The following is a 57671-nucleotide window of genomic DNA, read 5'->3' on the forward strand; positions in this document are numbered from 1 at the left end:
CAGTTTCATTAAACTGGACAATAATTTCTTGCACCTCATCAGCTTTTATTGGGCATTTAGCCTTCTGATTCACTTCAACCTCGTAGTTGTTAGTTTGTAGTAAATGAAAAGGAAAAACAAGCCAATAAGTGTCGTTGATAAATGCCTGATGAATTTCTGGATTAGCAGTTTTAGCATCGGTTGAAGTGGTGATTTCATCATTTTCAATAAAACGAGTAATTTGCTCATTTTCTAAATCCCAAAGCCATTTTCTTTGCATTTCGCTTTCGCCATGGTTAACATTAAACTGAAATTCAATTTGTTTGGTTTTATTCCAGGCCTCTAAACCATGCGCTTGAGCCACTTTAATCAAAGCTGGATGTGCCGAAACACTTGCATTAGATGGAACTTGTTTAACCGATTCAGCAGACGAGTTTTCTTTAGAAGAATCTGATTTACAGCCATAAATACTGAGAAAAATAAAAAAAATAAAGCTCAACTTATACATACTTTAAACTTTTTGTAAATATAGTTGAACTTACAAAGCTATGCAAATATGCACTCCTTTTCCTTGCTTAAAAATATTCTAACTTGTAAAATTGATTAATTTTAGCAACAGTCTAAGTCCTAGGAACTTTCATTTATAGAGGTTGGAGAAATACTTTAATTAACCATTCATATAGGTAAATAACCCCCTAAAATTTAATTGGTATTTATGCCATTTTTACAACAATATAACTTATAATTTCCTATTTTTGAGTTATGGAGTACACAGAAGAAAAGTTAATGTCTCAAAAAAAGCCAAGTTTTTCAATAAATGAACGACTAAAACTTTATTTAGACCGATATAAGAGAACCACAAGAATACCTGTTTTTTATGATGATTTGCTTCGGTTTTCTGGTTCAATTGTAGTCTATGACCATAATGATGAAGACACGCTTTGGGTACGGTGTTACTATCCTGATTACGAACGTGATGATATTGATACTTCGCTTAAAAAAGTATATACCCTTTTGCATTCTGATGGTAGGTCTCAGAATCTTGATTTTTTAAGTGTTGATGCTATTGACTATTGTACTTTTGGTAATTCAAAACCATTCAGAATAAAAATTCGTAACACATTAAATGATAACTTCACTTACTTTTATGTAAAAAAAGCCGATGCTTCTAGAATTTACGGGTTAGATTTTGAACATATCTTATCACCGCACCGAATTAATTTTCTGGTTTATAAAGATACGTTAATTGAAGAACACATCGCTGGAATTCCTGGTGATGTTTTTATTAAAGAACATCTTCCAGATTGTGATCAACAAGCTAGAACGCAAATAGCTAAGCAATTTGTGAAATTTAATGAACGTTGTATGCTACGCCTTTTAGGCGATATGCGTTCTTATAATTATGTGGTTATACCCACGCATGATTTTGACCATGTAGATTATAAAATACGAGCTATTGACTTTGATCAACAAAATTACGAAGGAAAATTAAAAGTATATCGCCCTCAGTTTTTTAAAGAAAACTACCCTATGGTACGTCTAGTTGCCGATTGCTTAGAGGAATCTTCTATAGAACAATACAGAAACGAAGAACGTTCTCAAGTGGCTAAGCGTCTTATTACATCGCAAAAAAGATTTAGTAGTTTAATTAGATGCATGATAAAAGATCGAATTTCAACGGATAAATACGTTAAAATGCTGAGAAATGAATTGGTTGAATATACCAAAGATGTTAAGTTTAAACAATGTAAAACAATGGGGCATATTTTGAAGACTGCTCTAGATTTTGTGAAACGTAACTACTTAGAATATGGCGAAGAAGAATTTTAAAAACACTTCCTATCATCAAAAAAGATATTGGTTTTTTGGAGGAGCAGGAACAGCACTATTGGGTTTTGGATTAAGTGCTTTAGTAGAGAGTGGTTTTTTGAAGCATCAAACTAGCCAAGATTGGCAATGGATTTTAGCAGGAACTTTATCCTTAATTTTAATTATGACAGGAATCAATTTCTTGTTTGAATCTTACTCACACAAACAATTGCTTAAAGATAAAGAAAATGAATGATAATCAACTTATTGAACAATTAAAAAAAATTGTTGAACCTTATGTGCAAAATCAAGAGGCTTTTCAAGAAATTAACACATCAACCAGTTTTATTGAAGATTTGCAAATTAATTCTGCCCATTTGGTTGATGTAATTTTAGATATTGAAGACGAGTTTAATGTTCGGATTGAAAACGAAGAAATGGAACAAATGATAAATGTGGAAAATTCCCTAAAAATTATTCAGTCAAAAATTTGATGTTAGGTACAGATTTACTTTATATTGATGACGCCAAGCGAAAATCTTTCAAAAAAAGAAAAAATCGTTTAATAGAAAAAGTCTTTAGCGCTTCCGAGTTAAATCTTCTAAATCATAGGCTTACTGAAAAAAAATTTTGGTTGTTTTGGTGTTTAAAAGAAACAGGTTACAAGTATTATCAGCAACAAACGGGCGAAAAAGATAAAATCAATCCTTCGGCATTTCAAATAGATGAATTAAATTCAACTGAAGCCAAAGTTTTGCTACCCAATCAAGAATTGATAAAAGTTTATTTCAAGGAAGAGGCTAGTCTTTTATTTTCGTGGTCGGGTCCTAAAAATCTTGTTCATTTCAGTACAGAACAAGTTTCGGAAAGATTCCCTTTTAAGCGAATATCTAAGACTGCTTTTAAACAATTGTTGCTTAAGGTGAAAAAAAACACTGCTAATGTTCCTTATTTTGAATTTTTAAATGAGAAGATTTTCATTAGCATTACTCATGAAAATCATTGGAAAATAATTAGTTTTAAGCAAGATTATTTAAGTGATTTAGGTTTAGGTATAGAGTTTGATAAATATAGGTAACTAATAGAAGTTTTGTACTTTTGAAAAAAAATATAAGCAAATGCGATTTCTAATTTTTGTTTTCTGTTTATTCCTTTGTGGATTTAGTTTTGCACAATTAGATGGCTCAAAAAGGGGCTCTGAAAAGGTAGAGCTTAAGACCGCTAAAGGCAAAGCATTTCCTGAAACTAACTTTGGTATTCCTAATCTTAACAAGAAAGGTTTAGAGAAAAAAGAAGAAGAAGATCCTGAGTTTTTAAAAGAAAAACAATTTACTAACCCTTCAGATTTACACGAAAAGCGACTTAATGAGAAGTTTAAGGAAGATAAGCGTGAACCCAAAATTAGAGAAGAATTTGGTGAAAATATGGATTTAGGCGAATTTAAAACTTCTTCTGGAAAAGTAGTAATTGCTTGCAGAGACCACATGATGTTTGATGGCGACCGCGTTCAAATAAAGTTAAACGGTGAAATTATTGCAGAAAATATACTTTTAGAAAATAAGTTTAAAACCATTTACGTTGATTTAAAGGAAGGCTTTAATAAAGTTGAATTTATTGCATTAAATCAAGGAACTGCTGGTCCTAACACCGCTGAATTGAAAATCTTTGACGAAGATGGTAAAATCATTGTCTCTAATGTGTGGAACTTGCTTACTGGTGTAAATGCTCATGCTATGTTTATTAAAGAGTAATTTAAACACACAAACTTTTGTTGATATTTTTTATATAAGGCTTATTAATTTTTTAAAGTAATAAGTCGGTTGTATTACCTCCTATTGTTTTCATGGGGTAATCTGATATGAGAAGGTAAAACAGAGGTTTTGTTTTCAGGAGATTTTTTTCTGTTTTTTCGTTTTTCCTCTTTTTTCTTTCGTTCTTCTTCTTTAAGTAGAATTTTTTCAAATAATTCTTTAAACGAGTTGAAATCAACTGCGTAAGAAAGTCCAACTCCTTGTGTATAAGCTAATTCTTCGCCTACAAATTGCACATCACTTTCTCTATTAAACACATTAGCTTGTAGGCTACCTGATTCATTTAGTAAGATGTTAACTTCAACATTACCAAAGATAAAGCTTTCTGTAGTTCCTCCTACAGGAACACCAAAACGGCCATTAATTAGTACACGGTCGGTGATTTGTGTTTGAAAGCTCATCCCCACTCGGTCGCCTGTTTGGTTTTGGTCGGGTACTCGTTGAGCTTGAGTATAATCTAGTCCAACCTTTATTTTTCCATCTTCTTCTGCCAATAATCCATCCATAATACTGGATGCGCCTTCAACCAAGTTTCCTGCAATAGCCCCTTGGCCACCTATACCGTCAATATCATAAAAAGTACCTTGAGCAACTAAAGAAAGCGCTTGAATTTCTGTGTTTTCCCTACCTTGAATACGGTAATCTAATTCAGATTTTACAATGGAACTTAAATTAGGGTATTGAATTTCGAAGTTAATATCCGGTTGAATTAATTCACCATTTAAGTTAATAAAAACTTCCACAGGAATATCTCTATTTATACTTGGATTTTCTAGAATCATAGCTGGATTAGCTTGAGTTTTATATATAGCTTGTACATCCATATTAGCTCGAAATGGGTCACCGTTCCAAGTAAGTGTTCCGCCTGGTTGTACATTAAATTTTTTGTTTACAATTCCAGCATATTTAAAATCGTATATTCCTTCTGCCACTTCAAAATCGCCAAACATGGTAAATTTTCCGTTGGTGTTTACTTCAATAAGTAGGTTTCCCGTACCTCTTCCCTTTAAGCTACTTCCACTGCTTTTATCTACGACAATTTCAACCTCTGCATCTTCAGTAAGGTCTAGGTCAAAATTCATTTCAATTCCTTTTACATCATTAATTTGAAAACTTCTTCCTTCTTTTTGAGCTAACTTATCTTCAGCAGTTAAAAAATAAATGTAGTTAGCTTCACTTAAAAATTCGCTATCATCTAAAGGGATTTTGAACACCGTGTTTTCATTGGTACGTGCGTTTACGTTGATATTGAGTTCGTCGGTTGGCCCTGTAATTTCAGAGTTTCCTGTAATAAATGCTGTTCCGTAATACAAAGCTCCTTCTTTGTATTGAGTGTCTAACACTAATAAATTATCACCACTAATGTTTAAATCTAGTTCCCAGTCGTTAAAATAATTACTTTCAATAAAGCCATCTAATCTTCCTGTGGTCTTATACTTAGTATCTTCTAGGTCAATGTCGGTAAAGATGAAATCGTTGTCTATAACATTCACAATTGGCTCATCAAGAAAGTTTAAATCTACATTTAAATAAGGCACATTTAGACCTGCGTTAGTTAGATGAACTTTACCATTAAAAACGGGTTGATTTAGTGCGCCATTAAGTTTTAAATTAGCTTTAGCTAAACCTCTAATATTGTTAATTACATCGCCTCCAATAGGAGAGATAGGAGCCAAAGAAAGGTGATCTGATTTAATAGCGAGGTTGTATTCTTGACTTTCGTTTTTCGTAAAAATTTCTCCTTTAGCAGACAGAATTTCTTTTTGATTGGGGTTTGTTAAATTAACTTCAACGTCAAAATTATCAAATTGGTCTTCGCCATTAGCTAACACACTTAAATCTCCATAAATATAATCATTCAATTCAAAATTTATAATGTTTGTCTTAGCTTCAGTGCTAATTAAGTTATCTTTTTGGTAATAATGAAGATTTCCAGAGAGTAATCCGTTTACTTTTAGTTTTTTGTTTTCAGGAAGGATTTTGTCGAGCTCAACTTCATGGAGGTCAATTTTTAAGTCTTTGTAATTTTCTTTTTTAATAAGTCCATTTAATTGAATAGTAGCTTGTTTATGGCTAAGACTAATAGAATCAAACTTAAAATTTTGCAGTTTTCTATCTAGACTTAATTTGTTATTGTTGTTTTTTTCTTTATTAATTTCCCACTTGTTTTGCTCGTAAGTTATTTCAGAAGGATTAAAACCTACAATAACTTCCTCTTCATTGGTAGAGGTTTGATAAAGATTGATGTCAAATAAATCTTGATTTTGTTTACCTCCTTTAAATTGTGAACGGATAAAAAGGGTATCATTTTGTGTTTGATTGATTAGGCTAAAATCTTGAATTTTATACAAAGAAGTTTTTAATTCATCTATGCTTACAATGGTATTAACTAGTGGGTCTTGATTGTTTATTTGAAGATTGATTCCTTTTAATAAATTTCCATAGGCTTCAATTTCAGGCGAATTAAAGTTGATTCTAAAATAATTTTCATTAGCAACAATACTTCCGTCAATATTAGTACCGGCATCAAACCTAACTTCGGGAAATAGGGCTTCTACAATTTTATCGTAAATAGCTAATTCAAAGTCAACGTAAGCAAATTCTCTTTCTACCTGCTTTTGTTTAAAGTATAAATTTTCAATAGCTTCTCTAACCATACTTGGCAATTCGGTAAGTTGATAAATTCCATTAATTTCTCCTTGAATTATTTCTGGTGCATTAAGTCTAATTTTTCTTACATCACCTTCAAAATTTGAGTCAATATAAAGGTCTTGAAAATCAAAATCACCTTGCGAATTGCTATACTTAAAATTATTAAACTTTAAGTTTCCAGTGGCGTTATTTATGCTATTTCCTTCAATATCCATTACTAAGTTTCCACTTAATTGGGCTATACTATCTTGCTTAAATAAGTTGGTTTTTACTAAATCGGCATAAGCAATTTGTGCTTCAAAATCATAGGTATTTCCTCTTTCACTAAGATCGGCTAGTCCTTTAAAATTAAATTTTAAATTTTCATCTTTTGATTTAATTTCTCCGTTAAAAATAGGGTCTTTTAAACTTCCTTTTACTTCAATATTTTCATAGGTATAGTTGCGATAAGTAAAGTTGTATAATTCGCCTTCTAAAAACGTGTTTAAATTATCTATTTGAAAACTTCTTCCATCAATCATTAAATCAAAAGAAGTTAAACCAAGTTGCTCATTAAGTAGAATTCGATTTAACTGAATGTCTTCAAAAATTAATTCACCTTTGTAAGTTACATTTTTTGGTTGATTAAGTTTTTTAAAGTTAAGTTTTAGGTAAGCCTTTCCTACGTCTGAAGAAACCTTTAAATCGGTAGTTAAATCGGCTTGGTCAACTTTGGCATAACCTTGAAAATTCATTGTTCCAAAACGATTAAGCTCGTCAGGTATGTAGTCGCCAATTAACCTAGGCAACAAGTTGGCTAAATCTATAAAATCGGTGGTAAATTTTTCAAAATCACCATCTAAGATAAAATTTTTATCACGGTCTAACAGGTTTTGAACATTTAGTTGATTAGTGCTTACCTTAGTTTTTGTTAGTCCTTTAAGTTGTAAATCATAGAGTTCAAAATCATTCAGGCTTCCTTCAAGCTTGGTTTTTAGTTCAATTTTTTGACCGTAGCCAAACTCATTATAGATTTTACTTAAGTCCATTGTCGAAATCTCCGAATTTTGAATAGTTGCTTTAAATTTAACTTGATTTGTAAAATCAGATAAATCATTTTTAGCATAATTCATTTGGATATCAGCATTTAGTTTAGATACATCGGTTTGCAAATAGGTCTTATTCAAATCCATTTGCGTGGGTGTATAATGGAAATTAGTTTTTAGATTTTCTAGAACAAAGCCATCTGCTGTGACCCCTGTTAAGTTTAAAACTTGAAGGGAAACATCACTTCCTAACACATTTAAATCCTTTAGATTAAAGTTAAGCTGATTCACTTCAACTAAATCTACTTGCTCTTTTCTGAAGTCTTTAACTACTAAGCGACTATCGGTGGCCAGGAGATAATCTAGGCCAAGTTTGAAAACTTTCTTTTTTTTGAGTGAATCCTTTTTCTTTATTCCAATTTGTCTAATAAATTGGTCTAAATTATTTAAATTTTCACCTTTATAATGGGTTAATTTAAAAGTTAAATTTTGAAACCGACCACCACTTAAATTAAAATCGTTTTCAAAAATACTTTTAACATTAAGCAGCGAGGTTTGAAATTGCTCAAAATTAATAAGAGTATCCTGCTGGTGATCTTCTACATATACATTTTTTAGCTGAAGCTTGCCATCTAAGCCTAATTTTAATTTTTCAATTTGTATTTGTGTGCCGTAATCTCGATTAACTTTTAATGTAAGTTCTTGTGCAACAAATGTTTGAACGGCAGGTATGGTAAAAACAATAAACAATAAGAACACCAAGAGGAATAATCCTGCAATAATTCTTAATAAAATATCGACAATTTTTTTTAGCATACTTAATCTAGTTAAGCAAAAATACAGTTTTCACCTGAATAACTTCAATGAATTTTGTAATTGCTTGGTATTGATTTCAAGTTTATACCAAATTTTCTATAATTTTCCTCAGCTTATTAATCTCCCTGTATTTCTTTTGTATATTTGAATTTAGTCTAAGTTGCTTTAATTACACAATCGTTGAATTATTTGGAGGTGATGAAGCATTTAAATCTTTAAAGAAAAAACCTATGTTTAAAAAGCTTCTTTTTTTATTATTAACTTTATTTATTGGACTTCAATCTTGGGCAAATTTTATATTAATTCCTATGGATTATGATACCCAAAAAGATCATCTTAAAGCATACGGAATTACCTATTGGAGTTTAGAACGCGATACAAAAGTACAATGGCTTTTAAATTATAGAGGGGGCAGTTTTTTGATTCCAGCTTCAGAAAAACTAGAACGCGAATGCAAAATTAGAGGTGTTTCTTTTGAAAAAATTTCTACTAATGAAGCTACTTCTATACTAGAAAGCATTCAGAGTCCGTCTCAAAACCAAGAAGCGGTTGTGCTTGAAAAGGCACCTAAAATTGCAGTATATACACCGCAGGGAAATGAACCCTGGGATGATGCAGTAACTTTAGTGCTTACTTATGCTGAAATTCCTTATGAAACAATATACGACGAAGAAGTGTTGAACAATGAGCTTACTTTATACGATTGGGTTCACCTTCATCATGAAGATTTTACAGGACAATACGGTAAGTTTTACAGGGCTTATCGATCGGCCAAATGGTATATTGAAGAAAAAAAGAAAGCAGAAGATCGTGCTAGAAACTTAGGTTACGATAAAGTTTCTGAAGCTAAATTAGCCGTAGCTATAAAAGTAAGAGATTATGTAATTGGCGGAGGTTTTATGTTTGCCATGTGTAGTGCAACCGATTCATTTGATATTGCTTTAGCAGCTAAGGATGTTGATATTTGTGAACCTATGTTTGATGGTGACCAAACTACTCCTGGCTATTTAAATAAATTAGATTTTACTCAAAATATGGCTTTTAAAGATTTCACTTTAGAAAAAGACCCCATGGTTTATGAGTATTCTTCTATTGATATGACCAACAACAGGAAAGTTCCAAAAGATAAGGATTACTTTACGCTGAAGGAGTTTTCTGCTAAATGGGATCCTATTCCTAGTATGTTGAATCAAAACCATACCGCCATAGTTAAAGGTTTTATGGGGCAAACTACAGCTTTTAATCCTAGTCAAATTAAATCGAATGTACTTATTTTAGGCAAAACAAAAATTAATGGAGAAGCAAAATACATCCATGGAATAAAAGGCAAAGGTTTTTTTACATTTTACGGCGGTCATGATCCTGAAGATTACCAACACCGCGTAGGAGACCCACCAACCGAATTAGAATTACATCCCAACTCTCCAGGTTATCGATTAATATTGAATAATATTTTGTTCCCTGCAGCCGAAAAAGAAAAGCAAAAAACCTAAGCAGAATAGATTACCTATTTTTTTATGTTTTTTACAAGGCATAATTGATTTGATGTAGTATTTTTGCAGAAATTTATAAAGGATGTATAAGCAAGTAATTAGACCTATTTTATTCAAATTTGACCCTGAATTTGTTCATCATTTTACCTTCTCCTTTTTGAAATTTGCTTGTAAAATACCCTTTGTAAAATCTTACTTAAGAAAAAAGTATAAAGCAGACGACAATCGTTTATTTCAACAAGTATTTGGACTTCAATTTAAAAACCCTGTAGGTTTGGCTGCTGGTTTTGATAAAGATGCTAAACTTTATAAAGAATTAGATCATTTAGGTTTTGGATTTATTGAAATTGGAACCGTTACTCCTGTAGCCCAAGACGGAAACCCTAAAAAGCGTTTGTTTAGATTAAAAAAAGATCAAGCCATAATTAATAGAATGGGCTTTAATAATGAGGGAGTAAAAGCTACGGTAAATCGACTTAAATCTAATCCTGGTGTTTTAATTGGTGGTAATATTGGAAAAAATAAAAATACACCTAATGAGAACGCTGAAAATGACTATGAGATTTGCTTTAACGAATTACATCCTTATGTAGATTATTTTGTAGTTAATGTGAGTTCACCAAATACTCCAAACTTAAGAGCATTACAAGACAAAAAGCCACTAACTAAGTTGCTTTTGCATCTTAAAAAATTAAACAACACTAAGGCTATTCAGCGTCCTATACTTTTAAAAATAGCCCCAGATTTAACCGAAGAACAATTATTGGATATTATAGAAATTGTAGAAACTACAAAAACAGATGGTTTGATTGCCACCAACACAAGCATTTCTCGCAATGGTCTTCAGTCAGAAAGTAAAAGAGAAACAGGAGGTTTAAGCGGAAAACCTTTATTTAATAAATCAACCGAAGTAATTCGTTTTATAAAAGCTAATTCTAGTACTTTTATCCCAATAATTGGGGTAGGCGGGATTCACTCTGCGCAAGATGCTATAGATAAGCTAGAAGCAGGCGCATCTTTAGTTCAGCTTTATACGGGGTTTGTCTATGAAGGGCCAAACTTAATCCAAGAAATTAATCAAGCCATTAGAACTAAACTTCAGTAGAATTGAAATTTAGTCTAAACCTATAAAGTACAATTGAACCTATCTAGTTAGTATTCTTCATACTTTTTATTTTTGATGATTTCTGAAGTTTCATCATTTTCATCTTCAAGTGGTAGAATAGGTATCTGAATAAACCGATCATCCCAACCCATCAACAAATTAAAACTGCCGTTGTTGGTTCTTATACTTATACTAAACTGTTCAACAGTCACTGCTGTAAGCATTGATTTTACTTTTGTTCTAAGCACATCTTGATCAGAAGAATAATTGGTTAGCCCCCAGGATTGTTTAACTTCATTAATAATAATGGTCCATTCTTTTTCATGAGGAATAGTAAATAAAGTATAAGTTCCTTTTTCAACTTTTTCACCATTAAATAAAACATCCTTATAAAATCTAATTTCAGTAGCTTCGTTCGCACCTGTTCTCCAGATAGTATCTAATGCAACCAACTTGCCGAAAATTTTTCTGTTTCGTTTGTAAGGCCTACTATAGATTATTCGCATTAAACTTGAATTATCTTTAGCTCTTGCCATTACTGCATCCATAGGGCTTTTGTCAAGATCACTAAAATCTTGACTAGTACCTATTGAAGCTACAAAAAGAAAAATGATGAGAAGTAAAAATCGATAATTCATACGAGCTTCTTTTTTTAAATGTATTTTATTAATAAACGATATTTAAAATGGAAAGTTGCAAATGACGTAAAACTTTTTGAATTTCAATGATTATTGAGTAGCCAAAAATGCAATTCATTAATGTTAATAACTTGACCCATTAATGCCCTTGAAATATTAGGCTATTTCAATACTTTCCTTATATTTGTGAGTTGTTAAAATTAATCGTAAATTATATGAGTGAAGAGATTAATAAGCCCAAAGATTATTCGGCAGATAGTATTCAAGCCCTTGAAGGAATGGAGCATGTGCGTATGCGCCCGTCAATGTATATTGGAGATGTAGGAGTGAGAGGTTTACACCACTTGGTTTATGAAGTAGTAGATAACTCTATTGATGAAGCCATGGCTGGTCATTGTGACCGCATCCAAGTAAGAATCAATGAAGATGGTTCGCTTCGGGTAGAAGATAATGGTAGAGGTATTCCGGTAGATTTACATAAAAAAGAAGGGGTTTCTGCATTGCAGGTTGTAATGACAAAAATAGGTGCAGGCGGTAAATTTGATAAAGATTCTTATAAGGTTTCTGGAGGTTTGCACGGAGTAGGTGTTTCAGTTGTAAACGCACTCTCTACTCATTTACATGCTTATGTTTACAAAAAGGGTAAAATTTGGGAGCAAGAATATGAAAGAGGTAAAGCCTTGTACCCAGTTAAACCAACTGGAGATACCGAACTAAACGGAACGGTTATCGAGTTTACACCAGACACTGAAATATTTCAAGAAACAATAAGGTTCAATTATGAAACCTTAGCCAATAGAATGCGTGAACTAGCCTTCTTAAATAAAGGAATTAGAATAACCATTGAAGACCGAAGAGAAAAAGATGAAGAAGGTAATTTTCGGTTTGAAGAGTTTCACTCTGAAGAAGGATTAAAGGAGTTTATCCGATTTATGGATACCAATCGTGAACCAATTATTGGTAATGTTATAGCCATGGAAGGCGAAAAAAATGATATTCCTGTAGAAGTAGCCATGATCTATAACAATTCTTACGCAGAAAATTTACATTCCTATGTAAACAATATTAATACTCACGAAGGAGGAACACATTTGTCGGGCTTTAGAAGGGGATTAACTTCAACCCTAAAAAAATATGCCGATGCTTCTGGCTTATTAGATAAATTAAAATTTGAAATTACTGGAGACGATTTTAGAGAAGGACTCACTGCCATAGTTTCTGTAAAAGTGCAGCATCCTCAATTTGAAGGACAAACAAAAACTAAGTTGGGAAATAGAGAAGTTACTTCAGCTGTTTCTCAGGCCGTTTCTGAAATGCTTGAAATTTACTTAGAAGAAAATCCTAACGACGCCAAAACCATAGTCCAAAAAGTAATTTTAGCAGCCCAAGCTAGACATGCTGCTAAGAAAGCTAGAGATATGGTTCAACGAAAAACGGTTATGAGTGGAGGTGGACTTCCTGGAAAGCTTTCAGATTGTTCTGACCAAGATCCAGAAAATTGTGAAGTTTTTCTTGTTGAGGGTGATTCTGCAGGGGGAACAGCTAAACAAGGTAGAGACCGAAATTTCCAAGCTATTTTACCTCTACGAGGTAAAATATTAAATGTAGAAAAGGCAATGTCTCATCGTGTTTTTGAAAATGAAGAAATTAGAAATATTTATACCGCTTTAGGTGTAACCATAGGAACTGAAGAAGATTCAAAAGCCTTAAATCTCTCTAAATTAAGGTACCATAAAGTTGTGATCATGTGTGATGCCGATGTTGATGGAAGTCACATTGCTACTTTAATCCTTACTTTCTTCTTTAGATACATGAAAGAATTAATTGAAGCGGGGCATATTTACATTGCTACTCCACCACTTTATTTAATAAAGAAGGGAAGCAAAAAACGCTATGCTTGGTCTGAGAAAGAACGTAATGAAATTGTAAACGAATACAAAACAAGTGTAAGTGTTCAACGTTATAAGGGGCTTGGAGAAATGAATGCTGAGCAGCTTTGGGATACTACAATGAATCCGAATAATCGAATTTTACGAAAAGTAACTATTGATAACTTAGGCGAAGCAGATCGAATATTTTCTATGCTGATGGGAGACGAAGTTCCTCCTCGAAGAGAGTTTATAGAAAAGAATGCTGTATATGCTAATATTGATGCTTAATTTTTTTTAATTGTATAAATGGAACAAAGTCCTTCACGAGTTGAAGGACTTTTTTTATAAATAATTTTTATATTAGTTTTAAAAAAAGTAATTTTATAGCTCAAATTGTTGATAATTATATATATAAAACCATGAAAAATTTATCTTATCTCTTGTTTTTGTTTCCGGTATTATGCTTTTCTCAAATTGATTTAAGTCCTATTCTAACTTCCGGCCTTGAGGATGCAAACAAATTTACATCTAGCTATTTGGAACCTGGTCTTGATGCAGTAGCTTTTAATTTGTCTAATGGTTGGTATAGTTCTGCTAAAGCCAAGGGCTTAGGGAGTTTTGAAATAGCAATTATAGGTAACGCCTCTTTTGTTTCAGAAGATCAGCAAAGCTTTGAATTAAACACCAACGAATATGATTTTTTAGAATTTAGTGATGGTTCTTCCGCTAAAAATGTAGCTAATGTTTTAGGAGAGAATGATCCTAGTATAACTGCTTTAAGCGTCTATACTGATGAATTTGGAAACGAGCAAACAGTTAGTTTTGAGTTACCTGACGGATTATCAGGAAGTGGATTAAATTTTGTTCCAACTGCTGCATTACAAGCTAATGTAGGTTTAGTTTTTGGTTTCGAAGCCGTTGTTAGAGCTTTGCCAGAGGTGAAGTCAGAAAATAATAAGTTTAGGTTTTATGGATTTGGGTTAAAAAATGAATTTACAAAATGGATTCCAGGAACTAAGGCTTTACCTATTAGTATAGCGGGTATGATAAATTATTCAAAATTTGATGCTCGATTTGCATTAGAAGAAACAGTTTTAATTAACGGTAATGACCAAAGAATTGATTTAGGACTAGAAACTTGGGCAATAGATTTAATTGTTTCAACACGACTTCCAGTGATTAACTTTTATGCCGGTGGAGGATATGTGATGGCTAATTCAACATACGGGTTAAATGGTACCTATCAAATTAACGATGGACCAAATTCAGGAGAAACTATTGTTGATCCAATTAGCAATAGTTCATCCCTAAACGGATATAGAGCTACACTAGGAACGCGCCTTTCCTTAGGCATATTTAAACTTTTTGCTGATTACAGTTTCCAAGAGTTTAGTTCTGTTTCTGTAGGTATGGGCTTTGGAATATAAATAACCTAACTTAGAAATTCACCCAGCTGCTAATTGGATAATGGTCTGAGTATTCGTTATTGTAGTTAGAAAAATCAATCACTTCAAATTCTTCATCAGTTAAAATAAAATCAATCCGAATAGGAATAAAATCAAAGTCAAAAGTTCTTCCAAATCCATTTCCTCTTTCCTTAAAGCTATCTTTTAATCCATACGATTTAATTTCTCGATAAACACTTGAAAAAGCAGTATTATTGAAATCTCCCATCACTATTTTAGAGTATTTACATTTACTTAGGCTTTCTGAAATCAATTGAGCTTGTTTTGCCTGAAGAGCAAATGAATTGCTTACTCTTTTTATTAAACGCTGCTGATCTTCTTCACTAAGCGCTGTCATACTTGGTGTTATTTTTAGTGATTCTAGATGTATGTTATAAACCCTTAGCGTGTCATCTTCAACAAGTAAATCAGCATAAATAGCGTTGTTTAAAGAATTTTCAAAATTTAAATTAACTTGATTTAAGATAGGGAATTTAGAGTAAATAGCTAGGGCATTATTTTTGTTAGTTCCTCTATGCTGAATATAATTGTAAGGATATTGTTTACTCAAATCAAATTCACTGATCTCTTTAAAGTCTTGTAAGGCAATAACACTAGGATTTTCATCTAATAAAAACCGATTTATTTTTTTACTAATGTCCTCATCGTTGATCCATTGATGCATGTTTAAATGCCTCACATTGTAACTTAATAAGTGCAGTTTAGCGTCTTTGCGCTCCAGTTTTTCATTAATTACATACAAAGAGGTAATGTGGGGATAACCAATACCCAATATAATAATAGATAACATCATACGCTTATTTAATTTGATGAACCAATAGATGGCGAATAGTAAATTGATTAATAAGAGTATGGGAATTGAAAAATTTAGAATTGAGAGTAGAGGTATAAAATCGGCGGGGATATAAGGAAGTAAATACGAAAGAATAAGAAGTAAAGCAAAGACTGAATTTAAGAAGTAAACAAACCGATCAAAATATTTCATAGAAGTTTTCTTATTTAATTAAGCTAGCTAGCAGTTCAAGAATATTGAAAATTACATATCTTTACCTGCATTAAATAAAAAATCTTTTTCTTCCTTACTTAAGCTATCGTAACCATTTTTAGAAATTTTATCCAATATCTCATCTACTTTCTTTTGTTTCTCATCCTTTTTTATATTGTTTTTTGATGAGTTAGATTTCTTGTTTTTTTTATTTTTATGAACCGTTTTCATTTTAGGTTTTTTACTTCCAATTGAACTAAAGTAATTAATAATTCCATCCATAAATTTTTCAAAACCAGCTCCAATATCATTTCCTTTATCTAATTGTTTCGTATAAAAATAGCCTAATAACGCACCGCCTAAATGAGCTAAATGACCTCCAGCGTTCCCTAAGGGAATTTGGATAACGTCTAGGACTACAAAAACAGAAGCAATATGCCATAATTTCACATTACCAATAAGGAAAAAACGCATGCTTAAGTTGGGGGCTTTTGTAGCTATACCAACTAATATAGCCATTACAGAGGCTGAAGCACCAATTAAATATGATTTTCCAACACCTTGAAAGGCTGGAAACAAATTATAACTCAACATAAACATTAATGCCCCAGAGATAGCTCCTAAAAAGTAATAATTCAGCATTCTTTTAGGCGAGAAAAAATCTAAGAAAAATCTTCCAGAAAAATAGAGTAAAATCATATTAAATAAAATATGTAAAAAACCAGAATGCATAAATGCATAACTTACAATACTCCATGGTTTAAAAAGTAATTCATAGGGTTCTTTGTCAAATACTAACCAATCAATAAAAAAATTAGATTCGCTATTAAATAAGAATCCTAATGTTCTAAATACAAAGGTGAGTATAAAGAAAAGTAAATTGGCTGCTATTAACTTTTCAGTCATAGTAGCCATTGCATATTTATATCTCAACTGACTTTTCCAATCCATAGTTTAATTGTTTAATTCCATCTATTTTTGATGTCATTTTTTTTCCAATACAATACCATAAAAAAACCAACTACAGCCCCACCAATATGAGCCCAATGCGCAATATTGCTTTCGCCAAGTAAACTAGCTCCCGTTACTGCGGCATATAAGTCTAGTAAGAAATAAGCACCAATTAAGTATTTTGCTTTTATAGGAATAGGAATAAAAAGTAGATAAAGCGGTAAATTTGGATACAACATGGCAAATCCTGCTAGCAAACCAAAGATTGCTCCTGAAGCGCCAACCATGCTAGATAAATAACTTGTCACTAAGGTCTGGGTTGTTTCTTTAGGGACGCCACTACTTATTTTCATTCGATCTTTCATCTCAGCTGTATATTGAAGCGTTTCTTTTATATAATCATCACTAAATCCAGCTTCAATATAAGTTTGATAGGCAGCTGTAAAATTAATGTAATTAAATAAAATTTGTAAGGCTGCTGCTCCTAAACCTGCTGATATATAAAGAAATATAAAGCGTTTTTGACCGATACTTTGCTCCATAACGCTTCCAAATATAAAAAGCATGAACATATTAAAAAATATGTGACTGGTATTTCCATGCATAAACATGTGAGTTAGTATTTGCCAGATGGCAAAATTTTCATTTTCAGGAAACCAAAGGGCAAAAACTTTAAAGGCATAATCGCCTAAATAGGCTGTTCCAAAGAAGAACAAAACATTTGCTATTAGTAAGGTTTTAACGGTATCTGTAAGTCTTCCTCCCATAAATTTACATTAATTTTCTATCAAAGTCATCACTATTCATAGTAACAAATATTGGTTTGTTTTTTGGTGTTTTAGTAGGAGAGGAGCAAGAAAATAATTTACTTACTAACTCCATTTGTTCTTCGACTTTTAATTTTTTTCCTGCTTTTATTGCTGTTGTTTCTGCTATAGATTTAGCTAGAAGTTCCTTTAAATTAATTTCGCTACTGGGTATTCCTTCTTTAAAATTTGCTTTTAATTCGTCAAAAAGAGAGCCGATTTCTGTTTCAGAAAAATATGCGGGTATTCCACTTATTTGTATTTCTTCATGATCAAAGCGTTTAAAGTCAAAGCCAACTTGATTTAAATGCAGCTTTAATTCGCTTAATACTTCAAAATCTATAGGATTCATATCAATAATTAATGGAAACATTAATTGTTGGCTAAGTTCAGGTTTTTCTTGAAATTTTTGCATTAAATCTTCATAAAGTATCCTAAAATGTGCTTTGTGTTGGTCAATAATAAGCAGTCCAGATTTTAACGATGTAACAATATATTTCCGTTGTAGTTGAAAAGAAGCAGGTTCTTTTTGCAAGCTTTCTTCAGTAAAGTGAATTGAGTTTTGAGTATTTGATTCATTTTCAATATTTATTCGACTTTCAATTGCTTCAGAAGAAAAACTTTTGGTTCCTTCGTATAAATCTTCCCAATTTTGAGTATTTTGTTTGTTAGGAAAATCAGGTTTAAACTTTGCTGTTGAAGTTTTTTGCGTTGGATTTGTTTCTTGTTCAAAATCTTCTCTAAACGGGTTAAAACTTCGGTCCACTTCAATGCTTGGACTTTTAGCAGTAGATTTAAATTTTGCATAGCTAGGGTCTAAGTCGCTACTGTGGTCAAAATCTAAAATAGGGGCAATTTGAAACTGTCCTAAACTGTGTTTTACAGCCGATTTTAATATGGCATAAATGGCATGTTCATCTTCAAATTTAATTTCAGTTTTAGTGGGGTGAATATTGATGTCTATGCTTTTCGGATTAACCTCTAAATACAGGAAATAAGAAGGATGTGTTTTATCTTTAAGAATTCCTTCAAAAGCACTTGCTACTGCATGATGTAAATAACTATTCTTAATAAATCTATTATTGATAAAGAAAAATTGTTCGCCACGAGTTCGTTTAGCATAAGCAGGTTTTCCTGCAAATCCAGATAAATTAACTAGTTCAGTAGTTTCATTGATAGGAACTAAATTTTCGTTGGCTTTTCCTCCCATCACACCAACAATTCTTTGTCTCAGGTTACTTGCGGGTAGGTTAAACAATTCTGTACCATTATGGTACATCTTAAAGCTTACACTTGGATGAGCCAAAGCTACGCGTTGAAATTCATCAATTATATGTCGTTGTTCAACAGTATTAGATTTAAGAAAATTTCTTCGTGCCGGTATATTAAAAAATAAATTTTTTACGCTAATGCTACACCCCTGTTTAGTTACACATGGTTCTTGCTTTTTAACTTCGCTGGCTTCAATATAAATTTCGGTTCCTACATCGCTAGTCTTGTTTTTACTTTTTAACTCAACTTGTGCAACGGCAGCAATAGAGGCTAAAGCTTCGCCTCTAAATCCTTTGGTGTGTAAGTTAAATAAGTCTTCTGCTTTTTTTATTTTTGAAGTAGCATGTCTTTCAAAAGCAAGTCTAGCATCGGTCATGCTCATGCCTTTGCCATCATCTATAATTTGAATAAGCGTTTTTCCAGCATCTTTTATTAGCAACTGAACTTGACTTGCTTCTGCATCAATACTGTTTTCTAGTAACTCTTTAACTACGGACGCAGGTCTTTGAACTACCTCACCGGCTGCTATTTGGTTGGCTACATGGTCTGGTAAAAGCTGAATTATACTTTCCATTATTCATTTAAATCTTTAAAAATGGACAAATCAAAATCTATAATCCATAAGAAAATTAAAATGAGGACACCTGTAATTAATAAGACACGCTTGTTGATGGAACGATTTCCTCGGTGTCTATTATTCTTTCGGTCTTCTGCCCATTGTGCCCCGAAATCTATTTGGTTAGTCGTATTTTTATATTTATAAAACTTAGAATCAAAATCATAAATATTACCTTCCTCTTTTCCTTTGTAATATCTAGGAGTATAGTTATATCGTTGATTTTTGGGTAATTTGAAACCTTTAAATTTCATGAAAATTATTACTTTAATTAAGCTTTAATTAGCTTGTAAAAAAAATATCTTTTGAAGCCTTATTTACTAAAGACATTCAAAAGATAAATTTAAGTATTTATAAAATATTGGCTACAGATTATTTCAATAATTTAAGAAATTTAATCCTATAGCTCATAAAATTTCGAATTCTTTTTTAGTTCAGCCATGTGAATAGCAGCTACTGCAGATTCTGTGCCTTTATTTCCATGTTTGCCACCAGAACGGTCTATGCTCTGTTGCTTTGTATTGTCTGTTAGTACGCAAAATAGGATAGGAATATCTCCTTCAACATTAAGTTGTCTAATGCCTTGGGTAACTCCTTGGCAAACAAAGTCAAAATGTTTTGTTTCTCCCTGAATTACATTACCAATGGCAATTATTGCGTCTAACATAGCAAAGCTTTCTGCCATTTTTTTGCAGCCGTATATCAATTCAAAACTGCCAGGGACATTCCAACGAACAATATTTTCCTTTATAACACCTGCTTCAATAAGAGTATCAAAAGCTCCTTGAAATAAATTTTCTGTAATTTCAGCATTCCATTCAGCAACAACTAAACCAATTTTGAAGTCTTTAGCTTCTGGTAATTTAGTTTTATCAAAATCAGATAAATTGTTTCCTTTGGTAGCCATTTTATTGTTTTAAAGCTTCAGCCTTTCCTAAAAATAAATCAGCGCGTTTTGCTTCTTCCGTGTTTGGAAAATTGTTTTTAATAGCTTGTAAATGCTTTTCTGCCTTTTTGATTTCGTTGAGTTCAATGGCAGTTTGTGCCGCCTTCAAATGAAATTTTGGAGTAACAAAGCTATTGGCATTTGCTTTAGCGGCTTTCTCAAAATAAGTAAGCGCTTCACTTTTTTGGTCAAGTTCTAAGAAAGCATCACCTATAGACCCAAGAGCAATGGTACTTAAAATTTTATCCTCTCCTTTAAATTCGTCTAAATGAGCAATAGCCTTTTTAAAGTTTCTCAACTCTAAATAAGCCATACCAGCATAATAATTAGCTAAATTCCCAGTTTTTGTACTTCCGTATGAATCAGAAATAGCCACAAATCCTAATTTGCCTCGGCCACCATCTAAAGATAAAGTATAAAGCGAATCTTTCATTTTCTTAGTGTCTGCTTCAACGGCATTGTCAAAATAGCGTTGAGCTTGAACTATTTCTTCAGAAGCTTCCACTTCCTGTGGAGCTAAAACAAGGTTTTGATAACCTAAATAACCAAGCGCTAAAACTGCAATTACAACAACAGCACCAAGAATTGTTTTTTGATGTTTGCTAATAAACTCTTCGGTTTTACTAGCAGATTCATCTAACGACTCAAAAACTTCTGCCGTTGTTGACTCATCTTTAATTTTTTCCTCTCTTTCTTTTTTATTCTTCGGTTTATGACCTCTTTTATTGTATGTTGCCATTTCTGTTATTTTTATTGACCCGCAAAAATAGAATTTTTATTAATAAATAACCCTATTTAGACAGAAATTGTTAGTAAATGTATTTTTTGTAACAACCGATTTTATAAAGCTACTTATTTTTTGAATTTTTATAGGTATAAATTCAATGATTTCATGTTAAATGACTAATTTTAGCCTTCTGATTTTATAATTAATGTACTGAATTAAACGTATGATTTTAAAGCGATTAAGTTTACTTAATTTTAAAAATATAACTCAAGCTGATTTTCAATTTGATGCGCACGTGAATTGTTTTGTTGGCAGAAACGGAATTGGAAAAACTAACGCCTTAGATAGTATTTATGCATTGGCCTTTGGGAAAAGCTATTTCAACCCGGTAACTAGCCAGAATATTAAGCATGGATGTGAGTTTTTTGTTATTGATGGTCAGTTTGATTTCTCTGAAAAAGAAGAGCGTATTATTCTTTCTGCTAAAAAAGGTCAAAAAAAAGTGATTAAACGCAACGGCAAAACTTATGAGCGTATTGCAGACCACGTAGGCCATATTCCGTTGGTTATTATTTCACCTTCAGACCGAGATTTAATTACGGAAGGGAGTGAAGTGAGAAGAAAATTTATTGACGGCATCATTGCCCAATCTAATTCTACCTATCTTCAATATTTAATCAATTACAATAAAATTTTGAGTCAGCGTAATGCGCTTCTGAAGTTTTTTGCCGCGAACCGTAGCTTTAACCAAGCTAATATAGACGTTTATAACGAACAACTAACAGATTACGGAACTTATATATTTAATGAAAGAAAGCAATTTCTTAATACTTACCTCCCGCTCTTAAAAAGACGTTATATTGATATAAGCGGTAATAGTCATGAGGAAATAGGACTGACTTACAAGACTAAAATTAGCGCTGAAAATTATTTGGATTTAATGAAAGAATCTATTCAAACTGACTTGAAAAAACAATATACCACAATTGGAATACACAAAGACGATTTGATATTCACACTTAACGACTATCCCATTAAAAAATTCGGCTCACAAGGGCAACAAAAATCATTTTTGATTGCATTAAAATTTGCACAATATGATTTTCTCTATAAATTAAAAGGCATCAAACCCATTCTTCTATTGGATGATGTTTTTGATAAATTAGATGAAAATAGGGTAACTCAAATTATTTCTATGATTATGAGAGACGATTTAGGACAGCTTTTTATTTCTGATACACATGCAGAAAGAACTGAAAATGTAGTGAAAGCAAATACTAAAAATTATAAAATGATTCATTTAAATTGAACAGGATGAAATATATAGCAATTAGTTTTTTATTGATAACTATACTTTTTAGTTGCAATCAAAATAGTTTAGGAGAAACTCAATTAATTAATGGTTATTGGCAAATTAAAGAAGCTGAAAATCCTAAAGGAGCCATTAAGCAATACGATTTTATAGAAACGGTTGATTTTTATGAGATAACCGACTCTATTGGTGTGAGAAAAAAGGCAAAACCTACAATACAAGGCGGATTTAAAGTAAGTGAAGACCAAGAAACCTTTACAACTGAAGTAACTTCAGATACTATATTTCTTCATTTTAAAAACATTTATGATGCAAGAACAGATGCCGTTTTTGATTTATCTAAAAATCAAATGAAAGTAAAAAGTAGTACTACAGGTTTGATTTTTACTTATGAACGCTTTGAAAAAATTGATTATGGCGATGAAGAAATATAAATCCAAAGACGAATTTAAAAAACGCTTTGCTGAAGAACAATCTATCGGAGATGTGCTTAAAAAGTTTAAACAGATGAAAAAACTCTCTTCGGGTTTTGAGGAAATAAGACTTAAAGAAACCTGGGAAGCAGTCATGGGACCAGCGATTTTTCAATATACACAAAGTATTCAATTAAGAAGAGGAAAGCTTATTGTGAAATTAACCTCTTCAACTTTAAGAGAAGAATTGTCTTACGGAAAGTCTAAAATAAAAAATAATTTAAATGAAGCCTTAGATCAATCTTTAATCAAAGAAGTGGTGTTGGTTTAAAGTATATGAATATAAGTCCGTTCAGTTAGTTAGTAATTATGAAAAACAAACACACATGGTTTCTTGTGTAAATCTGGCAAGCTAGTTGATTTCCATTCGCCTATAGTTTTTGTCCTAATGTATTCTGTACTTAAAGTAAGGTCACAAGCTAACGTTAAATAGCTTGTTGGGTGTAAGCTGTTGAGTAAAGTTTTTAAAACCGATTCGTTTCGGTAGGGAGTTTCAATGATAATCTGACTTTGGTTTTCTTGTTTTGCTCTTTTTTCTAGTTGTTTAATTTTAGATTTACATTTCGCTTTATCTATAGGTAAATAGCCATTGAACGCAAAATTTTGCCCATTTAAACCACTTGCCATTAAAGCTAATAAAATTGACGAGGGACCAACTAAAGGAACTACTTGTATTTCTTTTTTGTGAGCAGCACTAATTGCTTTTGCTCCAGGGTCAGCCACTCCAGGACAACCTGCATCAGACATCAATCCAACGTCAATTCCATCCAAACATGGAGCTAGCATCTCAGGAATTTCAATTTCTTGCGTGAACTTATTGAGGGTGTAAATTTCTAGTTCTGCCTGCGACTTAGTAGGTGTGATTTTTTTAATGAAAGCTCTAGAAACTTTTTCATTTTCTACAATATAATGGTTTATGTCGTTAATTATTTTCCTAATTGAAAGAGGTAAAATTTCTAGAGGTGGCTGTTCACCTAACCTTGAAGGGATAAGGTACAATTTTCCTGCTGCCTTTGTTGTTTCATTTTCTTTCATCTGTTTATTTTATTTGTTTATAAGTGGTAAGATGAGACCCATATAATCATCCTCTTGTGTGTAGAAGCTTTCAAGATGCATGTTTCATCAGTTTATTTTTTTAACGATTACTTGACAAGCCTTATCTAACATTTGATATACATTTTCAAAGCCACTAGCGCCTCCATAATAGGGATCGGGCACTTCTTGGTTTTCTTCAGGAAGTAATTCGTTTAAAATTAGTTTTACCTTATTGATATCACTTTCATTTGAAGCTAATTTAACCACATTAGAGTAATTGGATTGATCCATCACATAAATGTAATCAAATTTATCAAAATCTTCTCTTTTAAAAGGTCTGCTTCTTTGATTTGTGATATCTAATCCATGTTCTTGAGCGACTTCAATAGACCTAAAATCAGGTAATTCTCCCTCATGAGAGTCTGATGTACCTGCTGAATCTACTTCAATTCGATTTGAATTTACCTTTGATTTCAATATTCCTTCAGCTAGTGGTGATCTGCAGATATTACCTAAACACACCATAAGAATTTTAATCATTTTTTTTTACCAAAAATATAAAAGGAATTTAGATTAAAGAAATTAAGTAGGTTAATTTATGTCTTAAGCTTAAGTTGAAGCTCTTCTACATATTTGTTAAAGCTTTTGTCGGTAGATTTTAAATTATCTACAGTTTTACAAGCGTGCAGAACAGTGGCATGATCTCTTTTGCCTATTTCTTTGCCAATATTAGCTAAAGAAGACTTGGTCATTTTTTTTGAAAAATACATTGCAATTTGTCTAGCCTGCACAATGTGTCTTTTTCTTGTTTTTGACTGAAGTGTATCTACATCCATGTCAAAGTATTCGCTTACCACTTTTTGAATTTGACCAATAGACAATTCCTTTTTAGTCTTTCTAACAAAGTTACTAACAACACGTTCAGTTAGCTCAAGGTCAATTTCTTTCTTACTAAAAGAGGAGTGGGCTATAAGTGAAATAATAGCACCTTCTAATTCTCGAATATTGTGTTTTACGTTTTCAGCTAAATATTCAACAATTTCATCTGGCATTTCTACGCCATCTCTAAAGAGTTTAGACTTGATGATGTTTATTCTTGTTTCGTAATCTGGAGTTTGAAGTTCAGCGGATAAACCCCATTTGAATCTAGAAAGTAATCGCTGTTCAATATCCTGCATATCAACCGGTGCTTTATCACTAGTTAAAACAACTTGCTTGCCGTTTTGATGCAAATGATTGAAAATGTGGAAAAAAGCTTCTTGTGTTCCTGCTTTTCCAGATAAAAGCTGAATATCATCAACAATTAGAACGTCAACTAATTGGTAAAAATGAATAAAATCGTTTCTGTTATTTCGTTTTGTGACTGAATCTATAAATTGTTGAGTAAATTTTTCTGAAGAGATATATAGTACTGTCTTCTCTGGATATTTTTCTTTAATGTCCACACCAATAGCGTGAGCAAGGTGGGTTTTTCCAAGACCGCTGCCCCCAAAAACAAGTAAAGGATTAAAAGAAGTACCACCGGGTTTATTAGCAATTGCTCTTCCAGCAGAACGAGCTAGACGGTTAGATTCTCCTTCAAGAAAATTATCAAAGTTATAATTTGAATTAAGTTGAGAATCTATTTTTAAGTTCTTAATCCCTGGAATTACAAATGGGTTTTTTAATTCGGGGCGTTTCCCTTTTTTACTATCAATGTCCTGATAGTCAATTTTTTTTCGTTTGGTACTCGGTAAATTCTCTGTGTAAGCGGGGTTATTTCCTCGCTTATTTTCCATGCGTATGTTGTAAACAAGCTTAGCGTTTCTTCCTAACTCTTTTCTTAATGATGCTTTTAGAAGCTCTGCATAATGCTCTTCTAACCACTCAAAAAAGAATTTTGAAGGAACTTGAATACTTAGCGAAGAATTTTCTAATTTAACTGGCTTGATTGGCTTAAACCAAGTATCAAACAAATGCGGAGTAATATTATCTTCTATAAATTGAAGACAACTATTCCAAACTGTAACCGCATCTTTTGACATAATTTGAATTAAATTTCAAGGTTAATAAATTGTAAAGTAATTTTTACGAGCTACAAATATGTGAACAAATTAGCTAATAAAAAAATGAAATTTATGTTGTTTTTTAATTTTTTTTTATGCATAATGAAACACTAGTTTAAAAACAAATAAATAGTCTAAAAAATGAACAATATCTCATTAAGTAAAATTACAGTACGTTATGCAGAAACCGACCAGATGGGGGTAGTACATCATTCCGTTTATCCATTATACTTTGAAATTGGAAGGTTAGATTGGTTAAACCAATTTGATTTGCATTACCACAAAATGGAGGAAGACGGAATTATGCTACCCGTATATGATCTTCATGTAAAGTATCATAGACCTGTTAAATTTGGAGAAAATCTAATCGTTAAAACTTCGTTAAATAATCTGCCTGACGTAAAAATCAAATTCAATTATCGAATTTTTAATGAAAAACAAGAATTGGTCACTTCGGGCTATACTACATTAGTTTTCGTGAATGCTTCATCTAGGAAGCCAATTAAATGTCCAACTTATATTTTAAATGCTTTTCAGAAAATTAAATTTGATTAATTACAGTTTTCTGTAGCCTCAAAAGTAATAGGTAAAACCTCGTTATTAGAGGTAACCTGATAATTACCTAATTGTAGTGTAGAAAAAGTAATGATTTGTTCACCATCAGCTCTTTCTAAAGATACATTTTCAAAGACTACTTGCACTCTAAAGGTTCTTGTAATAACATTTGGACGGTACAAATCAATAACTAATTCTTCTGTTACTTCAGGGTTTAGATAGTGAGGTACACCTTGTTCATTTACTGCTGTTTGCGGATTTAAAATTGGGTTTCCATCATCATCTAGCTCATCAAATGCGTTTAAATCTTCATGCCTACTAATCACGCCGTCTCCATCATCGTCTTCGTCTAAATAGTTAGGAACGCCATCAGCATCAAAATCTACAAAATCAAATGCATTATCTGGATTGTTTGGTGAGTTTCCAAATTCGTCAATAATTTCTACTGCGGTTGGTACATTGTCATTATCGTCATCGGTATCTAAAAAATTTGGTATTCCATCACTATCAGTATCATCGTCAAAAAGATTTCCGTTTCCATTTATATCTTCTAGTTGAGGAGGTACACCATCATTGTCGTCCTGACTCTGAATGCCAAAAAACAAGGTAGCTTTTCCTCCAGTGGTACTTCTAAATTCTTGTTCAACTCTAGGAGAACTCGGTGGTACTTGCTGGCAAAAGTACTCATCAGAATTAATAGAATTAGAAAGCTTCCTGTAAACTATTTCGTTAGTATTGTTGATGTTTATTTCAATTGGGGCAGGGGGGCAAAGTCCTTCAAATTTTCCATCAAAACCTGAGCTTTGAAACCTAAATGAAATAGCTTCATTAGTTTCAGAATTGATAAAGTGAAGAACATTTTCATTGCCATTTGTACACAAATTTAAATTAGTGTCTTGGTCAAAATCGAAACTTGAAACTACTTCATCTCCATCATTACAAGAAGACAATAGAAGAAATATTCCAAAAAAGAAAAAAATCTTATTCATTGTTTAATAACTTTATACAAAAGTATAAAACAAAAATTGACCAACTAGTGTAAATAATAAATTTAAATTTCTATTTCTTGAAAAATCGAATACTCAGAACCTATAATAGATTCATAACTCATTTCTTTAACTTGAACAACTATAAAAGAGGTATCAGCTTTAAGTTTTTAGCGTTTATAAATTGAATCATATTTTGATTGCGTAAATATGAAGTAACAAGACTATTACCTATCTTTGTAAAAAAATAAATAAGTTATGGATATTGGGGTAAAACATGAATTGACAATTGAACGATTAACACCTCCCGGTTTATTTCTTACTAATGAAGCTGGCGAAGAGGTTTTATTGCCCAATAAATATATTCCAGCATCTTATGAAATAGGAGATCAGTTGAAAGTCTTTGTTTATCTTGATCATGAAGAGCGTCCTGTAGCAACTACCTTACAGCCTTATGTAGAACTTGACGAATTTGCTATGTTAACCTGCGTTGACACTAACCAATATGGTTCGTTTATGGATTGGGGTTTAGAAAAACAACTTTTTGTGCCTTACAAAGAACAGGCATCTAAAATGCAAATTGGCGAACCTTACCTTATTTTTTGTTACTTAGATGAAATCACTAATCGTCTAGTAGCTTCAAGTAAAGTTCATCATTTTGTAGATAATGCAGACTTAACCGTTGAAGCTTTCGAAGAAGTTCATATTATTGTTTCTAATCCTACCGATTTAGGTTTTCAAGCTATTATTAATGAAATTCACTTAGGAATGATTTTTAATAATGATATTCACAAACCTATTAAAGTAGGCGACCGTATGAAGGCGTTTGTGAAGAAAATTAGAGAAGATAATAAAATTGATTTGGTTTTGGAACGACCTGGATATAGAAGTATCGAGCCCAACGCGCAAAAAGTGCTTGAAGTTTTAGAAGATGCTAACGGGTATTTACCTCTTCATGATAAATCTGAACCCGATTTAATTAAACAGTTGCTTCAGATGAGTAAAAAATCTTTTAAAAAAGCTATTGGAACGCTTTATAAAGATCGACAAATAGAAATTAAAAATGGAGATGGGATTTACAGGAAAACGAACTAATTAATTTTCTTTTTCCTCTTCTTTTTTTATTATACTTGTTTCAATTTGTGCTCCATATCCGTAGCTGTTTAGTCTTGGTCTCATATAGCTTGAGCGATATAAGGGATGCCTAATAGCACTTCCAGAATTCATTAAATAAGGTTCTTGAAATTGATTTGTTTGGCGCAAATAGGTTTCCGCTCTAAATCTCATATTATCAGTTTTTTGTATATCTTGAACATTGAATTTTTCTCTAAAACGTTCAACATTTTCTTTGTATTTGGCAGCTTGCTCTTTTCTATATTGTTGTTTTCGTTCAATTTCATAAAGCATGTCAATTTCTTGTATTTCTCCTTTTCGTTCATACATATATTTAGTAGAAACAAGCTCTTGACGTGGCCTTGAATACAAAGTTTCTTCAAAAAAAGTACTTAGTAATGGTTTGTCATATAAATCAAAATCTCTTTGCTTACCAAGTTCTTGCGATGAAGCAACAACTATGGAGCCAATGAAGCTGATTATTAATAAACAAATCTTTGTAGCCAAAACCTTATTTTTTCCAATCTAATATACTATTATCGTGCCATAATTGAGGAAAGAATTTTCGTTGCTGATATTTTGGGTGAAGGTATTTTTGCCATTCACTTCCGCCGGTGGCTGCTTTATTTTCTCCTTTTGAGTTTAAATACTTTGAAGCTGTAGCTAAATGAGTAAGAGGCCACTTTACATTGTAATTATAATCGAAGTCTTTTACTGATTTAATCAACTTTTCTGAAGGTTGCTCAATACGCATTAACTGTTCATTTAAGGTTTTGCCTTCAACTTCTTTGGCTAATGCCTTAAACTCTTTGAGGTATTTTTTCTCAAAGACGCTTAAAGTTTGATTTGATTTTCCTGTTGTTTGATTATATCCCGCATCACGCCAGTATATATTTTTAAAAAGTTCATCTAAGCTTGGGTTGCTAGACAGGCGTTCTTTGCCTTTTTCATTTACTAAATTAAGTATAGGCGTACAGTAAATCTCTAAAAAACGGAATTGAGCACTCTGAAAACCACTTGCTGGTGCCAAGCTCATTCTGAAGGTATTGTAATCTTCATAACTCATTCCGTTTTTCATTACAGAAAACGATGTAATTAATAAATCAGTGTATCTCGTTAATCGCCCTAATTTATCTGAAAATATAGCCTCATCTAAATCATTAAAGATCAATTGTTTAATTTCATGAATCATTAATTTTAAGGTTAACTCAGTAATTTGATGATAACCAATAAACACCACTTCATCTTTAAAATTTGTAACTGGCTTTTGAAGCGACAGTAAGCTTTCTACTTGAATGTAATCCCAGTATTCAATAGGACTTTGATGAAGCAATCCCTCAAGATAGGTGTCTGGATTTTCGCCAAGTGCTTCGTATTTTTCAACAATTTTATTTATTAATTTTTCTCTTTTACTCATATTTAGTTAGGTTTAGTAGTTCTTAAAAAGAATTGATAGTTTGTCTAATTTCAATAAGCCTTTTCATTAAACCTTTCATGTGTTTCAAGTCTAGCATATTTGCTCCATCACTTTTAGCTTCAGCAGGATTAAAATGTGTTTCAATAAATAAACCATCAACCTGATTAACTACACCTGCACGTGCAATTGTTTCAATCATTTCTGGTCTTCCACCCGTTACCCCTGAACTTTGGTTAGGTTGTTGAAGCGAGTGGGTAACATCTAAAATGGTGGTAGCAAATTTTTTCATGCTTGGTATGCCTCTAAAATCTACAATTAAATCTTGGTATCCAAACATGGTTCCACGATCAGTAATCATAACTAATTCATTATCAGAGTCGGTTACTTTTCTAACTGCATGTTCCATGCTTTCTGGACTCATAAATTGGCCTTTTTTTAAGTTAACGGTTTTTCCTGTTTTGGCGGCCGCTACTACTAAATCGGTTTGTCTTACTAAAAAAGCTGGGATTTGCAATACATCCACATAATTTGCAGCCATTTCTGCATCGCTCACTTCATGGATATCGGTGACGGTTGGAATATCAAAATGCTGACCAATTTCTTCAAGGATTTTAAGGGCTTTTTCGTTGCCAATGCCTGTGTAGGAGTCAATTCTACTTCGGTTAGCCTTTTTAAACGAACCTTTAAATACATAAGGAATTTTAAGTTCATCCGAAATTCTCACCATTTCTTCAGCAATTCTAAAAGCCATATCCCTTCCTTCAATTGAACAAGGACCAGAAAGCAGAAAGAAATTATTGGATGATGTATGCTTTATGTTTTTTATTTTTTTGATATCCATTATTTTGATTTTTGTCAAAATTACGGAATTTTTCTTCATTTTTTTGAAGTAATGATGATAAAGCTAAACGACTTTATATTTGTGTGCCTAAATACAGGAATTCATCTTACTTTTACTACTTCTGAAAAACTTTCCTAGAAGATTAATACTGCTCATTTTCACTTGGAAAGTCACCTGTTTTTACATCTTTATTGTATTGAACAAAAGCCTCTGTCATAATAGTTTTTAAATCGGCATACCTTCTTAAAAAACGGGGGTTAAATTCGTGATCCATTCCTAGCATATCGTGAAGAACTAATACTTGACCATCTACGCCATTACCTGCACCAATGCCAATTACGGGAATACTAATGCTTTCGGCTACTTCTTGAGCAAGTTTGGCTGGAACTTTTTCAAGAACTAGCGCGAAACAGCCTAATCGTTCTAAAAGTAGCGCATCAGATTTCAATTTTTCGGCTTCAGCCTCTTCTTTCGCTCGTACGGTATAGGTGCCAAATTTATAAATGGACTGCGGTGTTAGTCCTAAATGTCCCATTACAGGAATACCTGCTTTTAATATGCGTTTTATAGAATCTTTAATTTCACTACCACCTTCCATTTTTACAGCATGAGCACCACTTTCTTTCATAATTCGAATTGAAGAACGCAAGGCTTCTTTTGGATCGCTTTGGTAACTCCCAAAAGGTAAATCAACAACCACTAAACTGCGATCTATTGCTCTAATAACTCCACTAGCATGATAAATCATTTGATCTAATGTAATTGGAAGTGTAGTTTCATGACCTGCCATTACATTAGAAGCTGAATCACCTACTAAAATTACATCAACACCTGCTTGATCAACAATTTTTGCCATGGTATAATCATAAGCGGTGAGCATTGAAATTTTTTCGTTGTTAGATTTCATATCTACAAGCGATTTAACGGTTACTCTTTTGTATTGTTTTTTAGCTGTTGACATAACTATTTATATTTTGTTGTAAAAATACATATTTCTCTGTATTGTTTTAATTTGAACTATAGAAATGTATTGATCTCTAGCTATTTTTTTTAAAAATGAATTTGATTACATACTAGATTCATCATTTCATAAAGCATATTCTAATTTTAATTAGGACAATATAGGATTACAAAAAAAGCCACAAACAAAAAATTTGTGGCTTTTTTTCGTAGTCAGTTTTAAATTAAGGGGTAGCCCTAAAAGCTCCTCCCGTTACCTCTCCACTAGAAGTAGTAAAGTTAAATTGGCCTCTTATTTCTGTTTCGTTAAAGCTTTGCACATCTATAACACCATCGCTAGCTTCATCCAAAAACTCTTCAGTATCTAGGCTTGCTTGTATGGCTGAATTTTGATCAAATTCAAATACACCAACAGGCTGGTTAACAGGGAATCTTAATGTTATTCCAATAGTTATGCTATCTGGTATATCAATATCGCCATCTTCACCGTCAGGTAAATCAATATCGGGTAAATCAACATCAATGGTTTGTGTACCTCTTACAAATATAAACTCAGGTTCTGGTTCTGGCACATCCTCATCCTCATTACCATCTTCTCCACCTTCTTCTTCTTCTTCTTCTTCTTCTTCGTTTTCTTCAGCTAGATCAATATCGGTAAAAACACTTATTTGATCTGCATCAAAAGCTTCTCCATCAAAAAGCGCAGTCATAAAGTCGCCGCCAACTTGATTAAAATCAAAATCGTCAAATCCAGGGATAAAAACAACATTTTGAAATTGACCATTTGTCATACTAATATCTTCCTCATTAGCTAAAATTTCAGTAAGTGTTCCATCAAAATTACCTCCAGCGGTTCTTGTTTCTTGGTTTAATGAAGTAACGGTTAAACTTCCATTACTGCCAGAGAAAAATGCATTTGCGAAATTCTGATTGTCTGTAAATGATATAAAAGCATCACTTCCTTCATTTGAAAACTCGTAAGTATTTACAGATAAAGTAGGAAGCGAGATAGAAACTTCTTTGTTTCCGTTTTTAGCATCAATGGTGTATCCGTCTTCGGTAAAAAAAGCTTCAACAGATTCAGCAACAAATAGCTCGCCATTTAGTTCGACTTCAAAAGTTGCATTTTCATTGGGGTTAAAAACATTTTCATCATTGTCGTTAATAGCAAAATTTCCTTCTAGTTGTTCATTATCGCATGAAAAAAAGATAACAGAAATTAAAAGTAGTAATAAATAATTCTTATTTAATTTAAAATTGTTCATTTCTAAATTTTCTTAAAAGTTTGGGTAAACATAAGGAAAATTAATCAAATATCATTCTTTTTAGGCACTCTCATCAATAAAATTATTCCACAGATAAAAATGAGACTTAAAAAAATAATTGCATTCCTCACATTACCTGTAATTTGGGCAATACTTCCGTAGAGCAACATTCCTATTATGATGCCTAATTTTTCAGTAACATCAAAAAAGCTAAAAAACGAGGTGGTGTCTTTTTCTTTTTTAGGAATCATTTTAGAATAGGTTGATCTTGACAAGGATTGTATGCCTCCCATTACTAGGCCAACAAAAAAGGCGGTAATGTAAAATTGAATAGGACTTTCAATTAGGAATGCGTAAAAACAAATGAATACCCAAATTATATTAATTCCTATTAAAACCCAGATGTTTGAGTATTTTTTAGCGAGTTTTGCTGCCAAAAAGGCACCTGCAATGGCCACTAACTGTATAAGTAAAATGCTTGTAATTAAGCCTTTAGTTGCATCAGTTTCTCCCCATTTTATTTCTTTTACACCAAAATAGGTGGCTACTAGCATAATAGTTTGAACAGCCATACTATAAACAAAAAATGCAATTAGGTAGCGATAAAACTGGGGGTTGTCTTTGATTTTTAAAAACACCTTTTTTACTTCTTCATATCCTGAATAGATTAAACTTCCTGAATTGTTTTTTTTGGGTTCTAGATATGGCAAATAGAAATAGGTATATTGACTAAAGCCAAGCCACCAGATTCCTGTAAGAATAAAAGAAATTCGCGTTGGTGTTGATTTACTTTCAAATCCAAAAGCAGCGTAATTTAATATCATAATTAAACAAATAATTAATAATATTACGCTTCCTATATAGCCTAAAGCAAACCCTTTAGCACTTGCTTGATCTTGTTGGTCTTTATTTGCAATATCTGGTAAATATGAATTATAGAAAACGATACTGCCCCAAAAACCAATTAATCCAAATAAGTAAAATAGTAATCCTAACCATAGAAACTCAAGGTTAAACCAATACAAACCTATACATCCTGCTACTCCTAAGTAGTTAAAAAATTTCATGAAGCTTTTTTTCTTACCATTAAAATCGGCTATACCAGAAAGTAAGGGACTTAAGATAACAATACATATAAAGGCTAGGGCAGTGGTATAACTAATTAGTGCGTCATTATTGAAGCTCATCCCTAGAAAGTCCACTTGATCAGAAATCATATTTCCTTCCTCATCTTTTACTATAGTCAAGGCTCCGTAAAATAGCGGAAAAATAGCAGAGGTTATTACTAAGCTGTAAACAGAATTTGCCCAATCATAAAATGCCCATGCAAAAATAAGTTTCTTATTTCCCTTTTTCATTTATTGAATTTATAAGCTCTGGTTTGCTTTAAAAGAGGTAACCCCCATTTTTTTTGCTTCGGTTTCAGCTATTTTAGCTTGTTTCTTTAAGTTTTGAATTCTTGATTCTGGTGAAGGATGCGAGCTTAAAAATTGAGGAGTTCCACCACCGCTTTGTTCAGCCATTCTTTGCCATAATTTATAGCCTTCGTTAGGATTATAACCTGCAATAGCCATTAATTTTAGTCCTATTTCGTCTGCTTCAGTTTCATGCTTTCTACTAAAAGGTAACATCACACCAACTTGAGAACCTAGACCGTAAGCCATCATAAAAGTTTCTTGTTGTTTTTGGTTTTCACTAAGGAGTAAAGCACCAGCTGCACCAAGAGTTTGTTGAACAGAACCTGCGCTCATTCGTTGTTGACCGTGATTAGCAAGTGCATGCGCCACTTCATGCCCCATAATGGTAGCCAAACCATTATAATTTTTGGCTATTGGCATAATTCCTGTGTAAAAAGCAATTTTACCACCAGGCATAGCCCAAGCATTAACTGCTTCACTATTAATTAACGAAAACTCCCATTTATATTCGTCAGTGTAACCTTTAAAACCATTAGCATCAAGCCATTGTTTAGCAGCATTAGCTATTTCTAATCCAACCTTTTTCACAGCCTTGGCTTCTGTTGTGCCTTTAATTACTTCACTTTGCTCAATTACTTGATCGTATTGCTGAAAAGAGGAGGGTAATATTTGAGAATTTGGAATAAGAGCTAAAGTACTTTTCCCTGTAAATGGATTTGTGGCACAGTTGCTGAAAAACAATAAGGCAAATAATACGATACTCAACTTGTAATTTAATCGCTTCTTCATGAATTGTGTTTTATGCAAAATTAATCGAAAAAAATGAGATATTTCAAATTTCAATTAACAAGTTATTGTGATGTTTTTTCTGGAAAAAAAATAACTTAGTGCAAAAAAAAATGAAATTAGCTCAACTAGTAATTTTGTGTCTTCTTTTTTCTTGTCAATCTGAGGCACAAAAGAAAACTCTAGCAACTAAATCTTCAGAATTTAAAGTACAAAAAACAGAAGATGAGTGGAAAAAAGAACTTTCCGAAATGCAGTTTTATGTCCTTAGAAAAGCAGGAACAGAGCCTGCACATTCTAGTGCTTTAAATGATGTTAAAGAATCGGGCGTATTTGTTTGTGCAGCTTGTGGAAACGAACTATACAGAACTAAATATAAATTTGATAGCGGTACGGGCTGGCCTAGCTTTGATCGTGAGATTGATGGAAGTTTAGTTTATAGCTCCGATACTAAATTAGGTTATAAAAGAGACGAGGCGCTTTGTGGGAAATGTGGAGGACATTTAGGGCATATATTTAATGATGGACCAAAAAATACAACAGGTATGAGGCATTGTATTAATGGTGCTGCATTATTGTTTAAACCAGATAATAAGTAAAGATGAGAAATTTTAATGACAAAGATTTAAAAGAAAAATTGAGTAAACTTGAGTTTAATGTCATGAGGAAAGCTCATACAGAAAGACCATTTACGGGTGAATATAACACTCATTTTAAGGAAGGTACATATCATTGTAAAGTTTGTGAAACGCCATTATTTACAAGTAATTCTAAATTTGATAGTGGTTGTGGGTGGCCAAGTTTTGACGAATCTAAAGAAGGTGCAATAGAATATAAAATGGATCAATCGTTGGGTATGCAACGTGTTGAAATTCTTTGTTCTACTTGTAAAAGTCACCTAGGACATATTTTTGACGATGGTCCTACAAAAACAGGCAAAAGATATTGTGTAAATTCCGTATGTTTGGACTTTAATTCTAAATCAACATAAAATGAAAAAAACAATTAGCTTAATTATTGTGCTAGCTCTTTTAGTAGCATGTAGTGGAGATCGAGGACCAATAGGACCTCAAGGACCGGCTGGAATTAATATATTAGGTCAAGTTTTTGAAGTAAATGTCAATTTCACAAGTACTAACGATTTTTCAGCAATTATAGATTTTCCTCAAGATATTGAGGTGTTTGAAAGTGATGCTGTTATGGTGTATTGGCTTGAAGATGTTATACCTGATTCTTCGGGTCCAATTGATATATGGTCTCCTTTACCTTCAATCTTTTACTTGCCTGACGGTGTCGCTAGTTTCGATTTTAATCATAGTTTTTTAGATGTCAACATTTTTTTAGATGGTAATTTTGATTTAAATAATCTTCCAGACAACATCAAACTAGATCAAATCTTCAGAATAGCAATTATTCCTGCTGATTTTGCTGAAATGCACCCTAACTTTGAAACGCTTAATTATCAAGAATTAGAAGAATTACTCATCACTTACGATCAAAATTTTGAAGTAAAAAACTTCCAAAATTAATTTTAAAAAAAGGCTCATTTATTTGAGCCTTTTTTTGTTTAAATCTATATTGAGAATTAGCTTAGGGTTTCTTGAAAACATTTAATTTAACTAATGGAAGCTCTGTGTATTTCAAGTGTTGCTTTTTCCTTTGATTATTTAAATGAAATTATTTCGAATACTTTAAGAATGACAATTGATAAATTGAGTTTTATTTAATAAGGATTTAGTAATAGTATTGTAAGTTTATACCTTGATTTTTAAATTGAAAAATAATGGAAAAAATTACTGTATTAATATTGCTCCTCACCTTTTTTAATTCATCATGTGCGCAATCTAATGATGTACAAGAAGTTGAAGAGGGTTATGGATTTGAAATTGTTAGTTCAGAGCTTGAAATTCCTTGGGGTATAGATTTTTTTGAAGATGGGAGTATGATACTTACTGAAAAAGAAGGTAATATTTACTTATTTAGCAACGGCAATTTAACTCAAGTAAATAATGCTCCTGAAGTTATTGTAAAAGGTCAGGGCGGTTTATTAGATGTGAAATTGCATCCTAATTTCAAAGAGAATGCATTTGTTTACTTTAGTTTTGCCTCTAATGGGGGAAGTGGAGAACTGGCGAATACTAAAATTGTTCGCGCTAAACTCAACGGCAATAGGCTTACTAATATTAAAGAAATTTATACTGCTCAACCATTAACAGACAAGCCTTATCACTTTGGAAGCAGAATAGAATTTGATGACGAAGGACACCTATATTTTTCAGTTGGAGATCGTGGAAATCGTGATGAAAATCCTCAAGATATTACTCGTGATGGTGGAAAAATTTATCGTTTAAATGACGATGGAAGTATTCCTCATGATAATCCATTTGTAAATAATAATGGCGCTAAAAAAGCAATATTTTCTTATGGTCATAGAAACCCACAAGGAATGGAAATTCACCCAGAAACAAGAAAAATTTGGATTCACGAACACGGACCTAAAGGAGGAGATGAAATTAATATAATTGAAGCTGGAAAAAACTATGGGTGGCCAGTTATTAGCTTTGGAATTAACTACGATGGTAGTGTTTTGACAGAAAAAACTGAAAAAGAAGGAATGGAACAACCTTTGTTACATTGGACACCTTCTATCGCTCCTTCAGGAATGACATTTGTAACTTCAGATAAATACCCTGAACTGAAAGGCCACTTATTAGTTGGCTCGTTAAAGTTTTCTTACCTCGAACTTTGTGAATTAGAAGGTGAAAATGTAAAACAACGAAAAAAAATATTAAAAAATATCGGTCGTCTTAGAAGTGTTAAACAAAGTCCAGATGGATTTATCTACGCTGGAGTTGAGGGGGTTGGTGTGATTAAAATTTTACCTAAATCTTAAAAACTGAGTTCGATTATAATCATAAATTCAAAATCAAAACGGATATTTAGTTTCAATGCAATTTTTTGAAGGAAAACATTAGTTATGTTGATTTAAATTAACGTAATAAATAGATATTCTTATTGAACTAAATAGATTAATCAGTTTTTACAAAGTGAGAATAATCGAAATCAGGTTTAAAATAAAAACTATGAAATATTTAAAATTTAACGATGGAAGTCAAATGCCTATTATAGGATTAGGCACCTGGAAGTCTTCTCCTGGAAAGGTGAAAAACGCAGTTGAAGAAGCTATTAAAGTAGGCTATAGACACGTTGATTGTGCTGCTGTATATCAAAATGAGAAAGAAGTAGGAGAGGGGATTAAGGCTGGTTTAAACGCCACCGGTACAGCTAGAGAAGAACTCTGGATTACCTCAAAGTTATGGAATACGGCCCATAAAAAAGAAGATGTGATTCCAGCGCTAAAACAAACGCTCAAAGATTTACAACTAGATTATCTCGATTTGTATTTAATTCATTGGCCAGTAGCATTCCGCCCAGATTTAGAAGGTTTTCCTGAAAATGAAGAAGATTACTTGAGTTTGGAAGAAGTTCCTATTTTAGAAACTTGGAATGCTATGATTGAAGCCAAAAACCAAGGTCTTGTAAAACATATTGGTGTTTCTAATTTTTCAAAGCAAAAATTAGAAGACTTAATTGATCAAACAGAGGTTTTTCCTGAAGTAAACCAAGTGGAATTACACCCTTATTTACATCAAGATGAATTGGTACAATTTTGTCAATCTCATAAAATACATTTAACCGCTTATTCACCGCTTGGAAGTGGTGACAGGTCACCGCAAATGAAAGCTGAAAATGAACCTTCTTTATTAGAAAATACAACTGTATTAAAGATCGCAGAGGAAAATCTTTGTTCTCCTGCTCAGGTTTTAATTAAATGGTCTGTAGAAAGGGGCTGTTCAGTTATTCCTAAATCAACAAATTCAGAAAGGATTAAGCAAAACCTAGAAAGCATAAAAGTAGAATTGAGTGCGGAAGCTATGCAAGATTTAAAGTCCTTAGATAAACATTTTAGGTATGTAAATGGAAAGTTTTTTGAAACTACATCAAAGTATCAAAACATATACGATGAATGAGATTAGTGGTTAAATTAGTAGTATAGCTTTTTCTATTGTTTTTACTTAATACTAAAAAGCTTGAAACTATTGCAGGTTAAAATTTATAAGGCAATAAAAAAAGCCGTTTCAAAAAAATTGAAACGGCTTTATTTGTTTTAGTTTTGTTTGTGAAGATGAACATCCATTTGTGGGAATGGAATTCCAATTCCTGCTTTATCAAATTCTTTTTTAATGTTTTCGTGCATATAAAAGTAAACTGTCCAGTAATCTTCAGTTTTTACCCACGGCCTTACAGCAAAATTAACAGAGCTATCTCCTAGTTCAGAAACAAATATATCAACGGCTTGACTATGGTCTATATGATCACAAGATTTAGCCACTTGGTTAATTACTTCTCTTGCTTTGTCAATATCGTCTGTATAGCTAATTCCAAAAGTCATAGGAACTTTTCGCATTGGATTTGCAGTTATGTTCTCTAAGGGATTACCCATAATTTGACCATTAGGTATAATAATAATTCGATTATCTAAAGTAGTTAAAATGGTATTAATCAGTTGTATTTCTTTTACAGTACCTGAATAACCATTGGTAACAATAAAATCTTTTACTTTAAAAGGTTTAAATATAAGTAATAAAACACCCGCTGCCATATGGCTTAAATTTCCTTGTAAACCAAGTCCTATAGCAAATACTAATGCACTAAAAATAGCAATAAAAGAAGTAACTTCTAATCCAAACATAGAAGCTGCGCTAAAAAGAACTAATATTTTTAATATGATTGCAATGAGTGAAGTTAAGAAAGGGATTAAGGTAGGATCTACATTCTTATTTACCATAAGATTTTTCACCTTTCCAGCGATTAATCTGGCTATCCAAAAACCGATAATTAAAGTAATAATTGCACCTAATACTTTTGGAGCATAGTTAATTACTAATTCTGTAAATTGTTCCATGTAATTTTCCATAGTTTATGTTTAAAAATTTAAGCAAAAATAAATTATAAATTTAAAGAAATGTTAATTTAAGTGTAGAAATATTACTACTACTAAGGATAAGTAGTGTTTATTTAGTAAAATTATTAGATTGTTTTATTACTTCTTAGTACTACATAGTTTGGAAAGCATACCTCGAAAAATAAAGAAGTGAAAAGGTTGCATAACGTACCAATATATTCTTCCGCGTAAGCCCCTTGGCCTAAATGTAGCATTTTGATGAACCCTATTATCATCATCAATATAGAATTCTAGCCATGCTTCGCCAGGTACTTTCATTTCAGCAAACAATAAAAGACGTTTTTCTTTTTTACTGGCGTAAAGTACACGCCAAAAATCTAAGGCATCTCCCGGATTTATTAAGTCTTTATTAGTTCTCCCTCTGCGTAAGCCAACTCCTCCATAAAGCTTATCAATATAACCTCTAATGCGCCATAAGAAATTTGCATAATACCACCCGTTTTCACCTCCAATGGCCCAAATTTTTTTAATCACTAATTCTGGATGATTAGTTTTTTTATTTTGATGATCGATTAAACACCCATACTTAGGTACACGAATGTATTTGTTTAAATCACTGGTAGAAAATCTTCCACTTACTTTAGAATCTTTCCAGCTAGAAACTACTTGGTTTTGTTCTATTTTAATAAAAGCTAATTCTAATGCTTTTCTGTAAGAAATAGGTTTTAAACCTAATAAGTCTTGAAGTTGCTTGTTTTTAGCAATAACCTCAACACGCATACTATCAACTAGGTTTTTTGCTAATTTATATGAAGTTGCAGTGACAAAATATAGCCAATAGGAAGAGAGTTTAGGTGTCATGACTGGTACTTGAATGATACTTAAATTTAAGTTTCTAACCGATGCGTATATCTTCATCATTTCTTTATAAGAAAGAACATCTGGACCACCTATGTCAAAAGATTGGTTGTAAGTTTCTTCTTTACCAATAACCCCTGTTAAAAATTCTAAAACATCTCTAATAGCTATGGGTTGTGTTTTTGTATTTACCCACTTAGGAGTAATCATAAGAGGTAACTTTTCGCATAAATCTCTTAAAATCTCAAATGAAGCACTTCCTGAGCCAACGATAATCCCCGCTCTTAAAACGGTTAAATGAAAATCACCTTTGCTTAATACATCTTCAACACGCTTTCTTGAATTTAAATGCTTAGATAAGTTTTTATCATTTACAATTCCACTAAGATAAATAACTTGTTTTACTTTTGTATGAACTAAATGTTGGTTAAAATTATTTGCAGATTTTTCCTCAAGTTCATCAAAATCGGTAGTGCTGCTGCTCATAGAATGGATTAGGTAATAAGCAATATCTATGTCTGCTGGTATAGGAGAATCTTTTACTTCGTCTAAAAAATCAATTTTTATTAGTTGAAGTTTTGCCTTGGTTTCTTTATCTACAGAAAGGCGTGTAACACTTCTAACCGCGCAAACAATTTCATGACCTTGATCTAATAAAGTGTGTAAAAGTCTAAGCCCTATATAACCGTTGGCTCCGGTGAGTAGTATTTTCATTTAGTTTGTTTTTTATTGATCATTTCCAGAAGCTTTCCTTGGATTTGGAGAAGCTAATTTTGAATCGTAATTTTCTAATTTAAAATCGAGCACTTTTTGAAAAAACTTGTGATGTGATCTATCTTTTGCTTTAATTTTCACAAAGTAGTTATCGCAATACACAGAATACACATCTGCTTGTCCTTTATATAGCTTTAATTTCCAAAAAGGGATTACAAGCGCATAAGTTTCTAAAAGCGATCTAAAACTGAGAATGATACCATTAGGTCGGATTTCAATTCCACAAACATTCAAGTTGTTGTCTAGAATCAACAGGTTGTGAATTTGCACACTTGTAGTATCAATAAATAATTTTCCAGAACCAATGCCTTTTAGCTTGATTCGTTCCATCAAACTAAAAGCTTTACCAACAGAATCATCAATCTTCTCCTTAATTTTTGGGCGGTTATAGGATACGTTTAATAGCATTTTTTCCTTAAAAGTAAGTAATTCTTCAATAGGAAATACAAACTGCTTGTTTTTTTTGGATTATCTTTGCAAATTCAAATTCAAATTATGCAAATACAGTTAGAATTAAGTCAATTAATTAGTGAATATTTAGCCAAGAAATATGAAGTAGAGGTAAATGATTTTGAATTTCAATCAACACGAAAGGAGTTTGAAGGTGACCTTACTTTAGTTGTTTTTCCATTACTAAGGCATATCAAAACTAACCCAGTGCAGTTGGGTCAATTAATTGGTGAGTTTTTGGTTGATAATAACTCATTGGTTAGTGACTTTAATGTTGTTAAAGGCTTTTTGAATATTGTTTTTTCTGATGCTTATTTTTTAACTGCTTTTCAGGCTATCCAAAAGGCTCAGAATTTTGGAATTGCAACTCCAAATGAAGAAAGTATTTTAGTTGAATATTCCTCTCCAAATACCAACAAACCACTTCATTTAGGGCATGTTAGAAATAATTTATTAGGCTATTCGGTAGCAGAAATTTTGAAGGCCAGTGGAAAAAAAGTTATCAAAACTCAAATCATAAATGATCGAGGCATACATATTTGTAAATCAATGTTGGCCTGGAAAAAATTTGGAAAAGGAGAAACACCAACTTCTTCTGGCAAAAAAGGTGATCAATTAGTAGGCGATTATTATGTGAAATTTGACCAAGTTTATAAAGAAGAGGTTAATTTACTTATTGAAAAAGGACATTCTGAAGAGTTGGCCAAAAAAGAAGCTCCTATACTTATTGAAGCCCAACAAATGCTGAAGAAATGGGAGGAAGGAAGCCCAGAAATTATCGAATTATGGAAAACCATGAATCAGTGGGTTTATGATGGTTTTGAGGCCACTTATGCAACTATGGGAGTTGATTTTGATAAAAATTATTATGAAAGCGATACTTATCTTCTAGGAAAAGATGTTGTAAAAAAAGGACTGGATGAAGGTGTTTTCTTCAAAAAAGAAGACGGAAGTGTTTGGATTGATTTAACTGAAGAAGGTTTAGATGAAAAAATAGTACTCCGAGCAGACGGTACAGCAGTTTATATGACACAAGATATAGGGACTGCTATACAACGAATGGAAGATTTTAAAGCTAACGGAATGGTCTATACTGTTGGTAATGAACAAGATTATCATTTTAAAGTTTTGTTTTTGATTTTAAAAAAATTAGGTTTTTCTTGGGCCGAAAAATTATACCACTTGAGCTATGGTATGGTTGATTTGCCTTCTGGTAAAATGAAAAGTAGAGAAGGTACTGTAGTAGATGCTGATGCATTAATGAATGAAATGTACGCAACTGCTAAAGCTATTTCTGAAGACTTAGGAAAACTAGATGGCTTCAGCGAAAAGGAAAAAATTGAATTATATAAAGTAATTGGTTTGGGAGCTTTAAAGTATTATATACTAAAAGTTGACCCTAAAAAGAGAATTTTATTTAACCCAGAAGAGTCTGTTGATTTTCAAGGGAATACAGGACCTTTTATACAATATACTTACGCAAGAATTCAATCTATCTTAGCTAAAGCTACAGAAGAACATCAAGCAAGTTTAATCAGCTATAAATTTGAATTAAAAGAAAAAGATTTGATTAAACTATTGCTTCAATACCCTAGTGTAATTCAGCAAGCTGCTCAGCAATATAGCCCAGCAGTAATTGCAAATTACACCTATGATTTGGTAAAATCGTTTAATTCATTTTATCAAAATTTAAGTATTTTGGGAGCAGAAAAAAATGATCAAATTAAATTGAGAATTCAGTTATCAAAAGAAGTAGCTAATTGTATTCAGTCAGCTTTTTGTTTACTGGGAATCAAAGTTCCTAATCAAATGTAAACCCGTTGAAATAATATGCTAATAAAAGCCAGCTTAATGAATTCTTATAGCTGGCTTTTATTGCTAGACTAGACGATATTTAATTTAGTTCTTTAATTTTTTGCAGGGCTTTTTTCATGTGTCGATTAGCATCAAGGTTATTAAAACGCATTTGAAGCATTCCATTTTTATCTAAAACAAAGGTTTCTCTTCCAGGAACCAAACCTAAGAGGCTTTTCTTTACTCCAAATTTCTTTCTTATTTTTCCAGAAGAATCAGAAAGAAGTGTGTAGGGTAGTTGGTGTTTTTTTGCAAAACGCTGATGAGATTTTTCTGAATCACCACTAATACCAATTACTTCTGCCCCATAGTCTTGAAAATCTTTGTAGGCATCTCTAAAGTTACAAGCTTCTTTTGTACAACCAGGGGTAAAGTCTTTGGGATAAAAGAAAATGACAACTGGCTTTTTTCCAATTATCTCGGCCGAATTAAATTCCTCTCCATCTTGATTTTTAGACTTGAAATTGGGTACTATATCTCCAATAGATAGCGTCATGATTTTTCTCCTTTATAAGTTACAAAATTTCTCGGTGTTTCGTATAGTGTGATTTCTAAATCTAGCTTGGGGTCTAATTTAACTCTTAGTTTATTCCAAATAATAACAGAAATATTTTCAGCAGTAGGGTTTAAATCAGCAAATTCTTCAACTTGTTCATTGAGGTTTTTATGGTCAAATTTGTCTTCAATTTCCTCTTTAATTAAATCTTTTAAAACCTTCATATCGATTACATAACCTGTTTCTGGGTCAATATCGCCAGTGACAGAAGTAATTAATTCGTAATTATGACCGTGGAATTGTGGATTATTACACTTCCCAAAAATTTGATTGTTTTTTTTCATAGACCAATCTTTTCTGTAAAGTCTGTGGGCAGCATTAAAATGAGCTTTTCGATGAACTGTTACTTTCATTTTTTTGGTTTTAAGAGTTTATAAGCATTTGAGAATAGTACTTATCAAAAATAATTTTAAACCAAGCGGTATAAAGCTGTGGGTTTTTATTTAAATCTAGTTTCACTTCCTCTAACTTCATCCATTTATAAGATTCAACTTCTTCAGGATTAGGATTTGGGTTATCATTAAATTTTCCTACTAATATGTAGTCATATTCATGTTCAGTAAGTCCGTTCTCAAAAGGGGCTTTATAAATAAATGAGGTTGTTTCTTTTAGCTCTGTTGTAAATCCCATTTCTTCCATTAGTCTTCTTTTGCCAGCTTCAATATTAGATTCACCTTTACGTTGATGACTACAGCATGTATTGGTCCATAAACCAGGTGTATGGTATTTAGTTAAAGCTCTCTGCTGAAGTAATAATTCATCCTTATCGTTGTAGATGAATACCGAAAAGGCCCGATGCAGTAAACCTTTTTCATGAGCTTCTAGTTTAGGCATAAGTCCTAAAAATTCATCTTGCTTGTTAACTAAAATTACTTGTTCCTCTTGGGGTGGAATTACTTTTGACATTAATTGTTATTTTATAACAAAGAAAACATCTGTAGGATAATTGACAAGGTATTTAGGATATATTTATCATCTTACAAATGCTAAATAATTCCTAGTTTTAGTCTCATTCAAATTGATTTAGAAAGCTTAAATGCTTATAAAATAAAAATTTTCAAGAATTCTATCAATTTTCAATAAGTACCATTAAATACGTTGTAAATTCAAGGTTTTTTGTTTTCCAAATAAGTTATTGCAATTCTAATTTTTCCGTAGTTAATCTCTTCATTTAGTGCTAAATACAATGGTTTTAGTTCTTTCAACTTTTCTCCATCTCTTTCTAACTCAGCTTTAGCTCTTTGGATTCTATTTATTTCTTCTTTAGTTAGGTAGTTATTAATAGCTGAGATTTTACCATCGTCATAAAGCTTTGCTATATGCGAATAAATTGTAGTTTCTGTTAATTCTCTTTGTTGAGCAACTTCTATAGGACTCATTCCTTGGGCAAGAAGTTGGTAGCTAATTAAATAGGTTTCTCCTTTTTTTTTCTTTTTTGAACCATATTTTTTTAAGACCTCAATAAACTCTTCTCCATAAACTTCTAATTTCCTTAGACCAACCCCATTTATTCCTAATAGCTGAGCTGAAGTTACCGGTTTTTTTTCAGCCATTTCTCTGAGAGTGGCATCATTAAAAACAAGATAAGCAGGAATACCTTCACCTAAAGCTATTTGATGCCTAAGCTGTTTAAGTTCATTGAAAATTTCTGTTTCAGATAAATTAGAAGTGCTTGTTTGCTTTTCTTTCTTTTTATATTTTGTGTTTTTCTGTGGTAATGCTAGCCAAACTTTTTTTCCGTTGAATAAAACTTCTTTTGCTAGTGGGGTTAACTTGAGGTGGTTATGCTGATGAAATGCAATTTCACAATAAGCTTCATTTATTAATTGAGTTAAGTAATGTTGCCAATCATTTTTTGTCAAATCTCTTCCGGCTCCAAAGGTTTTTAATTGGTCATAGCCCATTTCTTTAACTTCAGAAGAATAGGTAGCTTTTAACACATCAATTATCACTCCCATAGGTTCATTTTCTTTTACGCGAGCTATTGCAGATAAAGCTTTTTGAGCCAAGATAGTTGCATCTTTAAATTGAGGTGGGTTTTTGCATACATCACAGTGGCCGCAATTTTCTTCTAAAACTTCTCCAAAATAACTCAGTAAAATTTTTCTTCTACAGTTAACGGCATCTGCATATTCTTTCATTCGAAGAAGCTTTGCCATTTGAAATTCTTGATTAGAAGATTCTTCAAAAAACCTGCTAAAGGTAAGTATATCTCCATAAGAATGAAAAAGTAGTGCTTCAGCAGGTAATCCATCGCGACCAGCACGTCCAATTTCTTGGTAATAACTTTCAATGTTCTTAGGCAGATTATAATGTATCACCCAACGCACATTAGATTTGTCTATTCCCATACCAAAGGCTATTGTAGCACAGACAATTTGAGTCTGGTCGTTAATAAAATCTTCTTGTGCTTTTGTTCGGTCTTCTGCATTCATCCCAGCATGATATACACCAACGTTTATGCCTTCATTTCTTAATTTTTCTGCAAGTTTTTCGGTAGATTTTCTACTCAAACAATAAATAATACCAGACTCTTCTTGATGTTGTGAAATAAAATTTAGTATTTTTTCAATTCTTTTTTGTGCTGGCTGAACATTGAGAAAAATGTTTTTACGGTCAAAGGAATCAATATTTATTTTAGCATCAATGATACCTAATTCATGAATAATATCTTTTTGTGTAGCCTTATCTGCTGTTGCTGTTAAGGCTATGAGCGGAATCTCAGGCAAGGAGTTTTTAAGAAATTTTAGTTTTTTGTAAGCGGGCCTAAAATCATGGCCCCAAGCAGAAATACAATGGGCTTCATCTACTGCAATATAGCTTAAGTATTCTTTTTTAAGAATAGAAGAAATAAATCCAACACTTTCAGGGGCTAAATACAACAGGTTAATTTTTCCTTCGGCTACTTGATGCAAAATTTGATCACGCTCCTCAAAAGATAAGCTAGAGTTAATAAAAGCGGCGTTAATCCCGTTTGCTTTTAGTCCGTCAACTTGGTCTTTCATCAAAGCAATTAGTGGCGAAATCACCAAACAGGTTTTAGGTAAAAGAAGAGCTGGAAGTTGGTAACAAATAGATTTGCCTCCTCCAGTAGGCATGATTACTAATTGGTCTGAGCCACTAATTAAGTTGTTAATAATTTGTTCTTGCGGGCCCCTAAAACTTTCGTAGCCAAATTTTTCTTTTAGGGTAGATTTTAATTGATTAGCTAGAGCATTCATTGAAATTAGTGTTTAAAAAGCGAATTTAATAAAATACTTTAAAACAGCAATCTCATGGAGTTAAACAAACACAAGTTTAAAAACTTTAAACTACACCTTTAAGCTTGTTTCATATTTAAAAAAATTGATAAAAACTAATTTAAGCATTGACTATCTTTGTAATTTGTTACTATTTTACTAAGTCTTCTTATTTATATTTTTTTCTGAAAACTAGCCATTTACAAATTAATCGTTAAGTCCTTTTAGTGATTAAATTTAAACGAATAATAGATGAATTAGTCAATGGCTATAACAACTTATTAAGTCTATATTTAAAAGAAAATGTTACTTTTGCAAGAAAAATAAGACATGTCAAAAATTATAGCCCCTTCCATTTTAGCCGCCGATTTTGCAAACCTTCAGCGCGATATAGAAATGGTAAATAAAAGCGAAGCCGAATGGTTTCATATTGATATTATGGACGGTGTTTTTGTTCCAAATATTTCATTTGGTATGCCTGTATTGGATGCCATTAACAGACATGCAAAAAAGTTTATAGATGTTCATTTAATGATTGTTGAACCAGATCGTTACACAAAGGCATTTGCCGATTTAGGTGCTAATATGCTAACGGTCCATTACGAAGCTAGCACACATTTACACAGAACTATTCAGCAAATAAAATCTTATGGTATGAAAGCCGGAGTGGCATTGAATCCGCATACACCCGTTCATTTGCTTCAATCAATTATTCAAGATGTTGATATGGTGTGTTTGATGAGTGTTAATCCAGGTTTTGGGGGGCAACACTTTATAGAAAACACCTATGCTAAAATTACTGAATTAAAAGAGCTAATCCTTCAGAAAAACGCCTCTACTTTAATTGAAATTGATGGAGGTGTAAACAATAAAAATGCAGCAAAATTAATTGCACATGGAGCAGATGTACTTGTGGCAGGTAGTTTTGTTTTTAAATCTGAACACCCAACCCAAACTATTTCAGAATTGAATCAACTTGTAAATCAGTAATATGACTATTGATGTACTTATTATTGGAGGTGGTCCTATTGGAATTGCTTGTGCCTTAGAAGCCAAAAACAAAGGACTTTCTTATGTAGTTATTGAGAAAGGTACCTTGGTGAATTCACTCTATAATTACCCAAATAATATGACGTTTTTTTCAACTTCAGAGAAATTGGAAATTAACGGAATACCGTTTATAAGCAAAAATCCGAAACCAACAAAACAAGAAGCCTTAGAGTATTACAGGAGAATAGTTACATCTAATCAATTACAAATTCATCTTTTTGAAGAAGTAGAATCGGTGATGAACAAAAATGATGGAATTAAACGCGTAAAGACTTCAAAAACTGAATACCAAACTAAAAATTTAGTTGTTTCAACTGGCTTTTACGATTTACCTAACTTACTCAATGTTCCTGGTGAAGAATTACCAAAAGTGAAACATTATTACAATGATCCTCATTTTTATGCGCTGCAAAAAGTAGTAGTTGTTGGGGCCAGTAACTCGGCTGTTGATGCTGCACTAGAGATTTGGCGAAAAGGAGCTGAAGTTAGTATGATTATTCGAGGAAAAGAAATTGGTGAACGAGTTAAATATTGGGTTAGACCAGATGTAATTAATAGAATTGAAGAGGGAAGTATTAAAGCTTATTTCAATTCAAAAATAAAAGAAATTAGGCCTAATCATGTTGTTATTAATTCTGAATATGATCAAGAAAAAAAACTTGAAAACGATTATGTCTTAGCTTTGACAGGTTATCAACCAAACTTTGATTTCATTAGAAAATTGGGAGTTAAATATAGCGATGAAGACAAGAAGATTCCATTATACCACCCACAAACTATGCAAACAAATGTGAAAGGAATTTATCTAGCAGGGGTAATTTGCGGAGGTATGGAAACCCATAAATGGTTTATTGAAAATTCTAGAATTCACGCTAAGATGATTATGGAGGATATTGCCTAAGCTATTCTGTGAACTGCTTCATATACTTAGCCTAAATCTTCTTTGATCTTGATTATTAAGTCATTAGCATCTTCAAAAATATTAAACTCACCATTTTTAATATAAGATATTTTTCCGTTTTCTTCGCTTACCACTAAGGCTATAGCATCAGTTTTTTCTGTAATGCCAATTGCTGCTCTATGACGAAGACCAAAGCGCAATGGAATATTTCTTTCATTGCTAACAGGTAAAATTACACGAGTAGCTGTAATTTTATTCTCTTCAATAATGACTGCTCCATCGTGAAGTGTTGAATTCTTAAAAAAAATAGATTCTAAAATAGGTCGATTAACTTCAATATTCATTTGATCTCCTGTATTTTTTACAAAATCTAAACTATTATTTCTTTTAATTACGATTAAGGCTCCTGTGTTTGATTTTCCCATTTTATCACAAGCATTAACAATAGATTCTAAATAACTCAATTCAAAACTAGGGGTAGAACTGAGATTAAATTTTTTAAAAATAGAGCTATTTCTTGCTAATTTTGTAGATCCAATTAATAACAAAAACTTTCTTATTTCTTGTTGAAAAACAACTATTAAGGCAAACATTCCTACACCAATAAATTGACCTAGAACATTGCTTAGCATTTCCATCTGCAGCAACTGGGTGAGTTTCCAAATAAGGTAGATTAATACAATTCCAATAAAAATATTAATCGCTACAGTTCCTTTAACTAAACGATAAATATAATAAAGCAAAATAGCTACTAGAAGAATATCTAGCAAATCGAAAAAATTAAACTCTATAAAACCTATTTCCATAAATTAAAAGTATGTTTTTTTAAATGAATTTAAAAACTTAAAGCTAAGGAAGTCAAGATTTATTTTTTGTTAGAAAAAGTTAGCGAACATAATTCAATAACTTCTTTTGCTTCTTTAACATCGTGAACACGTAAAATAGAGGCTCCTTTTAGGATAGCTATTGTATTTAAAACACTTGTTCCATTAAGTGCTTCGGAAGGTGTTATGCCAAGGTTTCTGTATATCATAGATTTTCTTGAAAGTCCTACTAACAAGGGAACTTCAAAATTTTTAAACAAGTTTAATGAGTGTAAAATTTCAAAATTTTGGTGGCTATTTTTAGCAAAACCAAAACCCGGGTCGAGTATAATATCGGCAATACCAAGGGCTCTTGCTTTTTTAATTTGTGATGAAAAATAATAATTAATAGTATTGATTATATTTTCATAGGAATTTAACTCCTGCATGTTTTGCGGCGTACCAAGCATGTGCATCATTACATAAGGTACTTTATATTTAGCCACTGTAGCCATCATTTGGTCATCAAGTTTACCAGCCGAAATATCGTTGATTAATGCTGCTCCAAGATTTAAGGCTTCTTCGGCTACCGATGATCTAAATGTATCAATAGAGTAGGGGGTTTGCGGAAATTCTTTTACTAATTCTTCTAAAATGGGTAAAAGCCTGGATTTTTCTGTGTTTTCATCAATGTTTTTTGCTCCTGGACGACTACTATACGCGCCGAGATCAATAAAATCTACTCCTTCAGAAATCATTTTTTCTGCTTGAAGTAATACGCTTTTTGAGTCTTTATATCTTCCTCCGTCGTAAAACGAATCGGGTGTAATATTTAAAACTCCCATTATTTTGGGAGTTTTAAAATTGATGAGTTGACCTTTGCAGTTAATATGCATCATTGAATTAAGAATTAATCCAGTTAAGTATTTCTTGATCCTGAGGGTTTGTTTTTGGTGAAATGACTTTTTCTAACTTCCCTTCTTTATTAATAAGGTATTTTTGAAAATTCCACTCTACTTTTGAATCTTCTAGTCCGTTTTTCTCTTTTTGAGTAAGGAATTGATAAACTTCATGTTGGTTGTTTCCTTTAACAGAAATTTTGCTCATCATAGGGAAACTTACACCGTAATTTTTTTCACAGAAATCTGCAATCTCTTCATCAGAACCAGGTTCTTGACCCATAAAATTATTAGCGGGAAATCCTATAATCACAAAATCCTTAGACTTGTTAGCTTCGTAAAGTGCTTGAAGGTCTTTGTATTGCGGTGTCAACCCGCATTTAGAAGCAGTATTGACAACCATCACTTTTTTACCTTTTAGGCTTGATAAGTCGAAACTTTCTCCTTCTATGGTAGTAACCGTAAATTGATGAATTGAATTATCCATTTGTTTGTTGTTTTGTGCATTTGCTTGAACGAAAGTAAGAACAAGCAGCAGGGTTGATAAAATAAATTTCATTTTTTTATTTCAAAAGTAAATAAGTAATTGATAAAATTAGCTAGCTTATGAATATTTTATAGTTTAAGCTCCAACATTCAAGTTAGTTTAAAACTTAACGAATAAAAAAAAGTAAAGTCCTTACCAGGCGGCAAGGACTTTACAAACTAACCAATCTATTATGAAAAACTTCATCCACTGCAAATATAAAACAGAATTTAGTTTCTGCAAATAAATTTGAGTTTTTTTTTAAAAAAAATTATACGTTGAATCTAAAGTTCATCACATCACCATCTTCTACGATGTATTCTTTTCCTTCAACATTAAGTTTCCCTGCTTCTTTTACTTTTGCTTCGCTTCCAAATTCTACAAAATCATTGTATTTAATTACTTCTGCACGAATAAAGCCTTTTTCAAAGTCGGTATGAATAACTCCTGCAGCTTGTGGTGCAGTAGCTCCAATAGGAATTGTCCACGCTCTAACCTCTTTTTCACCAGCAGTAAAGTAAGTTTGTAAGTTTAAAAGTGCATAAGCAGATCTGATTAATTTAGCAACACCGGCTTCTTCAAGTCCTAAATCTTCTAAGAACATTTTACGTTCTTCAAAGTCTTCTAATTCAGCTATATCAGCTTCAACGCCAACGGCAAGCGTAAGCACTTTTGCCCCTTCATCTTTTACTGCTTCTTGAACAAGTTTAACATATTCATTACCTTTCACTGCAGCATCTTCATCAACATTACAAACGTACATCACAGGTTTATCTGTAATAAACTGTAAAGGTTTTACAAAAGTCTTTCTGTCGTCTTCATCTAGCTCAACTGCTCTAACAGAAACGCCACTTTCTAATCCGTCTTTTACTTTTTGTAGGGTAGCCAATTCTTTCTGCGCTTCTTTGTTCCCAGTTTTAGCCGCTCTTTTTACTTTTTCAAGCTTTTTCTCAACGGTTTCAAGATCTTTAAGCTGTAATTCAATATCAATTGTTTCTTTATCCCTAATAGGATTGACTTTGCCGTCAACGTGCACAATATTGTCATTGTCAAAACAACGTAAAACATGTAAAATAGCATCTGTTTCTCTGATATTTCCTAGGAATTGATTTCCTAATCCTTCTCCTTTACTAGCTCCTTTAACTAAACCAGCAATATCTACTATTTCTACAGTAGCTGGCAAAACCTGTTGAGGGTTAACCAACGACTCGAGCTTTAGTAAACGTGGATCAGGTACGTTAATAACGCCCACATTTGGTTCTATGGTGCAAAAAGGGAAGTTTGCACTTTGTGCTTTTGCATTAGATAGCGAATTAAATAAGGTGGATTTTCCTACGTTGGGTAAACCTACAATTCCTGCTTTCATGGATTATAATTTTTAAGAGCGCAAATGTACATTTTTTACAATGAACTTAGAATAGACTTTTATAAAATACGCCAAAAGTGAATAATTATTTTTTTGTTCTACATTTTACTAAAGCTTTAATCATTTCAAATTGTTCTTCAAGACTAAGGTTTGAATTATCAATAAGAACGGCATCTTCTGCTTTTTTAAGTGGAGAATGTGCTCGATTTGAATCAATTTCATCGCGCTCAATTAAATTATCATACACCTCCTTGTAGGTAATTTCTTCCCCTTTAGTTTGTAATTCTTCAAACCTTCGCTGAGCTCTAGTTTTAGCACTTGCAGTCATGAATAGTTTTAATTCTGCTCCTGGAAATACAACGGTTCCAATGTCTCTTCCATCCATAACAATACCACCATATTTGCCCATTTCTTGTTGAATTTCAACAAGTTTGTGACGTACTTCTGGAAGTTGAGCAATAATACTAACATGCTGAGAAACTTGCATTTTCCTAATTTTGTTCTCTACATTAGTTGAATTCAAATGTATTTGAGATTCGTTAGTATTCGTATTTAGCTGAAAATCTATTTCCAATTGATTTAATTGAGCAACAAGCTTTTCCTTGTTTAGCTTTTGATTTTCAAATAACTTATTTTCTAAAGCAAAATAGGTAACTGCTCGGTACATAGCGCCAGTATCAACGTAAATAAAATGAAGTTTTTTAGCCAATTGCTTAGCTAGTGTGCTTTTTCCAGTAGAGGAGTGGCCGTCAACGGCAATGGTTATTTTGTTCATTGATTAATCGGGATATTCTACACGTAAATGGTAGATGTTTTTTAATTTTTGTTTCAAAACTTTCTTGACGCTTTCAATTTCTCTAAACGTGATATTGGCATTAACAAATTGCTTTTCTTCAATTTGTTTATCAATGATTTTATCTACAAAATTTTCTATGACTGAAGCGGTAGGCTCTTTAATACTTTTACTAGCCGCCTCAACAGAATCACTCATCATTAAAATAGCTGTTTCTTTACTGAAGGGTTTTGGTCCGGGATATTGAAAATCTTCAATTGAAACTTCGTTAGGTGTAAGTTTTTGTTGTTTTTTATAGAAGTAATAAACGCTTGTAGTTCCGTGGTGCGTGCGAATAAAATCAATGATTCGATCAGGGATTTTATTTTTTTTAGCCATTTCAATTCCTTTCATTCTATGCCCAATAATAATTTTTGCGCTTTCCTTTGGTGGTAAGTCATTATGAGGATTAACGGCTGTTGTTTGATTTTCTGTGAAGTAAAACGCATCATACATTTTTCCTATATCGTGATACAAAGCTCCCACGCGAACTAACAGGCTATTTGCCCCGATTTCGTTGGCCGAAGCTTCTGCAAGATTAGCCACATTAAGCGAATGATGAAGTGTGCCCGGTGCTTTATCTGATAATTCTTTGAGCAGTTTATTGTTAGTGTCTGATAATTCTAGTAAAGAGAGGTCGGAAACTAAGCCAAAAATTTTCTCATAACTGTAAATAAGTGGTTGTACAAAAAGTAAGCCTATTCCGCTCAACACAAACAGCAATAAATTAAGCTGGTTGATTTCAAAAATACTGCCCTCTTGTATCATTGTAAAAGCAACGTAACTTACTAAATAAACCAGTGTAATTTGACCGACAGAAATAAATAAATTAGCTCTTTTGTATAACTCTGGAACACTTAATATAGTTACGATACCAGCTATAATTTGCAAAAACATATACTCGTAAGAATTGGGAACAATAAAACCGAGAATTAGCACAGTTATTACGTGGGTAAAAAGACCTAATCGCGCATCAAAAAAGGCCTTTAATGTAATGGGTAAAATACAAATCGGAACTAAATAAATGTAGTTAGGATTGAGTTTTAAAACCAATAAGTTTAAAAAGAATATAACAAGAACATTAAAAAGGATAAAAGTTAATTGTTTATTGTTGTCATAAATTGAAAATCGATATTGTTTGATAAACAAAAGCAGCATAAGAACAGCCATTGCCAAAAGTATAATTTGCCCTAAATTAACAATAATTTGATTCGCTTCTGAATGGTTAATTAAACTGTATTTTTCTTTTAATGAAACTAACAATTGATATTTTTCAGTATCTATAATTTGACCTTGATCAATAATTAATTCGCCTTGTTTAACTAAACCTTTTGAAGGCGATATTCTGGATATTTCTTGATCAAGTAAAGTTTTATTTTCTGATTTATTGTAACTTACATTTGCTTTTAAAAAGTCTTCAAAAAAAGAAATGATGTAGGATACATCTGTTTCTAAATTAGTTGCCCTAAAGTTGGATTCTATTTCGTCTAAGGCTTTTTCAATAGGTTGTATTTGCTCAAAGGAAACTTCTTGAATAAGGTTTTCTTTTTTTAGGTAAATAATTTCATTAGCATAAGGTTTTCGTTTTTCATTTCTTACCCCAAATAGATAAACTGCTTGGGTCTGTTCTTTAATAAAGTCATTTAAAGCAACTTGATAATCTATACTTAACGAATCTTCAGAAAACGAATTAAAAGCTTCAACTGAAGAATTAATTTTTTCTTGAGCTAATTCTTGATTGTAGTTATATACAGGTATATAATTACTCTTTATTTGATTTTCTTCTTCCTCAATTTCCTTGTCGGATTTAAGAACTGCAAAATCAAATGGAGCATATAAAGCTTTGTATTGCCATGATTTGTTTTTAATTATTTCATATTTAAATTGCTTACCTTTTGGAAAAAAGTAAACCATTAAGCTTAAGGTAAATACAAATAGAAATAGTTTGTATAAAAAGGCTTGATTTTTAAATAAGAAATTTTGGATTTTATCCATTTAGTCTTTTTATTTTAAGCAAATATAAAGATATATTAAGTGTAGTGCAACCGACTTGGCAATCAATGCATCATCTGGCATCAAATTAGTTCACTATAAACTAGTTGGATTATAATTTAGTGTTTTTTGCTACTTTTCATTTTCCTCCTTATCCTTTACAACTTTTCCAAAAATACTAATATCATCATTCCATAGCTCTTTAAGTTCAAAGTAATCGATAGGAAAAGCTGGAGGCGCCAAATCTAAGATTGATTTCTGAGAGCTTCGCCTTAAGATGTCCTCAATCATAAAGTCTTCTTTGTTATTCCAAGGGTCGTAAGGTTCTTTCATTGAAATATCAAAAAAACTAGCTGTCGTGTTATACCAAAAGGCATTCCAGCCAGACCTTAAGTCTTTTACAATTTCAAAACTTGTATTTCCAGTTTGTCGATGCAAAAGTTTCATTAAAATTTGCCCTTCAGTTTTGGTTAATTTTTTTAACTCTTCTTTAAATTCATCTTCAAGGTAAGATTGCACTAGTTTGGTGTATTTTTTACGTTTTCTTTTGCTTTGCATACGTTCTAAGCGTTCATGCAGACTATCTAATTTAGTTGCTGCTTGTGCGGCATAAGGCCAAACTTTTCTTGTTTTTCTTCGCAAAATCAAGTATTCTCTAAACTCTGATTGGTTGGTAAATTTTAATTTAGGAAGTACAATAACATCATCAAGAATGATGCTTCCTTCAGTTAAAAATTCTTCGTCTGAAACAGATGCTTCTTTAAATTGGTTAGATTTTTTTGTTGAATCCTTAATAGCTAACTTTCGTTCTTGTGCATGAAGAACAAAAAAACATGAAAAAAACAATATGTATAAACCTAGTTTCAATGTAATTTAAATTATAAGTCAAAATTAGCTAATTGTAAACGATTACAATTTGAAAATCTTATTAAATTCGCATTTCTAATTTTAAAATTTATACTATGCTTACTGAAAATTCACTATCATTTCTAAGAAAATACCTTAATAATGCATCGCCAACTGGATACGAGTGGGAAGGTCAAAAAATATGGATGGATTATTTGAAGCCTTATGTAGATGATTTTATAACTGATACTTATGGTACTGCGGTGGGCGTTATTAATCCTGAAGCAAAATATAAAGTTGTTATAGAAGGCCATTCTGATGAAATTTCTTGGTATGTAAATTTTATTTCTGAAGAAGGTCAAATTTACGTGATTAGAAACGGCGGAAGTGACCACATGATAGCCCCTTCAAAACGCGTAAATATACATACAAAAAATGGCGTTGTACCAGGAGTATTTGGATGGCCAGCAATACATACGCGAAATAAATCTAAGGAAGAAACTCCTAAAATTGAAAACATATCGATTGATGTAGGTTGTACTTCACGTGAGGAAGTGGAAGCTCTAGGAGTTCATGTTGGCTGTG

The 57671-nt window shown here is 32.2% G+C and carries 58 protein-coding genes (2 of these 58 only partly in view); 23 read left to right on the plus strand and 35 right to left on the minus strand.

What is annotated here, in order from left to right:
- Window positions 1-487: the 5' portion of a hypothetical protein gene (locus tag G7034_RS04715; protein ID WP_166399813.1), read on the minus strand. The gene continues 215 nt to the left of window position 1, outside the view; the window shows 487 of its 702 coding nt (coding positions 1-487); its start codon is at window positions 485-487; its stop codon lies off the left edge, out of view.
- A gap of 254 nt (window positions 488-741) precedes the next feature.
- On the opposite strand from G7034_RS04715, the gene G7034_RS04720 reads away from it, so the two are divergent.
- The 5 genes from G7034_RS04720 to G7034_RS04740 are packed head-to-tail and all read left to right on the plus strand — an operon-like array spanning window position 742 to window position 3539.
- Window positions 742-1809, plus strand: coding sequence for a hypothetical protein (locus G7034_RS04720; RefSeq protein ID WP_166399814.1), 1068 nt, complete (start codon window positions 742-744; stop codon window positions 1807-1809).
- Window positions 1790-2044, plus strand: coding sequence for a hypothetical protein (locus G7034_RS04725; RefSeq protein ID WP_166399815.1), 255 nt, complete (start codon window positions 1790-1792; stop codon window positions 2042-2044). Before G7034_RS04720 ends, G7034_RS04725 begins: the two co-directional genes overlap by 20 nt.
- Window positions 2037-2282, plus strand: a complete 246-nt coding sequence (locus G7034_RS04730) for an acyl carrier protein (protein ID WP_166399816.1) — start codon at window positions 2037-2039, stop codon at window positions 2280-2282. Before G7034_RS04725 ends, G7034_RS04730 begins: the two co-directional genes overlap by 8 nt.
- Entirely contained in the window at window positions 2282-2866 is a 585-nt protein-coding gene (locus tag G7034_RS04735) for a 4'-phosphopantetheinyl transferase family protein (RefSeq protein WP_166399817.1), read from the plus strand. Before G7034_RS04730 ends, G7034_RS04735 begins: the two co-directional genes overlap by 1 nt.
- A 40-nt stretch (window positions 2867-2906) precedes the next feature.
- Window positions 2907-3539 (plus strand): hypothetical protein, encoded by a 633-nt coding sequence (locus tag G7034_RS04740; protein ID WP_166399818.1) that lies wholly within the window; start codon window positions 2907-2909, stop codon window positions 3537-3539.
- Window positions 3540-3613: 74 nt separating this feature from the next.
- Here G7034_RS04740 and G7034_RS04745 read toward each other — a convergent pair whose 3' ends face one another.
- On the minus strand, window positions 3614-8092 hold the full coding sequence (locus G7034_RS04745) for a translocation/assembly module TamB domain-containing protein (protein WP_166399819.1): 4479 nt from the start codon (window positions 8090-8092) through the stop codon (window positions 3614-3616).
- A gap of 230 nt (window positions 8093-8322) precedes the next feature.
- On the opposite strand from G7034_RS04745, the gene G7034_RS04750 reads away from it, so the two are divergent.
- Both G7034_RS04750 and G7034_RS04755 read left to right on the plus strand, forming a co-directional pair.
- Window positions 8323-9585 (plus strand): asparagine synthetase B, encoded by a 1263-nt coding sequence (locus G7034_RS04750; protein WP_166399820.1) that lies wholly within the window; start codon window positions 8323-8325, stop codon window positions 9583-9585.
- Between the two features lie 82 nt (window positions 9586-9667).
- The gene (locus tag G7034_RS04755; RefSeq protein ID WP_166399821.1) at window positions 9668-10690 is read left to right on the plus strand and encodes a quinone-dependent dihydroorotate dehydrogenase; all 1023 of its coding nucleotides are present in this window, start codon (window positions 9668-9670) and stop codon (window positions 10688-10690) included.
- A 47-nt stretch (window positions 10691-10737) separates the two neighbouring features.
- Here the strand turns inward: G7034_RS04755 and G7034_RS04760 are convergent, their stop codons facing one another.
- Entirely contained in the window at window positions 10738-11328 is a 591-nt protein-coding gene (locus G7034_RS04760; protein ID WP_166399822.1) for a DUF2911 domain-containing protein, read from the minus strand.
- 215 nt (window positions 11329-11543) lie between these two features.
- Here G7034_RS04760 and gyrB point away from each other — a divergent pair, with 215 nt between their 5' ends.
- Window positions 11544-13487, plus strand: a complete 1944-nt coding sequence (gene gyrB / locus G7034_RS04765) for a DNA topoisomerase (ATP-hydrolyzing) subunit B (RefSeq protein ID WP_166399823.1) — start codon at window positions 11544-11546, stop codon at window positions 13485-13487.
- Window positions 13488-13618: 131 nt separating this feature from the next.
- Window positions 13619-14626, plus strand: coding sequence for a DUF6588 family protein (locus G7034_RS04770; protein WP_166399824.1), 1008 nt, complete (start codon window positions 13619-13621; stop codon window positions 14624-14626).
- A gap of 10 nt (window positions 14627-14636) precedes the next feature.
- On the opposite strand, the gene G7034_RS04775 is transcribed toward G7034_RS04770, so the two are convergent.
- From G7034_RS04775 to G7034_RS04805, 7 genes are all read right to left on the minus strand, one after another.
- Window positions 14637-15650 (minus strand): endonuclease/exonuclease/phosphatase family protein, encoded by a 1014-nt coding sequence (locus G7034_RS04775; protein ID WP_166399825.1) that lies wholly within the window; start codon window positions 15648-15650, stop codon window positions 14637-14639.
- 51 nt (window positions 15651-15701) lie between these two features.
- Window positions 15702-16601, minus strand: a complete 900-nt coding sequence (locus tag G7034_RS04780; protein WP_166399826.1) for a rhomboid family intramembrane serine protease — start codon at window positions 16599-16601, stop codon at window positions 15702-15704.
- Between the two features lie 11 nt (window positions 16602-16612).
- Window positions 16613-17368, minus strand: coding sequence for a rhomboid family intramembrane serine protease (locus tag G7034_RS04785; RefSeq protein ID WP_166399827.1), 756 nt, complete (start codon window positions 17366-17368; stop codon window positions 16613-16615).
- Between the two features lie 4 nt (window positions 17369-17372).
- Window positions 17373-19253 (minus strand): DNA mismatch repair endonuclease MutL, encoded by a 1881-nt coding sequence (gene mutL / locus G7034_RS04790; RefSeq protein WP_166399828.1) that lies wholly within the window; start codon window positions 19251-19253, stop codon window positions 17373-17375.
- Window positions 19253-19549, minus strand: coding sequence for a hypothetical protein (locus tag G7034_RS04795; RefSeq protein ID WP_166399829.1), 297 nt, complete (start codon window positions 19547-19549; stop codon window positions 19253-19255). The genes mutL and G7034_RS04795 overlap by 1 nt, the downstream gene beginning before the upstream one ends.
- Window positions 19550-19695: 146 nt before the next feature.
- Window positions 19696-20202 (minus strand): 6,7-dimethyl-8-ribityllumazine synthase, encoded by a 507-nt coding sequence (ribH, locus tag G7034_RS04800; protein WP_166399830.1) that lies wholly within the window; start codon window positions 20200-20202, stop codon window positions 19696-19698.
- Between the two features lies 1 nt (window position 20203).
- A complete protein-coding gene (locus G7034_RS04805) occupies window positions 20204-20980 on the minus strand; it encodes a tetratricopeptide repeat protein (protein WP_166399831.1) in 777 nt (258 codons plus the stop codon).
- A gap of 211 nt (window positions 20981-21191) precedes the next feature.
- On the opposite strand from G7034_RS04805, the gene recF reads away from it, so the two are divergent.
- Genes recF through G7034_RS04820 form a run of 3 tightly spaced genes read left to right on the plus strand, consistent with a single transcriptional unit; the run spans window position 21192 to window position 23024 of the window.
- A complete protein-coding gene (gene recF / locus G7034_RS04810; RefSeq protein ID WP_166399832.1) occupies window positions 21192-22277 on the plus strand; it encodes a DNA replication/repair protein RecF in 1086 nt (361 codons plus the stop codon).
- A 5-nt stretch (window positions 22278-22282) separates the two neighbouring features.
- Entirely contained in the window at window positions 22283-22714 is a 432-nt protein-coding gene (locus G7034_RS04815) for a hypothetical protein (RefSeq protein ID WP_166399833.1), read from the plus strand.
- Entirely contained in the window at window positions 22701-23024 is a 324-nt protein-coding gene (locus tag G7034_RS04820; RefSeq protein WP_166399834.1) for a DUF721 domain-containing protein, read from the plus strand. The genes G7034_RS04815 and G7034_RS04820 overlap by 14 nt, the downstream gene beginning before the upstream one ends.
- Window positions 23025-23053: 29 nt before the next feature.
- Here G7034_RS04820 and G7034_RS04825 read toward each other — a convergent pair whose 3' ends face one another.
- The 3 genes from G7034_RS04825 to dnaA all read right to left on the minus strand — a co-directional run bounded on the left by G7034_RS04825 (window position 23054) and on the right by dnaA (window position 25812).
- Window positions 23054-23788 carry an SAM-dependent methyltransferase gene (locus G7034_RS04825; protein ID WP_166399835.1) on the minus strand — a complete coding sequence of 245 codons (735 nt, stop codon included), beginning with the start codon at window positions 23786-23788 and terminating at the stop codon, window positions 23054-23056.
- A gap of 87 nt (window positions 23789-23875) precedes the next feature.
- Complete coding sequence (locus G7034_RS04830) at window positions 23876-24328, minus strand: low molecular weight protein-tyrosine-phosphatase (RefSeq protein WP_166399836.1); 453 nt, start codon at window positions 24326-24328, stop codon at window positions 23876-23878.
- A gap of 56 nt (window positions 24329-24384) precedes the next feature.
- Window positions 24385-25812: a chromosomal replication initiator protein DnaA gene (gene dnaA, locus G7034_RS04835; protein WP_166399837.1), complete on the minus strand. Its 1428-nt coding sequence runs from the start codon at window positions 25810-25812 to the stop codon at window positions 24385-24387.
- 162 nt (window positions 25813-25974) lie between these two features.
- Between dnaA and G7034_RS04840 the strand changes: the two genes are divergently transcribed.
- Entirely contained in the window at window positions 25975-26388 is a 414-nt protein-coding gene (locus G7034_RS04840) for an acyl-CoA thioesterase (RefSeq protein WP_166399838.1), read from the plus strand.
- Here G7034_RS04840 and G7034_RS04845 read toward each other — a convergent pair.
- Entirely contained in the window at window positions 26385-27377 is a 993-nt protein-coding gene (locus G7034_RS04845; protein ID WP_166399839.1) for a hypothetical protein, read from the minus strand. The genes G7034_RS04840 and G7034_RS04845 overlap by 4 nt on opposite strands.
- A 255-nt stretch (window positions 27378-27632) precedes the next feature.
- Here G7034_RS04845 and G7034_RS04850 point away from each other — a divergent pair, with 255 nt between their 5' ends.
- Window positions 27633-28469, plus strand: coding sequence for a CvfB family protein (locus G7034_RS04850; protein ID WP_166399840.1), 837 nt, complete (start codon window positions 27633-27635; stop codon window positions 28467-28469).
- Here the strand turns inward: G7034_RS04850 and G7034_RS04855 are convergent, their stop codons facing one another.
- From G7034_RS04855 to G7034_RS04885, 7 genes are all read right to left on the minus strand, one after another.
- Complete coding sequence (locus tag G7034_RS04855) at window positions 28470-28994, minus strand: hypothetical protein (RefSeq protein WP_166399841.1); 525 nt, start codon at window positions 28992-28994, stop codon at window positions 28470-28472.
- A gap of 4 nt (window positions 28995-28998) precedes the next feature.
- Window positions 28999-29904, minus strand: coding sequence for a tryptophan 2,3-dioxygenase family protein (locus G7034_RS04860; RefSeq protein ID WP_166399842.1), 906 nt, complete (start codon window positions 29902-29904; stop codon window positions 28999-29001).
- Between the two features lie 22 nt (window positions 29905-29926).
- Complete coding sequence (gene kdsA, locus G7034_RS04865; RefSeq protein ID WP_166399843.1) at window positions 29927-30745, minus strand: 3-deoxy-8-phosphooctulonate synthase; 819 nt, start codon at window positions 30743-30745, stop codon at window positions 29927-29929.
- A 142-nt stretch (window positions 30746-30887) separates the two neighbouring features.
- Window positions 30888-31706: a 3-methyl-2-oxobutanoate hydroxymethyltransferase gene (gene panB, locus G7034_RS04870; RefSeq protein ID WP_166399844.1), complete on the minus strand. Its 819-nt coding sequence runs from the start codon at window positions 31704-31706 to the stop codon at window positions 30888-30890.
- 223 nt (window positions 31707-31929) lie between these two features.
- A complete protein-coding gene (locus G7034_RS04875) occupies window positions 31930-32970 on the minus strand; it encodes a DUF6252 family protein (RefSeq protein WP_166399845.1) in 1041 nt (346 codons plus the stop codon).
- A 44-nt stretch (window positions 32971-33014) separates the two neighbouring features.
- Entirely contained in the window at window positions 33015-34328 is a 1314-nt protein-coding gene (locus tag G7034_RS04880; protein WP_166399846.1) for an MFS transporter, read from the minus strand.
- A 9-nt stretch (window positions 34329-34337) separates the two neighbouring features.
- Window positions 34338-35177 carry a M48 family metallopeptidase gene (locus G7034_RS04885; protein WP_166399847.1) on the minus strand — a complete coding sequence of 280 codons (840 nt, stop codon included), beginning with the start codon at window positions 35175-35177 and terminating at the stop codon, window positions 34338-34340.
- A gap of 110 nt (window positions 35178-35287) precedes the next feature.
- Between G7034_RS04885 and msrB (G7034_RS04890) the strand changes: the two genes are divergently transcribed.
- The 5 genes from msrB (G7034_RS04890) (at window position 35288) to G7034_RS04910 (ending at window position 39205) form a co-directional block, all read left to right on the plus strand.
- The gene (msrB, locus tag G7034_RS04890) at window positions 35288-35773 is read left to right on the plus strand and encodes a peptide-methionine (R)-S-oxide reductase MsrB (protein WP_166399848.1); all 486 of its coding nucleotides are present in this window, start codon (window positions 35288-35290) and stop codon (window positions 35771-35773) included.
- 2 nt (window positions 35774-35775) lie between these two features.
- Window positions 35776-36165: a peptide-methionine (R)-S-oxide reductase MsrB gene (gene msrB / locus G7034_RS04895; protein ID WP_166399849.1), complete on the plus strand. Its 390-nt coding sequence runs from the start codon at window positions 35776-35778 to the stop codon at window positions 36163-36165.
- A gap of 1 nt (window position 36166) precedes the next feature.
- A complete protein-coding gene (locus G7034_RS04900; protein WP_166399850.1) occupies window positions 36167-36703 on the plus strand; it encodes a hypothetical protein in 537 nt (178 codons plus the stop codon).
- Between the two features lie 254 nt (window positions 36704-36957).
- Window positions 36958-38067: a PQQ-dependent sugar dehydrogenase gene (locus tag G7034_RS04905; protein ID WP_166399851.1), complete on the plus strand. Its 1110-nt coding sequence runs from the start codon at window positions 36958-36960 to the stop codon at window positions 38065-38067.
- 190 nt (window positions 38068-38257) lie between these two features.
- The gene (locus tag G7034_RS04910) at window positions 38258-39205 is read left to right on the plus strand and encodes an aldo/keto reductase (protein WP_166399852.1); all 948 of its coding nucleotides are present in this window, start codon (window positions 38258-38260) and stop codon (window positions 39203-39205) included.
- Window positions 39206-39342: 137 nt separating this feature from the next.
- Here G7034_RS04910 and G7034_RS04915 read toward each other — a convergent pair whose 3' ends face one another.
- The 3 genes from G7034_RS04915 to G7034_RS04925 form a co-directional block, all read right to left on the minus strand.
- Complete coding sequence (locus G7034_RS04915) at window positions 39343-40152, minus strand: mechanosensitive ion channel family protein (RefSeq protein ID WP_166399853.1); 810 nt, start codon at window positions 40150-40152, stop codon at window positions 39343-39345.
- 126 nt (window positions 40153-40278) lie between these two features.
- Complete coding sequence (locus tag G7034_RS04920) at window positions 40279-41712, minus strand: SDR family oxidoreductase (protein WP_166399854.1); 1434 nt, start codon at window positions 41710-41712, stop codon at window positions 40279-40281.
- A gap of 12 nt (window positions 41713-41724) precedes the next feature.
- Complete coding sequence (locus tag G7034_RS04925) at window positions 41725-42180, minus strand: hypothetical protein (protein ID WP_166399855.1); 456 nt, start codon at window positions 42178-42180, stop codon at window positions 41725-41727.
- 87 nt (window positions 42181-42267) lie between these two features.
- Between G7034_RS04925 and argS the strand changes: the two genes are divergently transcribed.
- Window positions 42268-44037: an arginine--tRNA ligase gene (gene argS, locus G7034_RS04930; protein ID WP_166399856.1), complete on the plus strand. Its 1770-nt coding sequence runs from the start codon at window positions 42268-42270 to the stop codon at window positions 44035-44037.
- A gap of 79 nt (window positions 44038-44116) precedes the next feature.
- Here argS and G7034_RS04935 read toward each other — a convergent pair whose 3' ends face one another.
- The 4 genes from G7034_RS04935 to recQ form a co-directional block, all read right to left on the minus strand.
- Window positions 44117-44572, minus strand: coding sequence for a peroxiredoxin (locus G7034_RS04935; RefSeq protein WP_166399857.1), 456 nt, complete (start codon window positions 44570-44572; stop codon window positions 44117-44119).
- A complete protein-coding gene (locus G7034_RS04940) occupies window positions 44569-44985 on the minus strand; it encodes a 6-pyruvoyl trahydropterin synthase family protein (protein WP_166399858.1) in 417 nt (138 codons plus the stop codon). Before G7034_RS04940 ends, G7034_RS04935 begins: the two co-directional genes overlap by 4 nt.
- 10 nt (window positions 44986-44995) lie before the next feature.
- Window positions 44996-45538, minus strand: a complete 543-nt coding sequence (gene idi / locus G7034_RS04945) for an isopentenyl-diphosphate Delta-isomerase (RefSeq protein WP_166399859.1) — start codon at window positions 45536-45538, stop codon at window positions 44996-44998.
- A 200-nt stretch (window positions 45539-45738) separates the two neighbouring features.
- Window positions 45739-47853: a DNA helicase RecQ gene (gene recQ / locus G7034_RS04950; protein WP_166399860.1), complete on the minus strand. Its 2115-nt coding sequence runs from the start codon at window positions 47851-47853 to the stop codon at window positions 45739-45741.
- A 348-nt stretch (window positions 47854-48201) separates the two neighbouring features.
- Here recQ and rpe point away from each other — a divergent pair, with 348 nt between their 5' ends.
- Both rpe and G7034_RS04960 read left to right on the plus strand, forming a co-directional pair.
- Window positions 48202-48861, plus strand: a complete 660-nt coding sequence (rpe, locus tag G7034_RS04955) for a ribulose-phosphate 3-epimerase (RefSeq protein ID WP_166399861.1) — start codon at window positions 48202-48204, stop codon at window positions 48859-48861.
- Between the two features lies 1 nt (window position 48862).
- Window positions 48863-49822, plus strand: a complete 960-nt coding sequence (locus G7034_RS04960; protein ID WP_166399862.1) for a YpdA family putative bacillithiol disulfide reductase — start codon at window positions 48863-48865, stop codon at window positions 49820-49822.
- 26 nt (window positions 49823-49848) lie between these two features.
- Here the strand turns inward: G7034_RS04960 and cdaA are convergent, their stop codons facing one another.
- The 7 genes from cdaA to G7034_RS04995 all read right to left on the minus strand — a co-directional run bounded on the left by cdaA (window position 49849) and on the right by G7034_RS04995 (window position 57107).
- Window positions 49849-50628 carry a diadenylate cyclase CdaA gene (gene cdaA / locus G7034_RS04965; protein ID WP_166399863.1) on the minus strand — a complete coding sequence of 260 codons (780 nt, stop codon included), beginning with the start codon at window positions 50626-50628 and terminating at the stop codon, window positions 49849-49851.
- Window positions 50629-50687: 59 nt separating this feature from the next.
- A complete protein-coding gene (gene folP, locus G7034_RS04970) occupies window positions 50688-51470 on the minus strand; it encodes a dihydropteroate synthase (RefSeq protein ID WP_317163736.1) in 783 nt (260 codons plus the stop codon).
- Between the two features lie 58 nt (window positions 51471-51528).
- A complete protein-coding gene (locus G7034_RS04975) occupies window positions 51529-52083 on the minus strand; it encodes a glutathione peroxidase (protein WP_166399864.1) in 555 nt (184 codons plus the stop codon).
- A gap of 238 nt (window positions 52084-52321) precedes the next feature.
- Entirely contained in the window at window positions 52322-53416 is a 1095-nt protein-coding gene (gene ychF, locus G7034_RS04980) for a redox-regulated ATPase YchF (protein WP_166399865.1), read from the minus strand.
- 85 nt (window positions 53417-53501) lie between these two features.
- Window positions 53502-54191, minus strand: coding sequence for a (d)CMP kinase (gene cmk, locus G7034_RS04985; RefSeq protein WP_166399866.1), 690 nt, complete (start codon window positions 54189-54191; stop codon window positions 53502-53504).
- A 3-nt stretch (window positions 54192-54194) separates the two neighbouring features.
- Window positions 54195-56243, minus strand: coding sequence for an HD family phosphohydrolase (locus tag G7034_RS04990; RefSeq protein WP_166399867.1), 2049 nt, complete (start codon window positions 56241-56243; stop codon window positions 54195-54197).
- Between the two features lie 129 nt (window positions 56244-56372).
- Window positions 56373-57107, minus strand: a complete 735-nt coding sequence (locus tag G7034_RS04995) for a DUF4294 domain-containing protein (protein ID WP_246166749.1) — start codon at window positions 57105-57107, stop codon at window positions 56373-56375.
- A 95-nt stretch (window positions 57108-57202) separates the two neighbouring features.
- Here G7034_RS04995 and G7034_RS05000 point away from each other — a divergent pair, with 95 nt between their 5' ends.
- Window positions 57203-57671, plus strand: the start of a protein-coding gene (locus G7034_RS05000) for a M42 family metallopeptidase (protein ID WP_166399868.1). Its footprint extends 605 nt past the window's final position; 469 of the gene's 1074 nt are visible here — the first part of the coding sequence; it begins with the start codon at window positions 57203-57205; its stop codon lies off the right edge, out of view.

The sequence above is a fragment of the Psychroflexus maritimus genome, from assembly GCF_011089875.1.
GTDB classification, from domain to species: Bacteria; Bacteroidota; Bacteroidia; order Flavobacteriales; family Flavobacteriaceae; genus Psychroflexus; species Psychroflexus maritimus.

Excerpts from the sequence above, each read along its gene's own strand:
- G7034_RS04760 (WP_166399822.1), bottom strand. The coding sequence starts at position 11,328 with ATGAATTATCGATTTTTACTTCTCATCATTTTTCTTTTTGTAGCTTCA.
- dnaA (WP_166399837.1), bottom strand. The coding sequence starts at position 25,812 with ATGTCAAAAGATGCGGTTACAGTTTGGAATAGTTGTCTTCAATTTATA.
- G7034_RS04755 (WP_166399821.1), top strand. The coding sequence starts at position 9,668 with ATGTATAAGCAAGTAATTAGACCTATTTTATTCAAATTTGACCCTGAA.
- G7034_RS04745 (WP_166399819.1), bottom strand. The coding sequence starts at position 8,092 with ATGCTAAAAAAAATTGTCGATATTTTATTAAGAATTATTGCAGGATTA.
- G7034_RS04910 (WP_166399852.1), top strand. The coding sequence starts at position 38,258 with ATGAAATATTTAAAATTTAACGATGGAAGTCAAATGCCTATTATAGGA.
- msrB (WP_166399848.1), top strand. The coding sequence starts at position 35,288 with ATGAAATTAGCTCAACTAGTAATTTTGTGTCTTCTTTTTTCTTGTCAA.
- G7034_RS04850 (WP_166399840.1), top strand. The coding sequence starts at position 27,633 with ATGGATATTGGGGTAAAACATGAATTGACAATTGAACGATTAACACCT.
- G7034_RS04775 (WP_166399825.1), bottom strand. The coding sequence starts at position 15,650 with ATGAAATATTTTGATCGGTTTGTTTACTTCTTAAATTCAGTCTTTGCT.
- G7034_RS04935 (WP_166399857.1), bottom strand. The coding sequence starts at position 44,572 with ATGACGCTATCTATTGGAGATATAGTACCCAATTTCAAGTCTAAAAAT.
- G7034_RS04840 (WP_166399838.1), top strand. The coding sequence starts at position 25,975 with ATGAACAATATCTCATTAAGTAAAATTACAGTACGTTATGCAGAAACC.
- G7034_RS04975 (WP_166399864.1), bottom strand. The coding sequence starts at position 52,083 with ATGAAATTTATTTTATCAACCCTGCTGCTTGTTCTTACTTTCGTTCAA.
- idi (WP_166399859.1), bottom strand. The coding sequence starts at position 45,538 with ATGTCAAAAGTAATTCCACCCCAAGAGGAACAAGTAATTTTAGTTAAC.
- cdaA (WP_166399863.1), bottom strand. The coding sequence starts at position 50,628 with ATGGAAATAGGTTTTATAGAGTTTAATTTTTTCGATTTGCTAGATATT.
- G7034_RS04740 (WP_166399818.1), top strand. The coding sequence starts at position 2,907 with ATGCGATTTCTAATTTTTGTTTTCTGTTTATTCCTTTGTGGATTTAGT.
- G7034_RS04960 (WP_166399862.1), top strand. The coding sequence starts at position 48,863 with ATGACTATTGATGTACTTATTATTGGAGGTGGTCCTATTGGAATTGCT.
- kdsA (WP_166399843.1), bottom strand. The coding sequence starts at position 30,745 with ATGGATATCAAAAAAATAAAAAACATAAAGCATACATCATCCAATAAT.
- G7034_RS04875 (WP_166399845.1), bottom strand. The coding sequence starts at position 32,970 with ATGAACAATTTTAAATTAAATAAGAATTATTTATTACTACTTTTAATT.
- G7034_RS04750 (WP_166399820.1), top strand. The coding sequence starts at position 8,323 with ATGTTTAAAAAGCTTCTTTTTTTATTATTAACTTTATTTATTGGACTT.
- cmk (WP_166399866.1), bottom strand. The coding sequence starts at position 54,191 with ATGAACAAAATAACCATTGCCGTTGACGGCCACTCCTCTACTGGAAAA.
- G7034_RS04940 (WP_166399858.1), bottom strand. The coding sequence starts at position 44,985 with ATGAAAGTAACAGTTCATCGAAAAGCTCATTTTAATGCTGCCCACAGA.
- argS (WP_166399856.1), top strand. The coding sequence starts at position 42,268 with ATGCAAATACAGTTAGAATTAAGTCAATTAATTAGTGAATATTTAGCC.
- G7034_RS04830 (WP_166399836.1), bottom strand. The coding sequence starts at position 24,328 with ATGATTAAAATTCTTATGGTGTGTTTAGGTAATATCTGCAGATCACCA.
- G7034_RS04780 (WP_166399826.1), bottom strand. The coding sequence starts at position 16,601 with ATGGATTGGAAAAGTCAGTTGAGATATAAATATGCAATGGCTACTATG.
- G7034_RS04805 (WP_166399831.1), bottom strand. The coding sequence starts at position 20,980 with ATGGCAACATACAATAAAAGAGGTCATAAACCGAAGAATAAAAAAGAA.
- folP (WP_317163736.1), bottom strand. The coding sequence starts at position 51,470 with ATGGGAGTTTTAAATATTACACCCGATTCGTTTTACGACGGAGGAAGA.
- G7034_RS04885 (WP_166399847.1), bottom strand. The coding sequence starts at position 35,177 with ATGAAGAAGCGATTAAATTACAAGTTGAGTATCGTATTATTTGCCTTA.
- G7034_RS04825 (WP_166399835.1), bottom strand. The coding sequence starts at position 23,788 with ATGAAAGAAAATGAAACAACAAAGGCAGCAGGAAAATTGTACCTTATC.
- G7034_RS04725 (WP_166399815.1), top strand. The coding sequence starts at position 1,790 with ATGGCGAAGAAGAATTTTAAAAACACTTCCTATCATCAAAAAAGATAT.
- recQ (WP_166399860.1), bottom strand. The coding sequence starts at position 47,853 with ATGAATGCTCTAGCTAATCAATTAAAATCTACCCTAAAAGAAAAATTT.
- G7034_RS04720 (WP_166399814.1), top strand. The coding sequence starts at position 742 with ATGGAGTACACAGAAGAAAAGTTAATGTCTCAAAAAAAGCCAAGTTTT.
- G7034_RS04770 (WP_166399824.1), top strand. The coding sequence starts at position 13,619 with ATGAAAAATTTATCTTATCTCTTGTTTTTGTTTCCGGTATTATGCTTT.
- G7034_RS04785 (WP_166399827.1), bottom strand. The coding sequence starts at position 17,368 with ATGGGAGGAAGACTTACAGATACCGTTAAAACCTTACTAATAGCAAAT.
- G7034_RS04915 (WP_166399853.1), bottom strand. The coding sequence starts at position 40,152 with ATGGAAAATTACATGGAACAATTTACAGAATTAGTAATTAACTATGCT.
- G7034_RS04990 (WP_166399867.1), bottom strand. The coding sequence starts at position 56,243 with ATGGATAAAATCCAAAATTTCTTATTTAAAAATCAAGCCTTTTTATAC.
- G7034_RS04925 (WP_166399855.1), bottom strand. The coding sequence starts at position 42,180 with ATGCTATTAAACGTATCCTATAACCGCCCAAAAATTAAGGAGAAGATT.
- G7034_RS04845 (WP_166399839.1), bottom strand. The coding sequence starts at position 27,377 with ATGAATAAGATTTTTTTCTTTTTTGGAATATTTCTTCTATTGTCTTCT.
- recF (WP_166399832.1), top strand. The coding sequence starts at position 21,192 with ATGATTTTAAAGCGATTAAGTTTACTTAATTTTAAAAATATAACTCAA.
- G7034_RS04820 (WP_166399834.1), top strand. The coding sequence starts at position 22,701 with ATGAAGAAATATAAATCCAAAGACGAATTTAAAAAACGCTTTGCTGAA.
- G7034_RS04860 (WP_166399842.1), bottom strand. The coding sequence starts at position 29,904 with ATGAGTAAAAGAGAAAAATTAATAAATAAAATTGTTGAAAAATACGAA.
- G7034_RS04880 (WP_166399846.1), bottom strand. The coding sequence starts at position 34,328 with ATGAAAAAGGGAAATAAGAAACTTATTTTTGCATGGGCATTTTATGAT.
- msrB (WP_166399849.1), top strand. The coding sequence starts at position 35,776 with ATGAGAAATTTTAATGACAAAGATTTAAAAGAAAAATTGAGTAAACTT.
- rpe (WP_166399861.1), top strand. The coding sequence starts at position 48,202 with ATGTCAAAAATTATAGCCCCTTCCATTTTAGCCGCCGATTTTGCAAAC.
- G7034_RS04905 (WP_166399851.1), top strand. The coding sequence starts at position 36,958 with ATGGAAAAAATTACTGTATTAATATTGCTCCTCACCTTTTTTAATTCA.
- panB (WP_166399844.1), bottom strand. The coding sequence starts at position 31,706 with ATGTCAACAGCTAAAAAACAATACAAAAGAGTAACCGTTAAATCGCTT.
- G7034_RS04730 (WP_166399816.1), top strand. The coding sequence starts at position 2,037 with ATGAATGATAATCAACTTATTGAACAATTAAAAAAAATTGTTGAACCT.
- G7034_RS04735 (WP_166399817.1), top strand. The coding sequence starts at position 2,282 with ATGTTAGGTACAGATTTACTTTATATTGATGACGCCAAGCGAAAATCT.
- G7034_RS04815 (WP_166399833.1), top strand. The coding sequence starts at position 22,283 with ATGAAATATATAGCAATTAGTTTTTTATTGATAACTATACTTTTTAGT.
- gyrB (WP_166399823.1), top strand. The coding sequence starts at position 11,544 with ATGAGTGAAGAGATTAATAAGCCCAAAGATTATTCGGCAGATAGTATT.
- mutL (WP_166399828.1), bottom strand. The coding sequence starts at position 19,253 with ATGGAAAGTATAATTCAGCTTTTACCAGACCATGTAGCCAACCAAATA.
- G7034_RS04900 (WP_166399850.1), top strand. The coding sequence starts at position 36,167 with ATGAAAAAAACAATTAGCTTAATTATTGTGCTAGCTCTTTTAGTAGCA.
- ribH (WP_166399830.1), bottom strand. The coding sequence starts at position 20,202 with ATGGCTACCAAAGGAAACAATTTATCTGATTTTGATAAAACTAAATTA.
- G7034_RS04920 (WP_166399854.1), bottom strand. The coding sequence starts at position 41,712 with ATGAAAATACTACTCACCGGAGCCAACGGTTATATAGGGCTTAGACTT.
- G7034_RS04795 (WP_166399829.1), bottom strand. The coding sequence starts at position 19,549 with ATGAAATTTAAAGGTTTCAAATTACCCAAAAATCAACGATATAACTAT.
- ychF (WP_166399865.1), bottom strand. The coding sequence starts at position 53,416 with ATGAAAGCAGGAATTGTAGGTTTACCCAACGTAGGAAAATCCACCTTA.